The sequence below is a fragment of the Caulobacter segnis genome, from assembly GCF_023935105.1.
GTDB lineage: Bacteria > Pseudomonadota > Alphaproteobacteria > Caulobacterales > Caulobacteraceae > Caulobacter > Caulobacter segnis_B.
Genome location: NZ_CP096040.1, coordinates 2,693,132 through 2,748,657 on the forward strand (window position 1 = coordinate 2,693,132; position 55,526 = coordinate 2,748,657).

Here is a 55,526-nt window from a genome sequence, read left to right on the forward strand (position 1 = left end):
GTTGTCGATCAGGGTGATGATCCCGCGATCGTTGGCGGCCTTGGCGATAGCCGGAACGTCCTGCATCTCGAAGGTGAGCGAACCGGGCGCTTCCAGCAGGATCAGCCGGGTCTTTGGTGTGGCCAGCGCCATCAGCGCGTCGGGCGTCAGGGCCGGATCGTAGTAGGTCGTCTGGACGCCGAACCGGGTCAGCACGCGGTCGCAGAAACGGCGCGTGGGCTTGTAGGCGCTGTCGACCACCAGGATCTCGTCGCCGGCCTTCAGCACGGCCAGCATGGCGCCGGTGATCGCCGCCAGGCCCGACGGGTAGAGGGTGACGTCCGGCGAACCTTCGAGGTCGGCCAGGGCGCGTTGCAGGGCGGCGGGCGAGGCGAGGCCGGTGATGCCGTAGGTGATCTGGTTGTCGTCGTACAGCGACGCGGCATTGGGCAGCAGCACGGTGGAGCCGCGCTGGATCGGCGGATTGACCACGCGCGCCAGGTTCGTCGGCTCGGAGCCCTTGCGGATCAGGCGGGTTTCTTCATCCATGGGGGCACTCTTCGGCGACGCGGTCTAAGCCTTGTGGTTTAAGGCTCCGCGCGCGCGGTTCAAGGAGCGATCGGTGTCGGTGCGGTTCGGCTTGGCGATTTTGGCGGCGCTTGTCCTGGTGGGCTGCGATCGACCCGCGTCCACGCCCGAACCGAAACCGGTCGAGGCGCCGCTGAAGATCAAGCCGGCCGCGCCCAGTGCCACCCTGAAAGCCGTCCGGGCGCGCGGCGAGCTGCGCTGCGGCGTGAACCCGGAGCTGCCGGGCTTCGCGTTCCGCGACAATGGCGGGCGCTGGCGCGGCTTCAATGTCGACTTTTGCCGCGCCCTGGCCGCCGCCGTGCTGGGCAAGCCGGACCAGGTCGTCTTCGTCCCGCTGGGCAATGACGAGCGGATCGCGGCCCTACGCTCGGGCAAGGTCGACGTCCTGTGGCGCAACACCTCGTGGACCTTCTCGCGCGACGCCGGCGACCAGCTGGACATGGCGGCGATCTCGTATTTCGACGGCCAGGGCTTCCTGGTGCGTCGCAGCCTGAACCTGACCAGCGCCGTCGAGCTGAACACGGCCAAGATCTGCGTCCAGAGCAACGCCACCTCGGCCCAGAACCTGGAGGACTTCTTCCGTTCGCGCGGCATCGCCTACACGGCGATGATGTTCGACAGCGAGGAACAGACTCGCGCGGCCTACCAGGCCGACAAGTGCGACGCCTTCACGGCCGACATCTCGGCCCTTGCGGCGGCGCGCTCCGTGCTGGACGATCCGGGCGCGCATGTAATCCTGCCCGACGCCATCTCCAAGGAGCCGCTGGGCCCGCTGGTGCGCCAGGACGATCCGGCCTGGACCGACATCGTCCGCTGGACGCTCTACGCCCTGATCCTGGCCGAGGAGCATGGGGTGACCAAGGCCAATGCGAAGGCCATGAAGGACGGCCCTGATCCCGAGGCGCGGCGGCTGCTGGGCGAGGGCGGCTACGGCGCCATGCTGGGCCTGGACGCCGACTGGGCCTATCGCGCGATCACCGCCGGCGGCAACTACGGCGAGATCTTCGACCGCGAGATCGGCGGCGGCTCGGCGTTGAAGCTGGACCGGGGTCTGAACGCCCTGTGGAACGCCCAGAAGCCCGGCCTGCTGTACGCGCCGCCGATGCGCTGATCAGGTGGCGGGGCCTGTCGCGACCGGGGTGTCGGCGAGGCCGCCCCATTCGGTCCACGAGCCGTCGTAGACGGCCGAGCGTGGCTTACCCAGGCGGAACAGGGCCAGGGCCACGACCGAGGCGGTGATGCCCGAGCCGCAGGTCGAGACGATCGGCTTGTCGATGTCGACGCCGGCGGCCTGGAACACCGTCTTCAGCTTGTCGGCCGGCAGCATCGTGCCGTCCGGGGCGATCAGGGCCGAGAGCGGGATGTTGCGGGCACCGGGCATATGGCCGCCACGCAGACCGGCGCGCGGCTCGGGATCGCGCCCCTCGAAGCGGCCGGCGGCGCGGGCGTCGATGACCTGCTCGGCGCCGGTTTCGACGACGCTCCGCATCTGCTCCAACGAGCGGTAGATGTCGGCCTGCCAGCGCGGGGTGAAGTGGCGTTCCTGCGGCGAGGCCGGGCCGTCCTCGATCGGGCGGCCCTCGGCGATCCATTTGGGCAGGCCGCCGTCCAGCACCACGACGTCCTCATGGCCCATGGCGCGGAAGTGCCACCAGGCGCGGGCGGCCGGCAGGATGCCTGTGGTGTCATAGACGACGATCCGCGAACCGTCGCCCAGGCCCAGCTTCTTGACCCGCGCGGCGAACTTGGTCGCGGTCGGAATCATGTGCGGCAGGTCCGAGGCCTCGTCGGAGATGTCGTCGATGTCGAAGAACACCGCGCCGGGGATATGCGCGGCCAGGAACTCCTGGGCCGGATCGCGCTGGGCGGCGGGCATGTGCCACGAAGCGTCGACCACGCGCACGTCCGGCGCGTCGAGATGCTCGGCCAGCCAGGCGGTGGAAACCAGCGGATCGGACGGAATGGCCATGGGACGCCTCTTGCGATGTGACTCGGCGGCGACCTTACATCCAAGGCGGCGTCGGCAAGCCCTTTTCCGCGAGGAACGCGGGATTGAACAGCTTGGACTGATAGCGCGAGCCGTGGTCGCACAGGATGGTCACGATGGTGTGGCCGGGGCCCAGCGCCTTGGCCAGCTTGATCGCGCCGGCGACGTTGATGCCCGACGAGCCGCCCAGGCACAGGCCCTCGTGCTGGACGAGATCGTAGACGACCTCCAGCATCTCCTCGTCGGTGACGCGGAACGGGAAGTCGACGGCCAGGTCTTCCAGATTGGCGGTGACGCGGCCCTGACCGATGCCCTCGCTGATCGAGGTCCCCTCGGACTTCAGCTCGCCGTCCTTGTACCAGCTGTACAGGGACGCGCCGTAGGGGTCGGCCAGGCCGATCTTCACGCCGGGCTTGCGCTCGCGCAGGGCCGCGGCGACGCCGGCCAGGGTGCCGCCCGAGCCCACCGCGCAGATGAAGCCGTCGACCTTGCCGCCGGTCTGCTCGAAGATCTCGGGACCGGTGGTGCGGTAGTGGGCGTCGCGGTTGGCGACGTTGTCGAACTGGTTGGCCCAGACAACTCCGTTAGGCTCTGTTTTGGCAAGTTCCTCGGCCAAGCGCCCGGAATAGCGGACGTAATTGTCGGGGTTGGAGTAGGGGACGGCGTCGACCTCGACCAGCTCGGCGCCCAACAGCCGGATGGCGTCCTTCTTTTCCTGGCTCTGGGTGCGCGGGATGACGATCGTCGTCTTGTAGCCCAGCGCCGAGGCGACCATGGCCAGGCCGATGCCGGTGTTGCCGGCGGTGCCTTCGACGATGCGGCCGCCCGGCTTCAGCAGGCCTTTCGCCTCGGCGTCGCGGATGATGCCCAGCGCCGCGCGGTCCTTGACCGACTGGCCCGGGTTCATGAACTCGGCCTTGCCCAGGATCTCGCAGCCCGTGGCCTCGCTGGCGCGCTGAAGGCGGATCAGCGGGGTGTTTCCGATCGCGTCCAGGACGGAGGGGAGAGCGCTGGGCAGGGCGGTCATGAGGGGCCTTCGAGGGACGTCTTGGATCGCTGGTAGATCGTGCCGCGCCCCGCCAGCGCAACCCCAATTTTCCTGAAGGCGGATGAGCCCGATCGACAAAGCCTGAGCCCGGTCATGGGCTTGTCCGACTATCCACAGGGATGTCCGATCGATACTAAGCCGGATGGCTTGGTATTCCCGCCTCAGCTTCGGCTCAGACCCAGCTGGATCACGTTGGTGCGCTCGGTCCGGAAGCCGGCCTCGCAGTAGCTGAGATAGAACCGCCACAGACGCCGGAAGCGCTCGTCGAAGCCGTCCTTGCGGATGTCGCTCCACGCGGCCTCGAAGCGGCGGCCCCATTCGGCCAGGGTGTCGGCATAATTCTGGCCGAAGCGCTTGAGATCGCTCCATTCCAGGCCGGCGCGCTCGGTCTCCTCCTTGAGGCGCGCCTCGCTGGGCAGCATGCCGCCCGGGAAGATGTAGCGCTGGATGAAGTCGGTGCGGCCGCGGTACTTCGGGAACAGCTCGTCGCGGATGGTGATGATCTGCAGGCCCGCGCGGCCGCCGGGCTTCAGGACCTCGTGGATCTTGTCGAAATAGGCCGGCCAATAGGCTTCGCCCACCGCCTCGAACATCTCGATGGAGGCGACGGCGTCGTACTGGCCCTGGACGTCGCGATAGTCGATCAGGCGGATGTTGGCCTTTTCCGAAAGACCCTGCTCGAACAGGCGCTTGCGGGCGAAATCGTACTGGGCCTGCGAGATGGTGATGCCGGTGACCTTGGCCCCGACCTCCTTGGCCGCGAACTCGGCGAAGCCGCCCCAGCCGCAGCCGATCTCCAGCACGTGCTTGCCGGGCGAAAGATCGATGGTCCGGGCCAGGGCCGCGTACTTGGCGGCCTGCGCCTCGGGCAGCGGCTGGTTGGGCCGCTCGTACAGGGCCGACGAGTAGGTCATGCTGGGGTCCAGCCAGCGCGAGTAGAAGCCGTTGCCCAGGTCATAGTGGGCGTGGATGTTGCGCCTGGATCCGGCCCGGCTGTTGCCGTGCAGTATGTGGTAGAAGATGTTGACCGCGCGCATGACCGGATTGCCCGACAGCAGCGCCGACAGCCGGTCGAAGTTCAGCGAGAACGCTTCCAGCACAACCGAAAGGTCCGGCGTCTCCCATTCGCCGGCCATGAAGCCCTCGGCGAAGCCGATGGTCCCGGCGGCGAAGGCGCGGCGCATGAAGTTGTAGTCGTTGATCCGCACGACCGCGTCCGGGCCGGGCTGGGCGCCGGTGATCCTCAGGGCCTTGCCCGTGGGCAGGATCCAGGTGACAGAGCCGGTGTCCCAGTTGGTCGCCACCACGCGGAGGGCGGCGCGGAAGGCCGTCGGCGCGGCCTTCAGGTCGGGATCGTTCCAGAGCGCAGTATCCAAGGCGAGGCCTCGCATCCGGTGACGCGTTTATTAACGCCGTTAACCCCCGTTTCGTAAAGCCCCGGCCCAGCTAGAGGCTCCGGTAAGCCTCCATCGCCTTTGCGCGTGCTTGAGCGTGGTCCACGATCGGTGGTGCATAGAGACGCTCGGCGCCGGTCGGCGGATGTAGGGCGCGGGTCCACGGCCTGTGGATAACGTCGTCGGGAACGTTCCGGAGCTCGGGGACCCACCGGCGGACATAGGCGCCCTTCGGATCGAACTTCTCACCCTGGGCGATGGGGTTGAAGATCCGGAAATAGGGCGAGGCGTCGGCGCCGCTGCCGGCCACCCACTGCCAGTTGCCGACATTGTTGGCCAGGTCGGCGTCGACCAGGGTGTCCCAGAACCAGGCCTCGCCCTCGCGCCAGTCGACCAGCAGGTGCTTGATCAGGAAGGAGGCGACGATCATCCGCACGCGATTGTGCATGAAGCCGGTGGCCCACAGCTCGCGCATGCCGGCGTCGACGATCGGATAGCCGGTCTGGCCCTTGGTCCAGGCCTCGAGAAAGGCGTCGTTCCTGGCCCACGGGAAGCGATCGAACTCCGGTTTGAAGCTCTTGGTCGGCAGGTCGGGCCAATGGAACAGGATGGCGTGGTTGAACTCGCGCCAGCCCAGTTCGGACAGGAACTTGTCGACCTCGCCGGCCGGAGCGTCGCCGTGCTCGGCGGCGTTGTGGGCGGCCAGCCAGACCTGGCGCGGTCCGATCTCACCGAAATGCAGGTGCGGCGACAGGCCGGACGTGGCCTCGACGCCCGGCACATCCCGCTTCTCGCCATAGCCGTCGACCGGCCCCGACAGGAAGCCGTCCAACCGGGCCAGCGCCCCGGACTCGCCCGGTGTCCAGTGGTCGAAGCCCGTGGACCAGTCGGGCTTGGTCGGGGGCAAGCGCCAGCTGACCAGGCTTTCGCCGCGTGGAAAATGCTCGGGCGATTTCAGGTGCCTGGGCGCGGGTTCCACCACCACATGACTGAGATTCTCGCGCGCCGCCCGCCAATAGGGCGTGAAGACCTTGTAGGGCTGGCCCGCGCCGTTCTTGACGGTCCACGGTTCGTTCAGCAAGCCGGCGTTGAAGCTCTGGCCGTCGACGCCGGCCGTCTTCAGCCGGGCCTTGATCGCGGTGTCGCGGTCGATGCTGGCCTTGTCGTAGAGCCGGTTCCACAGCACGCAGGTCGCGCCCGTATGCGCGATGACGTCGTCCAGAACCTCGGCGGCGACGCCCTTGCGCAGCACCAGCCTGTTGCCAAGCTTCTCAAGGCTTTCGGCCAGGCTCTTGAGCGACTTGTCCAGCCACCACAGCGAGGCGCCGCCCATGGGGCGGAGGCCGGGCGTCTCGTCGAGAATGTAGAGGCAGATCACCGGCCGGCCGCTACCCTCGGCATGGCGCAGGGCGGGATTGTCGGCTATGCGCAGGTCGTTGCGGAACCAGACGATCACCGCCGTCTCTACGGCCTTGCTATCGTCACTGTTCTTGCGCACTTGCACCGTCCTGCCCGAAGGGTCACCTCTTGGGCGCCCGAAGTTCTAATACGCTGGAATGCTCGCCTTGGATCAGCCGCAAGCCGTCGCCCCGAACGCCGTCGTCGAGATCAAGACCCCGACCGGCGCGCCCGTCCGCATCGGCAACGGCGAGAAGCTGTCGATCATCGCCGGGCCCTGCCAGATGGAAAGCCGCCAGCACGCGCTGGAGACGGCTCACGCGCTGAAGGAGATGGCCGAGCGTCTTGGTGTCGGCCTGATCTACAAGACCTCGTACGACAAGGCCAACCGAACCTCGGCCAACGCCCAGCGCGGCATCGGCTTGGTGGATAGCTTGCCGATCTTCCAGGAGATCCGCGAGGTCACCGGCCTGCCGACCCTGACCGACGTGCACGAGACCAGCCACTGCCCGATCGTGGCCGAGGCCGTCGACGTCATCCAGATCCCGGCCTTCCTGTGCCGCCAGACCGACCTGCTGGTCGCCGCCGCCAATACGGGCCGGGCGATCAACATCAAGAAGGGCCAGTTCCTGGCTCCGTGGGACATGAAGAACGTCGTCGCCAAGGTGACCGGCGCGGGCAACCCCAACGTCATGGCCTGCGAGCGCGGCGCCTCGTTCGGCTACAACACCCTGGTCAGCGACATGCGGTCCTTGCCGGTCATGAAGGAGATCGGCTGCCCGGTCGTCTTCGACGCCACTCACAGCGTCCAGCAGCCGGGCGGGCAAGGCACGTCGTCGGGCGGCCAGCGCGAGTTCGTGCCGGTCCTGGCCCGCGCGGCCGTGGCCGTCGGCGTGGCCTGCGTGTTCATCGAGACCCATCCGGATCCCGACCACGCGCCCTCGGACGGCCCGAACATGGTGCCGATGAGCCAGTTCGAGGCCCTGGTGGCCAATCTGCTGAAGTACGACGCCCTGACCAAGGCGGCGTAGGCGATGAGCCGTCGCATCGTTCTCGTCACCGGCGGCGCGGGCTTCATCGGGTCGAACGTCGTCGCGCGCCTCTGCGAGGATCCGGCCCTGGACGTCGTGGTCTGTGACCATCTGCGCGACGCGGGCTCGGGCAAGTGGCGCAACATCGCCAAGCACCCGATCGCCGACTTCGTCGCGCCCGAGCAGTTGTTCGACTGGCTGGCCAAGCGGGGCTCCGAGGTCGAGCTGATCATCCACATGGGCGCGGTGTCCTCGACCACCGAGCAGGACGCCGACAAGATCGTGCAGTCCAACTTCGTCCTGTCCCGCGACCTGTGGGACTGGTGCGTCGAGCACGGCAAGCGTCTGACCTACGCCTCGTCGGCCGCGACCTATGGCGACGGCGGCCTGGGCTTCGAGGGCAAGGACGACCTGGCCTCGCTGCAGGCCCTGCGGCCGCTGAACGCCTATGGCTGGTCCAAGGCCCTGTTCGACATTTACGCCGTGCGCGAGGCCCATCGCGGCCGCGCCCCGGCCCAGTGGGCGGGCTTGAAGTTCTTCAACGTCTACGGCCCCAACGAGGACCACAAGGGCGGCATGAAGTCGGTCGTCGCCCAGATCTGGCCGCGCGTCGCGGCCGGCGAGGGGGTCAAGCTCTTCAAGTCGCACCATCCGGACTACGAGGACGGCGGCCAGCTGCGCGACTTCGTCTATGTCCGCGACGCGGTCGACGTAATCGCCTGGCTGTCCAGGAGCCCCGCCGTGAACGGCGTCTTCAACCTGGGCTCGGGCCATGCGCGCTCGTTCCGCGACCTGGCCGTGGCGACCTTCGAGGCCGCTGGCCGCACACCGGACATCACCTATATCGACATGCCCGAGGTGCTGCGCGGCAAGTACCAGTACTACACCCAGGCCGACATGAGCCGCCTGCGGGCCGCCGGCTACAACGCGCCGATGACCGCGCTGGAGGATGGCGTGGCCGACTACGTGGCGGGCTACCTGAACACCGACGATCCCTATCGCTGACCGCTATAGATGACCCAAGGGCACGGTTGCCGGTGGCGGCCGTGGGCGTAGGCTGGCCCTGAGATCGAGGCGCGAACCTCGACGTCAGGGAGTTGCTCATGGCCGGTATCGCCGCCTGGGGCGCCTATGCGCCGCGTCTGCGTCTGAGCCGCAAGGCGGTGACCGAGGCCAATGCCTGGGTCGCGCCGAACCTGAAGGCCAAGGGCAAGGGCGAGCGCGCGATGGCCAACTGGGACGAGGACGCCCTGACCATGGCGGTCGAGGCGGCCCGCGACGCCCTGGGCCCCGAAGACGATCGCTCGCACATCGACAGCCTCTACTTCGCCTCGACGACCGCGCCGTTCGCCGACCGGCTGAACGCGGGGATCGTCTCGGCGGCCCTGACCCTGGAAAAGTCGATCGCCGCCAGCGATGTCACCGGCTCACAGCGCTGTGGGCTGACGGCGCTGGGCCAGGCCTTGGCGGCGGGCGGCAAAGCTCTGGTCGCGGTCGGCGAGCACCGAAGGGCCCGCGCGGTCTCGGCCCAGGAGCTGGATTTCGGCGATGGCGCGGCGGCCTTCGTCGTCTCCGACGAACCTGGCGCGGCCGAGCTGCTGGGGCGCGGCAGCGTCACTGACGACTTTGTCGACCACTTCCGCGGCGACGACGGCGGCTTCGACTATTACTGGGAGGAGCGCTGGATCCGCGACGAGGGCGTCGTCAAGCTGGTCCCGCCGGCGATCAGGAAGGCGCTTGAAGTCGCCGGCCTAAAGGCTTCCGACGTCGATCACTTCTGCTTTCCCTCGACCTTCGCCGGCATGGCCGCGACCGTGGCCAAGACGGTCGGAATCCGGCCAGAAGCCGTCCGCGACAACCTGGCCGCCGTGATGGGCGAGGCCGGCTGCGCGCACGGGCCGATCATGCTGGCGCACGCGCTGGAAGAGGCCAAGGCGGGCGCGGTCATCCTGGTCGCCCAGTTCGGCCAAGGCGCCGAGGCGCTGGTGTTCCGCGCCACCGGCCAGGGCCAGCGCCCCGCGCGCGGCGTCACGGGCTCTCTGGTCGATCGCCAGGAAGAGACCAACTACCTGAAGTTCCTGACCTTCAACGGCCTGGTCGAATGGGACAAGGGCATGCGGGCCGAGAAGGACAACAAGACGGCCCTGACCACCCTCTATCGCAACGAGGACATGATCCTGGGTCTCGTCGGCGGTCGCTGCCGCGAGACCGGCGTCGTCCAGTTCCCCCGCACCCGCATCTCGGTCGCGCCGAACAACCCCGCCGTTGACACCCAGGAGCCTTACCGCTTCGCCGAGCGCCGGGCCAGCGTGCTCAGCTATTCGGCCGACTACCTGACCTTCTCAATGGCTCCGCCCAACCACTACGGCATGATCGTCTTCGAGGGCGGCGGGCGGATCATGATGGACATCACCGACGTCGCGCCGGGCGATGTCGAGACGGGTTTGCCGGTGCGGATGGTGTTCCGCATCAAGGAGGTCGACGAGAAGCGCGGCTTTGTCCGCTACTTCTGGAAGGCCACGCCGGACCGAGCCGCGATCGCCGCTCAAGCCTCTCAAGCCGCCGAATAAGGAAGACCGATCATGCCGCAGGGTATCCGGGACAAGGTCGCCATCCTCGGGATGGGCTGCAGCAAGTTCGGCGAGCGCTGGGACGCTGGGCCCGACGACCTGATGGTCGAGGCCTATCTGGAGGCGATGCAGGACGCCGGGATCGAGCCGAGCCAGTTGGACGCGGCCTGGTTTTCGACGCACATCGACGAGATTGGTTCGGGCAAGGGCGGCACGCCGCTGTCGATCGCCCTGCGCCTGCCCAACATCGCCGTCACCCGGGTCGAGAACTTCTGCGCCTCGGGTTCGGAAGCCTTCCGGGGCGCGGTCTACGCCGTGGCGGCCGGCGCGGCCGACATCGCCCTGGCCGTCGGCGTCGAGAAGCTGAAGGACACGGGTTACGGCGGCCTGCCGGTGGCCAATCCCGGCACGCTTAATCCGCAGGTCATGCCGAACGGCTCGGCGCCAGGCAACTTCGCCCAGCTGGCCAGCGCCTACCGCGCCAAGCACGGGGTTTCGAAGGACGACCTGAAGCGCGCCATCGCCCACGTTTCGGTCAAGAGCCACGCCAACGGCGCCAAGAACCCCAAAGCCCACCTGCGCAAGCCGATCACCGCCGAGCAGGCCCTCGCCGCGCCGATGATCGCCGAGCCGCTGGGCCTGTTCGACTGCTGCGGGGTCTCGGACGGCGCGGCCGCCGCGATCGTCACCACGCCCGAGATCGCTCGAGCGCTGGGCAAGCACGACCTCGTCACCGTCAAGGCCCTGCAGCTGTCGGTCTCGAACGGCTACGAGAGCCAGTACAACGGCTGGGACGGCAGCCACTTCCACACCGCCCGCATCGCCGCCGGCAAGGCCTACAAGGAGGCCGGCATAGAGCGGCCGCGCGAGCAGATCTCGATGATGGAGGTCCACGACTGCTTCTCGATCACCGAGCTGGTGACGATGGAGGACCTGTTCATCTCGCCGGAGGGCCAAGGCTGGCGCGACGTGTTGGACGGCTTCTACGACGCCGACGGCGGGGTGCCATGCCAGATCGACGGCGGCCTGAAGTGCTTCGGCCATCCGATCGGCGCCTCGGGCCTGCGAATGCTGTACGAGATGTACCTGCAGCTGCAGGGACGGGCCGGCGAGCGGCAGCTTTCGAACCCGGTCTTCGGCATGACGCACAACCTGGGCGGCGCCCCGGCCAGCAATGTCTGCTCGGTGGCCATCATCGGCCAGGAAGGGGCGTAGGAAAGGGGCTTAAAGCCTGGCGGGCCTTGGTGTACCCAGGATTCATGGGCGGTCCGTTCAAAGGCTTCAAGCGTTGGATCTTCGCCGGGGCGGTGCTGTTGCTGGCGCTGATCCTCGCGCCGGCCTTCGTGTGGCGCTACGACATCCTCAGCAACGCCCTGGACCCCAAGGTCCCGTTCCTGACCTATCGTCCGCCGCCCGCGCCGGACTATGGCAAGGCCGTTTCGTGGGCGCTGCTGCCTCGTAGCCCCGAGGGCCCGGCGCCTGCCGACAGGCCGGTCGATGTATTCTTCGTCCATCCGACCACCTTCGACGGCGGCCGCGACTGGAACGGCGACATCGACCAGCCCAAGGCCCAGCGCTTCCTGTCGCGCGTGGTGATCCCGAACTACGCCGGACCGTTCGATCGGGTCGGGCGGGTGTTCGCGCCACGCTACCGGCAGGCCAGCCTCTATACTTATCTGACCCTGCGCGACGACGCCCGCGAGGCGCGCCGCTTCGCCTATGGCGATGTATTGCAGGCCTTCCGGACCTATCTGGTCCGCTATGGCCAGGACCGGCCCTTCGTCATCGTCGGGGTGGAGCAGGGCGGCTCTCTGGCCGCGCGCCTGCTGCGCGAGGAGATCGCCACCAAGCCCGAGCTCAAGCGCCGCCTGGTGGCCGCCTATCTGATCGAGACCGCCGCGCCCGCCGACGAGTACGCGCCCGACGCGCCCTTGCCGGCCTGCGAGCGCAAGGCCGAGACCGGCTGCGTGGCCGCCTGGATCTCAGCGCCGGAAGGCGACTTCCAGCGCGTGCAGGAACTGATCGGTCGGTCGCTGGTCTGGGACCGCTCGGACCAACTGGTCAACCTCGAGGGGCGCACGCCCCTGTGCTTCAATCCGCTGCTCGGCGCCGTCTCGCCCGAGCGGGCGCCGGCGCGGCTGAACCTGGGAGCGACCAACGCCACGGGGCTGGATTGGGGCGCCCGTCCGGCCTTCCTGCAACGCGAGGTCGCCGCGCGCTGCGAGAACGGCGTGCTGCGCACCAGCAAGCCCAAGTCCAGCTCGCTGCGCGACAGCGGCTCGTGGGCCGACCGGCGCAAGGTCGACGCCTACAACCTGTTCTACGCCGACCTGGAGGCCGACGCCCTGGCGCGGGTTGCGGCGATGACCGGCCGTCCGCCAGCCGTGGCTTCGCCTCAATAGGCTTCGGCGGCGAGCAGGGCCGCCAGACCGCCATAGCCGGGCTGGTCGATGGCGATCTGGCCGACCGCCGTGGCGCGCAGGTGGGCCAGCAGGGCGGGGTCCAGCGGATCGATCGCGCCGTCCCTGAGCGCCTCGCAAAGCCTGGCGTTCAGCGCGGCGAAGTCGCCTGCCTGGCCCAGCAGGGCCGTCAGCCGTTCAACCGCCTCGGCCTCCAGTCGCGCGCCGTGCTCGGCCTCGCGGGCCAAGGTGGCGCGGGCGTTGTCGGTCACCCGGGCCAGGAAGGCCTGGCGGACGTCGCCGGGAAGGACGGGTTCCGCCTCGAAGGCGGCTACGGCTTCGGACAGTTCCGCGGCGGTGGGATGGGAGGTCATGCCGCCTCCATCAGGGCCACCAGGTCGATCTCGGTCTCGCTGGCGCGTCGGCCGATCATGGCGCGTTCGATCGAGCGGTCCGCGCCGGTGGCGAAGCTCTGGTACATCATCAGGCACATGACGCCCCATTTCAGCGAGCCCAGGGCCTGCCAGAACCGGACGCGGTCCAGCGCTATGTCGCCGCCGTGGCCGTCTAGCAGGTCGGCATAGTCGCCGAAGCCGCCGACGGGTTTCTTCCATTCGCCGAAGCGCCAGGAGTTGACGCAGATCCACCCCAGATCCTCCGCCGGGTCGCCCAGGTGGGCCAGCTCCCAATCCAGCACGCCGACCAGGCCGCCCTCGGGATGGATCATCAGATTGCCGTTGCGGAAGTCGCCATGCACCAGCACCGGCCGTTCGGGCGGCGGCGGCGCGATGGCCTCCAGCCAACGGAAGGCCGCCTCCAGGATCGGCCGCGCCGCGCCCATTTGCCGATAGACGGCCTCATAGCGCGCCAGCTCGCCGCGCGCGTCCGAGGTCGCCAGCGGCGGCAGGCCCTCGGTCGGGATGGCGTGGATCCTGGCCAGCACCTCGCCACAGCGGCGCGCCAGGCCCGGCCGGACGGCGGCGAAGGCTTCGTCGCGAACGATGCGGCGGCCCAGGGTCTCGCCCTCCAGGCGGCGCATGACATAGGCCTCGCCGAGATCGTCGCCCGGTTCGCAGACGTGGACAACGCGGGGCGCCGGCGCGCCAGCGGCGTCGGCGGCGCGGATCAGGGCGGCTTCGCCCGCCAGCGGCAGGGCGGTCTCGCGCGGGATGGCGCTGTCAGGCTGCCGGCGCAGGATCAGGGGCGTCGCGTCGTCCAGATCGAAGGCCCAGGTCTCCAGGCTGGCTCCGCCCGACAGGCGACGGGCGTTCAACGCGCGCGTCGCGGTCGGCGACAGGCGCGGGGCGAGGCGGTCGAGGGCGGCGGCGACGTCCATGGCGGAAAGCTTCCAGCCTTCACCCGACGTCAGGCAAGCCCTCTCACGCTTTACGGCGAGCCCGGCGCGCCTTACGCAACGAGGACTCAACTCTCGCTGTTTAGGATTACCAATGCCCTCCGGTCTTGCCGCGCTCCTCGATGACGTCGCGGCCATCACCAAGATCGCCGCCGCCTCGCTGGACGACGTGGGCGCGGCCGCGGGCAAGGCGGGCACCAAGGCCGTGGGCGTGGTGGTCGACGACGCGGCGGTCACGCCCGGCTACGCCATGGGCTTCACCCCCGACCGCGAGCTGCCGATCGTCTGGAAGATCGCCCTGGGCTCGCTGCGCAACAAGCTGCTGTTCCTGCTGCCCGGCGCGCTTCTGCTCAGCGCCTTCGCGCCGTGGGCCGTGACGCCGATCCTGATGGTCGGCGGCGCCTATCTGGCCTTCGAGGCCACCGAGAAGATCCTGGAGGCCTTCACCCCCGAGTCGGAGGGCGAGGCGGTCGAGGAACTGGCCCTGGCCGGCCCCGCCTTGGAGAAGCAGAAGGTCGACGGCGCGATCCGCACCGACCTGATCCTGTCCGGCGAGATCATGGCCATCGCCCTGGCCGAGGTCGCCCACCTGGACCTGGCGATGCAGGCGGCGGCGCTGGCCGTCGTCGGCGTGCTGCTGACCATCGGCGTCTATGGCGCGGTGGCCCTGATCGTGAAGATGGACGACATCGGGCTGCACCTGTCGCGCGGGAAGTCGCGCGGACTTCGTGGTTTCGGACGGGGGCTGGTCAAGGCCATGCCGTGGACCATGGAGGCCCTGACCCTGATCGGCACGGCGGCCATGCTGTGGGTCGGCGGCGGCATCATCGTCCACGGCCTGGAGACGTTCCACCTGACCCCCGTGCCGCACTGGGTCGAAGGTTTCTCGCACTGGGCCGGCCAGGTTCCGGGCGTGGGGGCGGTGACCGGCTGGCTGGCCTTCGCGCTGGGCTCCGCCGTGGTCGGCCTCGTCATCGGCGGCGTGCTGGCCGGCCTGATGCACCTCTGGCATCACCGCAAGGGCGCGGCGGCGGAGCACTAGGGACGGCAGCGGAACAGGCCCACCGCCTTGCCGATTTTCAAGACGCCGCCCTGGCGTTCGAAGGCGGCCCGCACGACGTCGGCGAGGGTGACCTGTGTCTCCTCCGGCGCGGCTTCCAGCGGCGGCATGCTGAGCAGGTAATCGATAACGTCCTGCGGATCGGTGCAGCTGAGGGCGTCAGGATAGGGGATCAACTCGACCTCGGCGAAGGCGCTGCGGAGCAGCGGCTCGGCGTCGGCCACATCGAGCGGCAGTTGATGAGGACTCGTATCGGGCAGCACCTGACGGCGCAGGTCGCCCAGTTCACGCATATTGTCACGACCGTTCAGAGCGATGAGCGCCACGCCGCCTGGCTTCAGGACGCGACGCAGTTCGGCGACGCCCTTCGCGGGATCGGGCAGGTGGTAGAGCATATGGATCGCCAGCGCCGTGTCGAACGCGCCGTCCTCGAACGGCAGGGCCGAGGCGTCGGCTATTTTGCCCTGGACATCATGCCAACGGCCGACGCTGCGCGCGGCCTCGACCGCCGTGGCGACCATGCCAGGCGACAGGTCCAGCAGGCGGATCGACAGGCTTGTCGGGAGGCGTGACGCTTCCGCGCGCCAGAAGGCGCCGGCTCCGCAGCCGGAATCGAGGCACGCGCCGCCGTCGGGCCAATGGCCGTGTTCGACCAGCCAGGGATACCAGTCGTCGCGGCCATACTTGCGGTGGAGGCGCGAGCGGGCTTCCAGCTTGGACGCGTCGCGGTATTGGCGGTCTCGGAGATATTCTTGATCCTTGGTCAGCATCACGGATCTCCAGGGTCTTGGCCTCAACCCGCCTCGTTCAGCGGCGAGGCCGGTTTCCAGTCGAACAGTTCCTGCAGCATCCGTAGGGCCTGGCCGCGCGGTGCGGCCAGCTCCGGGTCGCGGGCCAGGATCAGCCTCGCGTCATCCGCGGCGACGGCGATCAGGTCGCGGTGGGCGACGGGATCGGCCAGTCGGTAGGCCGGAAAGCCGCTCTGCTTGAGGCCCAGCGGGTCGCCGCCGCCGCGCAGCTCCAGATCCTTCTCGGCGATCTCGAAGCCGTCGTCGCTGCGACGCAGGATGTCCAGGCGCTGCTGGGCCACCTCGGACAGCGGCGGATCGTAGAGCAGCACGCATGAGCTCTCCCGCGCCCAGCGGCCGACCCGGCCGCGCAGCTGGTGCAGCTGGGCCAGGCCGAAGCGGTCGGCGTGCTCGATGACCATGATGCTGGCATTGGGGACATTGACCCCGACCTCGACCACCGTGGTGGCGACCAGCACGCTGACCTCGCCGTCGACGAAGCGTTGCATGACCGCGTCCTTCTCCGTCGCGGGCATCTGGCCGTGCACCAGGCCGACACCGGGCAGGTGGCGGGAGAGATCCGCGGCGCGGTCCTCGGCGGCGCGCAGGTCGACCTTGTCGGACTCGGCGACCAGAGGGCAGATCCAGAAGGCCTGGGCCCCGCCGGCGATGGCGCCGCGCAGGCGCTCGACGATCTCGGGCACGCGCGGCGTCGGCGCGGCGCGGGTGGCGACGGGCGTGCGGCCGGGTGGCTTCTCGTCGATGCGCGAAACGTCCAGATCGCCGAAGACGGTCAGCTCCAGGGTGCGCGGGATCGGCGTCGCCGACATGGCCAGCAGGTGGACCCCTTCGCCCTTGTCCTGGAGGCGGCGGCGCTCGTTGACGCCGAAGCGGTGCTGCTCGTCGATGATGGTCAGGGCCAGGCGATCGAACACGACGTCGTCCTGGAACAATGCGTGGGTGCCGACCGCGACCTGATGGGTTCCGTCCGCCAGGCCCAGCAGCTTGGCCGAGCGCCCAGCGCTCTTGTCGCGACCGGTCAGCAGAATCACCGACAGGCCCAGCGCCTGGAACGGCGCGGCGATGGTCTCGAAGTGCTGGCGGGCCAGGATCTCGGTCGGGGCCATCAGTGCAGACTGGAAGCCGGCGTCGGCGGCGTCGGCCATGGCCAGCATGGCCACCACGGTCTTGCCCGAGCCCACGTCGCCCTGCAGTAGCCGGCTCATCCGTTCGCCGGAGGCCATGTCGCCGCGAATTTCGGACAGGCTGCGGATCTGGGCGCCGGTCAGCTTGAAGGGCAGGGCCTTCTCGGCCGCGTCCGACAGGGCCCCAGACGGAATGCGCGGGCCAGGCGTGGAACGGCGCGAGGCCTTGCGCTGGGCCAGGGCCAGCTGGTGAGCCAGCAACTCGTCATAGGCCAGGCGGCGGCGCGGGCGGGCCAGGGGCGACAGGTCGGCCTCGCTGGTCGGGGCGTGCAGGGCGGCCAGCGCCTCGCGCCAGCCGGGCAGCTTCTCGCGCTCGCGCCAGGCGGCGTCCTGCCACTCCGGCAGCTGCGGCGCGCGCTCCAGGGCCTCGAGGGCGAACTTGCGGAAGGTGCGGGACGGCAGGCCGTGGGTGGCCGGATAGACGGTCTCGATCTCGGGAATGTCGCCGGCCCGCGCCTCGTCGACGATGTAGTCGGGGTGGGCGATCTGCAGTTCGGAGGCGTAACCATCGGCGCGCTCGAGCTTGCCACTGACCGCGCGACGCGCGCCCTTGGGATGCTGGCGCTCCAGGTGGGGCCCGTGGCCCTTGAACCAGATCAGGGTCAGAAAGCCGGTCCCGTCCCAGGCGCGGATCTTCCACGGCTGGCTGGGGCGTTGCGACGGAAAGTGGGCGTCGATGGTGACGATGAAGGTCTGGACCTGGCCCTCGACGGCCTGGTCCACCGTGGTCACGCTTCGCCGGATCAGGCCGGTCGGCGCCGTGAACAGCACATCGCGGGTGATCGGCCCGGCCAGTTTCTCGACCAGTGGCGCGACGCGGGGGCCCACGCCCTTGAGCGTGGACACCGAGGTGAACAGGGGAAAGAGAATCTCCGGGCGCATCTGACCGGACCATAGCCGGTCCCGCGCCCGGAGGCAGAGTCCTCGCTGAGGATCAGTCGCCCTGATTCATGACCGGCTGCAGGGCGATGACGATGTCCGAATATTCGTCGGCGCGCGAGGCGCCCGAGACGTTCAGACGCGTGTACAGCCAGGTCGCGCCGTGACGGGCATAGGCCTCGGACCAGCGGGCCTTGGAGTCGATCAGGTTGTTGGCCTCGCCCGCGTAGACGACAGTCCCCTTGGCGTCGACATACACGTAGTTCCCGGCGATCGTGGTGTTGGGATCACCGTTCTCGGCCAGCTTGTAGCGGTACACGGCGCCCGATGCGCCCTTGAGTTCGATGTAAGGCTTCACGCTGTCCTCGCCAATAAAAGCCACCCGGCGTAGGGCTTTTGGATTCAATTGTTTAGAGCGCGTGTGAGCAGCGAGGCCGCCTACGCATTCGCCTAACGCGCCAGCAGGACGTGAAGCGCGCCGTGGGCCAAATTATGGCTGGAGCACACCTGACCTGGCCAGGAACCGACGGGTCCGCTCCTCGCGCGGCGACGCGAGAAGCTGGCGGGACGGTCCTTGCTCCACGATCACGCCGCCGTCCATGAAAATCGTTCGGTCGGCCACATCTCTCGCGAAATCCATCTGATGGGTGACAATGACCATGGTGCGTTTCTCGGCCGCCAGGTCGCGGATCACGGCCAGCACTTCGCCCACCAGCTCGGGGTCCAGGGCCGAGGTCGGCTCGTCGAACAGGATCACCTCGGGGTCCATGGCCAGGGCGCGGGCGATGGCGCAGCGTTGCTGCTGGCCGCCGGAGAGGGCGCCGGGATAGGCGTCGGCGCGGCCGCCCAGCCCGACCTTGTCCAGCAGGGCGATTCCCTTGACGCGGGCCTCCGCGGGATCGGCCTTGCGGACGACGATCGGGCCCTCGATCACATTTTCCAGCGCTGTGCGGTGCGGGAAGAGGTTTAAGTTCTGAAAGACGAAGCCGACGCGGCCGTTCAGCGCCCGGGCCAGCGGAATCTTGCCGCCGTTCGTCACGCCCGCGATGGTCAGCGCGCCGCCGTTCAACGGCTCCAGCCCCGCCAGGCAGCGCAGCAGGGTGCTCTTGCCCGAGCCGCTGGGGCCGATCACGGCCACGACCTCCCCGGGCACGACGGTCAGGTCGACGCCCGCCAGGACGGGCGTGTCGCCGAAGCTCTTCCGGAGGTCCCTGGCGTCGATCGCGCTCATCGCCGGCCCTCCGAGGCGCGGCGCTCGAGGCGGCCTTGCACGGCCGCCAGGATCGTGGAGACGATCCAGTAGATGGCCGCCGCGGCCAGGTACATGGTGAAGATCTCGTAGGTGCGGGCGGTGATCAGCTGGGTCTGGCGGAACAGCTCCGGCACCTGGATGGTGGCGGCCAGGGAGGTGTCCTTGACCAGGCCGATGAAGCTGTTGGACAGCGGCGCCACGGCGGTGCGGGCCGCCTGGGGCAGGATCACCCGGCGCAGGGTTTGACCGCGACTCATGCCCAGCACGCTGGCGGCTTCCCACTGGCCCTTGTCGACCGCGGCGATGGCGCTGCGCAGGATCTCGCAGGCATAGGCGGCGATGTTCAGCGAGAAGCCGATCCCGGCGGCGGCCAGCGGCGGCATTTCCAGCCCGAACTGCGGCAGGCCGTAGTAGATCAGGAACAGCTGCACCAGGAGCGGCGTGCCCCGAAAGGCCGAAACATAGACCGCCGCCGGCCAGCGCAGCAGCGGCGTGCGCGACAGTCGCATCAGAGCCAGGCCGAAGCCCAGCACGACGCCCACGCCCATGCCGATGACGCTGAGCAGAACCGTGTAGCCGGCGCCTTTCAGCAGCAGGGGCGCGGACTGGCGCAGCAGGTCGAGACCAGTCTCCATGGGCCTAGCGGGTGACGTCCGCGCCGAACCACCGCTGCGAGATCGCCGTCAGTTCGCCGTTGGCGCGCAGGGCGTTGATGGCCTGGTCGATCACCACCTTCAGGCCGGGATCCTTCTTCATGGCCACGCCCGCGCCCTGGGCGGCGAACGGCGGGCCCGAAGCGACGAACTCCGGCGAGGTCTTGACGAAGTCGGCGGCGACCAGGCGGTCGTTCAGCACCGCGTCGATGCGGCCGGCGCGCAGGTCCTGGTACTTGGTTGGATCATCGTCATAGGTGCGTATGTCGGCCGTCGGCGCGTTGGCGCGGGCCCACTGCTCGTAGTTGGTGCCCAGGCCGACGCCGACCTTCTTGCCGGCCAGATCCTCGGGCTTCTCCAGGCCAGGCTTGTCCTTCAGCTTGATGATCTGGATGCCCGAGACCGTGTAGGGCTCGGAGAAGTCGTACTTGGCCTGGCGTTCGGGCGTGATGGTGATCTGGTTGATCACCACGTCGACGCGGCCCGATTCCAGCGCGCCCAGCAGGCCGGCGAACGGCGCGGGGCTGAACGCGGGCTTCACGCCCAACTGGGCGGCCAGGGCCTTGGCGAAGTCGACCTCGAAGCCGGCCAGCTGCCCGGACTTGTCCTGGAAGTTGAACGGCGGATAGGTGCCTTCCAGCCCGACGCGCAGGGTTCCGGACGCCTTGATCCGCTCCCAGCCGGTGGCGCCGGCCTTGGGCTTCTTGCCGCAGGCGGCGATCAGGGCGAGGCCAAGACCGGAAAGCACGGCGCGGCGGGCGGGGAATCGCATCGGAACGACCTTGGGGCGGAACAATCCGGCTCAGTTCTATACGGGACCGCGTCGTTCGCCAGCCCGAACAGCGCCTGGCGCGCCGCGCCGCGATCATGACCGCGATTTAAGCTGACCCGGAGCGCGAAGTCTGGACGCAGTCCCCGGTGCTTCCCCGCAACTGGAGACACGACCTTGAAGGCCCTGATTGTCTCGCTCGCCCTGCTGGCCGCCGCCCCGCTGTCCGCCCATGCCCAGACCGCGCCGGAGGCCGCCGCCAAGTCGCCCGACGTCGTCGCGCTCGAAGCGCTGAACGCCCAGTGGCTGACGGCCTACAAGACCCGGGACGCGGCGGCGCTGGACAGGATCCTAGGCGACGACTTCCAGGGCATCTATCCGAACGGCCGGATCATGACCAAGGGTGACGTGCTCAAGCTGGCGACCAATCCGGCGCGGACGATCGAGGCGGTGAGCTGGGAGGATGTGAAGATCGTGGTGATCGGCGACGTCGCCGTGCTGCGCGCCCGCACGCGCATGAGCGGCAAGGGCGCGGATGGGCCGTTCGCCAGCCTCAACGACTTCGCCGATGTCTATGTGAAGCGTGGCGGGGCGTGGAAAGCGATTTCGGCGCACGTTGTTCGGGTCGAGTGACCCGCCAGGCCGTGCGCCGGCCCCAACCTACCGCTTCCTGACGAACACCGTGCCGGCCGAATAGCCGGCGCCGAAGCTGCAGATCAGGCCCGTCTCGCCCGGCGCGAAGTCGTCGTTGGCGGTGTGGAAGGCGATGATCGAGCCTGCCGAACTGGTATTGGCGTATTCGTCCAGGATGATGACGTTCTCGCCGGGGGCCGGATCGCGGCCCAGCACCTTGCGGCCGATCATCTCGTTCATGTTGATGTTGGCCTGGTGCAGCCACAGGCGCTTCAGCGTCGCGGGGTCGATATCGAGATCGCGCGCGTGCTCGACGATCATCTCGCTGACCATCGGCACCACCTCGCGGAACACCTTGCGGCCTTCCTGGACGAACAGCTTGTCCTTGGCGTCGATCCCTTCCGGGGCCGCGCGATTCAGGAAGCCGAAGTTGTTGCGGATGTTGTTCGAGAACTGGGTCTTCAGCCGCGTGCCCAGGATCTCCCAGCCGTCGGTCGCCTGGTCGGCGTCCTCGACGATCACCGCCGTGGCGACATCGCCGAAGATGAAGTGGCTGTCGCGGTCCTTGAAGTTCAGATGGCCCGAGCAGATCTCGGGGTTGACCATCAGCACCGCCTTGGCGCTGCCGGTCGTGACGAAGTCGGCGGCGGTCTTGATGCCGAAGGTGGCCGACGAGCAGGCGACGTTCATGTCGAAGGCGAAGCCCTCGATGCCCAGGGCCTGCTGGATCTCGATCGCCATGGCCGGGTAGGGGCGCTGCATGTTCGAGGCCGCGCAGATCACCGCGCCGATCTCGCTGACCGGCTTGCCCCAGCGCGCGATCGCCTGCTCGGCGGCCTTCACCGCCATCTCGGCCAGGATCGACAGCTCGTCGTTCGAGCGCTCGGGGATGACCGGGCGCATGATCTCGGGATCGACGATGCCGTCCTTGTTCATCACGAAGCGCGACTTGATGCCGGACGCCTTCTCGATGAATTCGGGCGAGGAGGGGGCCAGGGCGACCACTTCGCCGGCCGCGATGGCGTCGGCGTTGGCGGTGTTGAAGCGCTCGACGAACGTGTTGAAGGCCTCCACGAGCTCGGCGTTCGAAATGCTGTGGGGCGGGGTGAACAGCCCCGTGGCGGCGATGACGGCTTGCGGCAAGACGGCGGTCCCGATGATACGCGCGGACCTCATCCTCGGTGGGACGAGCCCGCGTTCTGACGCTTGTTTGAGCCCGTAGATAGCATGGAAGAGGGCCCCGTCATCCCTGCGGCTTTTCGGCAACGACACGCAATGACCTTAAACGCGGCCGTGAACCGCCGCATGCCCGCCGCGTTATCCGCCTAGCCCTAGGCTGGCTGAGGGAGCTGAAGACTACGAGTAGATTAGGAGTACAACAATGAAGACTCTCATCGCCACTACCCTGGTCGCTGGTTCGGTTCTCGCGACTCCGATGTTCGCTCAGGCTCAGAATACGACCGATGTCTATGGTTCGGTAAACTATGGCCAAACTCGGACGAAGGGCGCTGACACCGGCGCTATTCAAGGTCGCGTGGGCGCCAAGTTTACGCCTAATTTCGGCGTCGAGGCCGAAGTGGCCGGCGGCGTCGACAGTGACACGACTTACACGCCCGGCGGTCCGGCCAAGGTGAAGGTCGAGCACCAGGCGGCCGCCTACGCCGTCGGCTACCTGCCGGTGACCCCGAACCTCGACCTGCTGGGCCGCGTCGGCTACGGCACGACCAAGTTCGACACCAACAATCCGGTCGCCACGCAATTCGACGGCAGCCGCGAGAGCTGGAACTACGGCGTCGGCGCCGAGTACAAGCTGGATGGCAAGAACGGCATCCGCGCCGACTGGACCAAGTCCGAGTACACCAAGAGCGATCTGAGCTCGAACACGGTGTCGGTGGGCTACGTCCGCCACTTCTAGTCGTCTATCGATCGACAGGCTCGGCGCGCCCTTCGCGGGGCGCGCCGTTCGCTTGTCTAGTCCTAGCCGCTGAAGGCGCGGCTGAGGAAGGGCGATCCCGCCAGGCCGAAACGCCAGGGCTGCTCGACGGCCTTGGTGATGCCGATGCGAGGACCCTGGACGACGGCGACCGGCGCGGCCGCGGGCTCCAGGCGAAACGGCGGCGCCGTCATGGACTGGTTGTTCTGCGCGGCGGTAATCCCCAAGGCCTGGCACAGGCGGCCGGGGCCGGCGGCTAGGCGACGAGGATCGCCCAGCCCGCGCCGCGAGATCATCTCATCCAGCCCGAGGGTGGGCTCGAGCGCGCGGAACAGCACCGCCGCGCCCGGGCGCGGGCCGCAGACGATGTTCAGGCACCAGTGCAGCCCGTACGAGCGATAGACATAGGCCCGTCCGACCGGCCCGAACATCGGCGCGTTGCGTGGCGTGGGGCCGGAAAAGGCGTGCGAGGCCGGATCGTCCGGGTCGTAGGCCTCGGTCTCGACTACGACGCCGCCCACGCCCTCGAAGGTCAGCAGGGCGCCGATCAGAAGCCGCGCGACCTCGGGCGAGGGGCGGTCGAGTAGGTCGATCATGCGATCGCTTTCCTGCGGCGCGGCGCGAGCGCCTGTCCGGCTTGAACCCTATCATGCTCGCGCCAGGCCGGAACCGACGGCCGGCGTGGTGTCGAGGCGGGGCTCCAGCGTCGCGGCCGATTCATTCACGGCCCGCGTGAGCGCTTGACGACCGCCACCCGTGCGTCAATCTGAACGGCAATAAGTTACGGGGGAGACGCGTCGGGTTTGGACAAGGCGCTATTGATTCAACTGGGCGGCTCCGTCGCGGCCATCGTCCTGCTGGTGGCTCTGGCGGCGTGGCTGGGCGTGGCGCGGGCCACCCCGCCGCTGGACGCCGAGGCGGCCCGGGCGCTGCTGGCCCAGGAATTTCCCGATCACCGGCCGAGCGCCGTCTGGATCGCCGCCGACGGCGCCGGCGTGATCGCCCGCGAGGGCGCGCTGGCCCTGGTGCTGTACCGGCGCGGCGACGGCTATGTCGCCCGCGATCTGCCGTGGGTGACCGTCGCGGCCCTGAAGCCGACCAACGGCCGACTGACCCTGCGCCTGGCCGACGCCCGTCCTGTCCTGGCCGTCAACGACGACGTCTGGCCGCCGAAAGAGCTCGCCTGATGCTGAAAGCCGCGTTCGATCCCGTCCAGATGGCCATCCCGTTCTTCGTGTTGGCGGTCATTCTGGAAATCCTGCTGGGCCGGTTCGGCAAGGCGCGGGCGAACTACGAACCGCGCGACGCGGCCATGTCGCTGAGCATGGGCCTGGGCAGCACCGTGGCCGGACTGCTGTTCGGCGGGGCGATCTTCGCCGCCACGGTCTGGGTCTGGCAGCACCGGATCTTCACGATCCCGATGACCGCCGTCTGGGCCTGGGTCGTGCTCTTCCTGGCCGAGGACCTGACCTATTACTGGTTCCACCGGCTGGCGCACGAGCGGCGCATCTGGTGGGCCAGCCACGTCAACCACCACACCTCGACCCACTACAACCTGACCACCGCCCTGCGGCAGACCTGGACCGGCGGCGTCGCCGGCACCTGGCTGCTGTGGCTGCCGCTGTCGTTCCTGGGCTTCCCGCCGGCCATGGTGGCGATCCAGAAGGGGATCAGCCTCGTCTACCAGTTCTGGATCCACACCGAGGCGATCAAGCGCATGCCACGCTGGTTCGAGGCGGTGTTCAACACGCCCTCGCACCACCGCGTGCACCACGCCCGCAACGCCCGCTATCTGGACGCCAACTACGCCGGCATCCTGATCATCTGGGACCGGATGTTCGGCACCTTCATCCCCGAGGTCGACGAGGAGCCTTGCCGCTACGGAACGGTGAAGAACCTGGGCAACTTCAACCTGCTGCACAACGTCTTCCACGAGTGGATCGGCATCGCCAGGGACCTGGCCGGGGCGAAGTCGCCGCGCGAGGCCTTCGGCTACGTCTTCGGTCCGCCTGGCTGGAGCCCCGACGGCTCGCGCGACACTTCCCACACGCTGAAGGCCAAGTGGCGGGCGCGGATGGAAGCGGCGGACGAAGGCGCGCCGCCGCAATAAAGCCTTGCTGTGACGGACTGATCCTGGGTTGAGTGGCGTTCCCCCCGAAGCTCATACGGAGAGGTTCGATGCCCCGCGTCCTGGGCCTGCTGCTGGCGACCCTGATCGTCTTGGCGTCCGCGCCAGCGGCGCGGGCGGAGATCCGCGATTTCACGATCGCCTCCAAGGCCTTCGACGGCGCCAAGATCGGGATCAGCGGTCAGCGGCGTGTCCGGGTCTATCTACCGGACAGCTACGAGGCTTCTGGCCGGCGCTATCCAGTCATCTACTTCCTGCACAACGCCTTCGACGACGAGAAGTCGGCGTTCGACCGCGACGGTTTCGGGCGGCTGATGGACCAGGCGATCGCGGCCCGGGCGATCCCGCCGGTCGTGGTGGTGGCGGCCGACTTCAGCACGCCGCTGGGGAGTTCGATCTACGCCAGTTCGCCGGTCACCGGCCGCTGGGACGATTTCCTGGCCGTCGAGCTGGTCGGCTGGACCGACAGGACCTTCCGCACCCTGGCCCGGCGCGAGAGCCGGGGCTTGGCCGGCGACCGGATGGGCGGTCACGGCGCCCTGGCCATGGGCATGCGCCACGCGGACGTCTTCGGCGCGGTCTACGCCCTGCACCCGATCGGGGCGGGCATGGGGATGCAGCCGATGTGGACCCGGCCGAACCTGGAGCTGCTGCAGAACGCCAAGTCGCTGGACGACCTCAAGGGCGACGGTTTCTCGCAACTGTTCACCGCCATCTACCAGGCGCACCTGCCCAATGCGGACAAGCCGCCGCTCTATGTCGACCTGCCGGCCCGCAAGGTCGGTGACAAGGTGGTGGTCGACGCCAGGTTGACGGCGCAGCTGATCGAGAGCTTTGCCCTGGATCACCAGGTCCTGCGCCACGCCGACGACCTGAAGACCCTGCGGGGGCTGAAGTTCGACTGGGGGCGGAACGATACGGTCGTCGACCACGTCGTTTCGCTACAGGCCTTCTCGCGCCTGCTGACCGAGCTGGGCGTGCCGCACGAGGCCGAGGAGTACGTCGGCGGCTGGGGCGACCGCACCTGGGGCGAGACCGGGCGGGTCTATACCGCCATGCTGCCGTTCTTCGCCCGGACCCTGGCCAGCAAGTAGGCTCAGTCGCGCAGCAGCGGCAGCGACAGGCCCGTGGCCTGGCGCGCGGCCAGCATCTCGCGGCGGAAGCGGAACAGTTCGGCGGGGCGGCCGCCGGTCTCGGCGTCCAGGCGCCCCAGGCCCTCGACCAGCTCCTCGCGCTCGACCACCCGGCGGAAGTTCTGCTTGTGCAGCTGGACGCCGGCGATGGCCTCGACCGTGCGCTGCAGGGTCGAGAGAGTGAATTCCTCGGGCGTCAGCTCGAACACCACCGGGCGGTACTTGATCTTTCCGCGCAGGCGCGAAAGGCCGGTGGCCAGGATCCGCCGGTGGTCTGAGATCATCGGCTCGCCCAGCGCCGCCGACAGGGCTTCCGGCTCGGCCGGATCGTGGCCGTCGGCGCGGTCGCGGTCGCGGGCCGCCTCGGGCGCCAGGCCGGCTTCGTAGAGCAGCTCGTAGCGCTCCAGCACCCGTTCCTCGTTCCAGGGCGCGCCATCCAGGGCGAAGGCGAGGCGGGCGCGCGACCACTTGGCCGCGTCATCGCCGGCCCAGCGGCGCAGGGCCGGGGCGATGGCTTCGTCCAGCAGGGCCGGGCGGCCGGCGCGCCAGTCCTCCCAGGGGAAGAACCTGGTCCACGGAGCCCAGGCGGTGTCGGGGGCGTCGGTGTCGACGGCCTTGGGCGTCAGGCCCAGATAGCCGACCGAGACCACGCGCGCCGCGCCGGCTCCAACCTCGGCGCGCGGCGCGTCGCGGCCCTTGTCGCCGAAGGTGTAGAGCTGCTCGACATAGCCCAGCTGGAACCGGGTCTGGGCGGTGACGAAGGCGCGCAGGCCCAGCTCGAAGGTGCGGTGCGCCTCGGGATCGAACGGGCCGAACGGCAGGCCCGAGAGCGGCGAGGCGATGTCCGTGACGGCGTCATGCGGTCGCACGGTCAGGACGACGGCCTCGCCGTCGCGGATCGCGACGACCACCGCCGAGAGGCCGATGACGACCGAGATGCTCATTCGGTCTCGAACGCCGCGCCGGGCGCGGACTCGAAGCCGGCGGCTCTGGACAGAACGTGGAACCGCTGGACGTAACGGGCCTGGGCCTCGAACGGTGGCTGCGGGACGATACGCAGGTCATAGCCGGCCGGCGGCGCGCCGAAGATCTGAAGGGACTCGGCGTGCTCGAAGCCCGCCAGCTGGGTGGCCTCGAAGAAGGCGCAGGCGCGGTCGGCCTGCTTGATCAGCTTCTTGATCGGGGCGGGGGTTTTCACGGGCAGGCCGAAGCGGATGTGGATGGCGTCCTCCAGCCTAGCCTCGAAATCCTTGTAGCTCACCCCCAGCGCCGCCTTGAACGGGCTGATCATGTCGCCGATCACGTACTCGCTGGCGTCGTGCAGCAGGGCGGCCAGGCGCCAGCGCGGCTCCAGGTCCGGCTTGATGTGCGCGGCGATCTCCTCGACCACCAGGCTGTGCTGGGCGACCGAGAAGCCGTGGTCGCCGATCGTCTGACCGTTCCATCGGGCGACACGGGCAAGGCCGTGGGCGATGTCCTCGATCTCGATGTCCATCGGCGACGGATCGAGCAGGTCGAGCCGACGTCCGGAGAGCATTCTTTGCCACGCGCGGGGCGGTGCGCCCCTATGCAGCCCTTTGGCCACGAGATCGTTCCTTACGGTGAAGGTGTTGACTGGCGCATCGGTTGAGAAAGATCAATGTGGCCGTCGCCGTCATCTGTGGAAATGCCCTTGAAGGGAGTTCGATCATGAGTTGGGCGAGAATTATGGTTCCGCTGGCCGGAACCCCGAACGACAAGGGCGTCATCACCTCCGCCGCGGCGCTGGCCGCGGCCTTCCAGGCCGAGCTGGCCTGTGTCCACGCCCCCGCCGACATGGCCGACCTGATGCCCTGGATGGGCGAGGGATTCATGGGCGGCGTACAGGTCACCGCGCTGGAGAGCCTCAAGGAAGCGGCTCAGGAAGGCGCCAAGGCCTGTGACAAGCTGGCGGCCGAGACGGCCTATCCGCAAACGCGAGTGATCAGCCTGGACTCCCCGGTCTGGGCGGGCCTGGCCATGGAAGGGCGCCTGTCGGACGTCATCGTGTTCGACGACGCCTCGGCGCGCGGCAAGGGGCCGCTGGCCGAAGCGTTCCAGCAACTGGTCGCTGACGAGCAGCGTCCGACCCTGGTGGCGCGTCCGGGCTTCAGGCCCGATGGCGTGGCCCTGGTGGCGTGGGACGGCGGCAAGGAAGCCAGCCGCGCCATGCGCACGGCCCTGCCGCTGCTGCAGAAGGCCAGTTCGGTGATCGTGGCCGGGGCGCCGGCCGCCTCGTCGCGGGCCTTCGAACTGGAGCGCCTGGTGGAATTCCTGGCGGCCCGGGGCGTGAACGCCTCGGTGAAGGTCCTGGAAGGCGGCAATGACGCGGCGAGCCTGCTGCTGGGGGCGGCGAAGGACACGGGGGCGAACCTCCTGGTCGCCGGCGCGTTCGGTCATCCCAGGCTGCAGGAGTTCATCTTCGGAGGAACCACCCGCACGCTGCTCAACAGCGACGGTCCGTCGCTGTTCCTATCGCACTGACCATCCAGATCTAGAAAGAAGGGGAGACTGGCGAATGTCCCTGTCCCGTATCGTCATGCGCCTGGCGCGCAATCCCGGCACCGAGTTCGCCGGTGGCGACGACCATCGCGGCTACGCCCTGACCGCGCCTCTGACCGAGGACGGCCATATCGACGAGGGCGAATACGCCAAGGTGAAGGGAGAGTGCGCCGTGCGCCGCTTCGCCCCGGACGAGGACGCGGTGGATGGTCGCCTGAACCGGCGCGGGACCCGCTGGTTCTTCGACTATGACGACGAGGACAGCGCGGACGACGAGCCTCTGCACCGGCTGGGCGAGCACCGTTTCGCGCTAGGCGAATACGTCACCGTCACCGACGAGGATGGCCGGCCGCTGACCTACAAGGTGATGGAGGTCGCGCCGGTCTAGCGGACCGGCGCTAGCCCTCAGCCCCCAACGTTGTGGCGGACCAGGGCCTTCATGTCGCGGAAGATGTCGTGGTCGTCGGTGTCGCGGGTCTTGGCCTTGACGACGGCCACGGCCAGCGGCCCGCCCTTGGGGCCGCGGGCCTCGTAGCCCGCCAGGCGATAGCCCTTGGGCGCTTTGTCGTTGGCCAGGATCAGGGTCGAGCGCACGGCGTCGCCGCCCTTCTTGGCGCGGATTTCGGCCCCATGGTTGTCGGCCTTGATGGTCACGTCGCCCTCGTGCTCGTCCTCGGCCTGAACATTGACCGAGCCGTTGGCGTCATCGCCCCTGATATTGACGTTCTTGTTGACCTTCACCTCGGCCGCGCCGCCGTCGCTGTTGATGGTCAGGTGACCGATGCGGATATCGGCGCCGTTGTCGCTGGCGTCGATATTGACGCCCGGCAGGTGGATGCTGGTCTTGTTCTTGCCGGCCTTTTGCGGCGGCTTCGGCGTGGCCGGCGGGGTAGGCATGATCTGCTTCAGCTCGCCCTCGATCGGCGCCAGGGCCGCTTCGGCGTCGCCGCCGTTCAGGCGGACCAGGCGAAGGGTCACCGTGGCCTGGGCCGACTGGTAGGCGCACGACTGGCCGTCTTGGGCGATGCTGACGCGCGTCAGCTGGCCCTGGCGTTCCGGACAGTCCAGGCGATCGATGACGCGCATCGGCTCGCGCCGGCCCAGGCGCCGCTCATGGCGGTCCGGCTGGTCGGTCTGGGCGGGGTGACAGGCGGTCAGGATCGTCGCGCCGACGCCGATCGTCAGCGCCGCAGCCAGCCATTTCGAATGACGCATGGATGTTCCCTGGGACCTTCCCCGTTTGCGCGAGCCCTCGTTCGCGCGGGCTCTCGTTGCGCGGGAAAGTGGTCGCGCACTCGGCGCGCGTCCAGTGAATTCAAGGTAACGGCGATTTGGTCGCGGGCGCGGCGGGACGCCGGCCCGGCGATCACTGACCCGGGCGCGCGCCCGAGCCCTCGCGGCGGGCCAGAAAGGCCAGGCGCTCGAACAGGTGGACGTCCTGCTCGTTCTTCAGCAGGGCGCCATGCAGCGGCGGGATCAGCTTGGTCGGATCCTTCTCGCGCAGGACCGTGTCGTCGATGTCCTCGACCAGCAGCAGCTTCAACCAGTCCAGCAGCTCGGACGTCGAGGGCTTCTTCTTCAGGCCCGGCACCTTGCGCATGTCGTAGAAGATGCGCAGCGCCTCGGCGACCAGCTTCTGCTTGATGCCCGGGAAGTGGACGTCGACGATGGCCTGCATCGTCGCCTCCTCGGGGAAGCGGATGTAGTGGAAGAAGCAGCGGCGCAGGAAGGCGTCCGGCAGTTCCTTCTCGTTGTTCGAGGTGATGATCATCACCGGCCGGACCTTGGCCTTGATTGTCTCGCCGGTCTCGTAGACGTAGAATTCCATGCGATCGAGCTCCTGCAGGAGGTCGTTCGGGAACTCGATGTCGGCCTTGTCGATCTCGTCGATCAGCAGCACCGGGCGCTGTTCGCTCTCGAACGCCTCCCAGAGCTTGCCCTTCTTGATGTAGTTGGCGACGTCCTTGACGCGCTCGTCGCCCAGCTGGCTGTCGCGCAGGCGGGTGACGGCGTCGTATTCGTAGAGGCCCTGCTGGGCCTTGGTCGTCGACTTGATGTGCCAGGTGATCAGCGGCGCGCCCATCGCCTTGGCGACCTCGTAGGCCAGGACCGTCTTGCCGGTGCCGGGCTCGCCCTTGATCAGCAGGGGACGCTCCAGGGCCACGGCGGCGTTCACCGCGACCTTCAGGTCCTCGGTCGCCACGTAGTCGGAAGTGCCTTCGAAGCGCTGGCTCATGTGAATCGGATCCGGTTCGAACAGTTGTTCAAATTGAACGGATCAAACTACCGGCGCGGACGCGGTTGGCAAGAGCGTCGGCGCGGTATGGGTCCGGATGTCAGGCCGGAACGTCATAGCCCTTGCCGCGCAAGCGGTCGGCCATCTCGTCGCGCTTTCCAAGCCAGTCGCGCGCCAGAAGGCCCAGCCCGACCACGTCGACCGGTTGGCCGTTCTTGATCACGTGGTCGCGGAACAGCGCCTCGCGCTGAAAGCCATGGGCTTCGTGCAGCTTCCACACCGCCTCGTTCGACAGCAGGACTTCGCACCACAACTTGTTCAGGCCCATCACGCCGAACACCTGCTCGATCGCCCAGAACTCGACATAGGAGCCGACGCCCAGGCCGCGCACGCTGGGGCTGGCCAGATAGTAGGCCCAGGCGCAACGACGATGGGTCTCGTCGATGTCGGCCAGATTGATCAGGCCCACGGGCTCGCCGTTGACCTCGATGATCCAGTAGCGGCGATCCCGGCGGGTGGGGATGGCCTCGAACCATCGATCATGCTCGTCCCGCGAGATGGGATGGTCCGAGTACATGTAGGCGGCGACCTCGGGGCTGTTGCGCCAGGCCAGCAGTCGCTCACGGTCGCCCTCGGCGACGTCGCGCATCTTGACGGTCGTGCTCATACGCGAGGGTCTCCGCCCAGGGTCCGCAGGTCGGGCCGTGCGCGGACCAGGGCCCGGACGTCGTCCGAAACGAAGGCCGGACGGGCAGGGTAGAGGGCGTCGTAGACGGCGCGGACGAAGTCCAGGTCGTCGGGCCGATCGACGGTCCAGCGCACCTCGCCCTCGTCACGGTCCTGGGTCAGGGTCGCCAGACGGTATCGCTCGGGACGGCGATAGATGAAGGGCGTCACGTGCTCGCGGTCGTACGGATCGGCCGTTTCCGCGTGGGCCTGCCGCAGGACGGCGGTCCTGAAGACCTCGACGTCCAGGCCCTTGGGGAAGGTTCGCGTGTCGCCCGTGTTGGAGGCGTAGTCGGCGCCCGAGCGCTCGAACAGCGCGATCGTGTCGTCGATCACCGTGGGATCGGCGAGAGGGCAGTCGGCCGTAAGACGTAAGGCCGCGGTTTGGTCGCCGGCCGCGTCCAGCGCGGCGATGAATCGCGAGAGGACGTCGTCGAGATCGCCGCGAACCACCTCGACGCCCGCCGCCGCCAAGCTTTCGACAAGCGGATCGTCGTCGGGGCGGACCGAGGTCGCGACGATCAGGCGCGAGATCCGTCCAGCGCGACGCACCCGCTCGATCTGGCGCAGGATCATCGGCGCGCCCGCTAGGTCCGCCATCACCTTACCGGGCAGGCGACTCGAGGACATCCGGGCCTGCAGGACGGCGAGGGTCATTTCGCGCCGGCGACCTTTTCGGCCAGGGCCTGGGCGATCTGGCCCATGACCGGATTCCAGTCGCTGAAGTCGGCGGGCGAGAACACGCGGGTCTGCGGGTACCAGGGATAGTGATCGTCGCCGAGCTTGGTCCAGGCCGCCGGCGGGGTCAGCAGCCACATCGGCGTGCCGACGGCGCCGGCCAGGTTGGCGGTGGCGTTGGAGAAGCCAATGACCAGGTCGACCGCGGCGCAGAGGGCGGTGACATCGTCCAGGTCCTGCTTCAGGTCGATGCCCGGCGGTTGCCAGATGTCGACGCCCAGTTCCTGCTTGGCGTAGGCGATCTCGTCGTCGCAGTCGCCGTACTGCAGGTTCACGAAGGTCGCGCCCGGGGTCCGCAGCACCGCGCGCCAGGCCTCGAACGGCGAGAACTGGCGGGCGCGCTCGGCATTCAGCTTCAGGCTCTTCCACAGCAGTCCGACCTTGGGCGCGGGGCCCAGTTTCGCCAGTTCGGCCTTCCAGTGGGCGACCCGCGCCGGATCGGGCTTCAGATAGTCCGCCGTTTTCGGGAAGGCCTCGATCGAGCCGCGCAGGCTGGGCAGGAAGTCGCCGATCGCCGCCCAATAGTCGAAACGGTCCCAGTCCTCGACCTCCGGCGCCGTGCGGAAGACCCGGCCTTCCAGCGCCACCGTGCGGTGGGCGGTGACCTCGGTTCCCGGGAACGAGCGCTGGAACAGCGGGACCAGGCGGCGCTGCACCGCCAGGGTCAAGGCGCCGTCGGGGCCCAGCCGCTCCAGGATGTCGGGCAGCATGTTGGCGAACATCACCTCGTCGCCCAGGCCCTGTTCGGTGCTGATCATCAGGGTCTTGCCCCGGAGATCCTCGCCCGACCAGCGCGTGCCCGGGATATGGAACCGCGGCGCCTCGCTCATGTCCGGCGAGAAGCGGGCCTCGTAGGCTTCCCAGCCCTCGGCCAGGCGGCCCAGGCCCAGCAGGATCGTGGCCCGGGCGAATCGCATCATCGCCAGGTCCTCGGCCGAGCCAGGATGGCGCATGGCGGACTCGCAGTCCGCCAGCGCGCCCTGGGCGTCGCCCAGGTCCAGCTTGGCGAAGGCGCGGTTGTGATAGGCCTTGGCGAACTCGGGCTCCAGGCGCAGGGCTTCGTCGAAGAAGACCAGCGAACCGGCGCTGTCGGCGATATTGCACAGCACCGTCCCAAGCGTGTTCCAGAGCAGGGCGGCGGTGGGATTGGCCCCGATCGCCGTCTTCAGCACCTCGATCGCCTCGCTCTCGCGGTTCAGCTCGCGCAGGGCGCAGGCCAGGTTGTTGGCGCCCTCGATGTCGTCCGGCCGGGCCAGGCGGTAGTGGGCGAAAAACTGGGCCGCGATCTCCGGCATGTTCATGCGGAAAGCCAGGCGCCCCAGGTCCCCGGCGACCGGGCCGTGATCGGGCAGCAGTTTCAAGGCCGCTTCGTACGCGCGCAATGAAGACGCGAAGTCGCCGGTCTTTTCCCGAGCGATGGCCAGGATGTGCCAGGCCAGGCCGAGTCGCTCGTCCTTCTCGAGCAGCTTCAAGGCCGTCTTGTCGGCCGTGGCGTAGTCGCCCAGCTTCACCGCCTGGATGGCGCGGGCCAGGGGCTTGGCGTATTCGGCCTTCTTGGTTTCCTGGGCCTGCCGATTCAGGCGATCCAGGGCCTCGGCCGAGGCCGAATCGCCCACGGCGCTGGCGATCACGCCCGGATGCGGAGCCGCCGCCGCCTCGATCTCGACCTGGGCGAGGGCGCTCGCGGAACTTTCCAGGGTTTTTTTGCGGGACATTCGGCGAACCTCGGACTCTGGTGTTAACCATGTTTTGAGGGGCTATGCTTAATTGAGTCCTAAGCTGCGGCTCACGGTCGCAAGGGCGGCAAGACAGCGTTAACACGTGTGCGTCTAGCTTGCCCTTCGAGCCGTCGTCATCGACGGTAAACCGGGCGAAGCGGCGTCAACGAAGGAGCGGCCTTAAAGTGCCTTTGAAGCTGTCGCTGAAGCCCGGCGAGAAATTCGTTCTCAACGGCGCCGTGGTCCAGAACGGAGACCGGCGCGGCGTTCTGGTGCTCCAGAACAAGGCCTCGGTCCTTCGCGAGAAGGACATCATGCAGCCGGATCAGGTCACGACGCCCGCGCGTCGGATCTACTTTCCGGTGATGATGATGTACCTCGAAGAGGGCATGGCCGAGAAGTTCTACGAGGAATTCGCGACGCGCCTTAACGATTTCATGGGTGTTGTGCGCAATCCTGTGGTTCTTCAGGACTGCATCGCCATTTCGAAGCACGTCATGGCGCGTGAGTACTACAAGGCTTTGATGCTTAGCCGTAAGTTGATTGAATACGAAGACGAAAGGTTGGGGCATGTCTCTTCGGGCGTATCAGCAGGCGGCGACGCGGGCTGAGAATCCCCGTGAAATGGAGTACCGCCTGTTCGGGCAGGTGACGCGCGCCCTCATGGACGCGTCGCAGGCCCCGGTGGATGACTTCAACGCGCGGATCGACGCACTGGATTGGAATCGCAAGGTCTGGTCGGCCTTGGCGACCGATTGTTCCATGCCCGAAAACCAGCTTCCGATGGAGCTGCGCGCCAGCATCATCTCGTTAAGCCTGTGGGTCGGTCGTCACTCCAGCGCCGTGATGCGCAAGGAGGAGGATTTCGAGCCCCTGATCGAGATCAACCGCATGATCATGCAGGGGCTGTCCGGCCGCGCCGACGCGGCCTGATTTTCACTGTTTTGGCGCGCGCCGACGCCGCCTGATTCTTCGGTTTTGCAAGACTGAACGTCTTGCCTACCTGTTCCGGAAAAACCTGCCGCCCGGCGAATCCTGCATTCGCCGGGCGGTTTCGTTTCCAGGCCGGTCCGCCAGGATAATTCAATAAAATCAGTAGTTTGAAAGTTGGCGCCAGTCCGGATCGGGTTGGCCCGCCGCTTGCGATGGTTCGCGCGGGCAAAACGCCCGCCCGGCAATAGCCGGATCAAATCCCACCAAAACGGTAGGTATCAAATGCTGAACTCGATCAACACCAATGCTGGTGCGCTTCTCGCGCTCCAAAACCTGAACGCCACTAACACGGAGCTCGCCACCACCCAGAGCCGTATCAACACTGGCAAGAAGATCGCGAACGCCAAGGACAATGGCGCGATCTGGTCGATGGCCAAGATGCAAAGCGCGAGCTCGAGCTCGTTGAACGCCGTGAAGGATTCGCTCCAGCGCGGTCAATCGACGATCGATGTTGCTCTCGCGGCAGGCGACACCATCACCGATCTGCTCACGAAGATGAAGGAAAAGGCCCTGGCCGCTTCCGACACCTCGCTGAACACCGCCTCGTTCAACGCCCTGAAGACCGACTTCGAATCGCTGCGCGACCAAATCCAAAAGGCCGCCGACAATGCGAAGTTCAACGGTGTCAGCCTGGCCAACGGCCTGACCACGAAGCTGAGCTTCCTGTCGAACGCCGACGGGGACAGCTTCACGGTCAACGCCCAGACGCTGTCGCTGGCGGGCCTGAACCTGACGGCCGTGACCTTCACTGACGCTGCTGATGCGAAAACGAAGATCGCCGATCTCACCAACGCGCTGCAAACGGCGACGAACAAGCTGTCGTCCCTGGGTACGTCCTCGACCGGTCTGGATACACACCTGACCTTCGTGGGCAAGCTGCAGGACAGCCTGGACGCCGGCGTCGGCAACCTGGTGGACGCGGATCTGGCGAAGGAAAGCGCCAAGCTCCAGTCGCTGCAAACCAAGCAGCAACTGGGTGTGCAGGCTCTCTCGATCGCCAACCAGACCCCACAGTCGATCCTGTCGCTGTTCAAGGGGTGAGCCCGATACGCCGGACGGCTGTCAAAAGCCGTCCGGCGCCTCTTTCCTGCTGGGTGCGCAACAAGTGCCCGGCAATAATTGCCCATGTCGAAAGCCTCCCTGCAGAAATTGCCGGGAGGCTTCGTCGTTAATGGATCTATAATGCAGTAAATTCAGCGACTTGGCAGAATTGTCGCAGCCCGGCAGATTTGGCCCGGCAATTGCTACTGACCTTTTCGAGCAAAACGCTCCCGGCCGCCAAAATGGCGTCGGACACCTTGAAAAGGACCCAATTCGTATGCCGCTGAATAGCATCAATACGAACGCTGGCGCTCTGATCGCCCTGCAGAACCTGAACAGCACGAACTCGGAGCTGCAGGTCACCCAACAGCGCATCAACACCGGCAAGAAGATCGCCAGCTCCAAGGACAACGGCGCGATCTGGGCGATGGCCAAGACGCAATCGTCCACCGCTTCGTCGCTGAACGCCGTGAAGGACTCGCTGCAACGCGGTCAGTCCACGATCGACGTCGCGCTGGCCGCTGGCGACACCATCACCGACCTGCTGGGCAAGATGAAGGAAAAGGCCCTGGCCGCTTCCGACACCTCGCTGAACACCGCTTCGTTCAACGCCCTGAAGACCGACTACGAGTCGCTGCGCGACCAGATCACGAAGGCCGCCACGAACGCCAAGTTCAACGGCATTAGCATCGCCGACGGCAAGACCACCAAGCTGACCTTCCTGGCCAACTCGGACGGCGACGGCTTCACCGTCAACGCCCAGACCCTGTCGCTGGACGGCCTGGGCCTGGTCGGCACGACCTTCACGGACGCCGCCGACGCCAAGGCCAAGCTTTCGGACCTGTCCGACGCCATCCAGACCGCCACCAACAAGCTGGCTTCGCTGGGCACCTCGTCGACCGGCCTCGACACTCACCTGACCTTCGTCGGCAAGCTGCAGGACAGCCTGGACGCCGGCGTGGGCAACCTGGTGGACGCGGATCTCGCCAAGGAAAGCGCCAAGCTGCAGTCGCTGCAAACCAAGCAGCAGCTGGGCGTGCAGGCGCTGTCGATCGCGAACCAGTCGACCTCGTCGATCCTGAGCCTGTTCCGCTAAGGAACGGGAGGAGGCGGGTCCGCGTGGCCCGCCTCCGCCTTTCCTTGAGGGAGAGTACGGAGAACTTAACGCAAGAGGAGGGCCGGCCCATAAGCGCCGGTAATTGAAAAATGGAACCAAAAGCCGCTTTGTCGGCGATCAGAGACTTCGTCGCATCTTCGAACGCCCCGGACCTGTCCGAGGGCGCGCAAACCGTTTCCGGCGAGGGCGCGCAAGTCGCCGCGCCGCAACCGGTCCATGAGGCCGAGGTCGCTCAGCCGGTCGACGACAGTCCCCAACCGGGCGACCTGCGTCTGGTGATCGAGCAGGACGACGGTACGGGCGACTACATCTACAAGACGGTCGACCGCCGCACCGGCGAGACGCTGAATCAGTACCCGCGCGAGCAGGTCCTGAAGCTGCGCGAGGCGACCAGCTACACGTCCGGCGACGTCTTCGACGGCCAGGCCTGAGGGCTACATATCGGCGGAAGGGCGGGTGCGACGGCGAGCCGCACCCGTAAACAGACATGGTTTATAAGCGTTAACCATAATCTTACCTTCTGACCTCAATTTCGGCGGCGAACGGATCGCACGCCGAATCGCGCGCGGTCGCAACCAACGGCAAAATCGCCGATCGGAGGCCGCGCATGACGCTGAGCGTCAATACGAACCAGCCCGCGCTGATCGCGCTGCAGAACCTGAATCGCACCAACGATCAGATGCAGGCGGTCCAGACCCGCATCAACACGGGCGAGTCGATCTCCACCGCCAAGGACAACGCGGCCGTCTGGTCGATCGCCCAGGAGCAGCGCGCCGACATGAGCGCGCTCGGCGCGGTCAAGATGAGCCTGGACCGCGCGACCTCGATCGCCGACGTGGCCCTGGCCGCCGGCGAGTCGGTCTCGGACCTGCTGAAGCTGATGCGCGAGAAGGTGGTGGCCGCCAAGGACACCTCGCTGACCACGACGTCGCTGGTGTCGCTGAACAGCGACTTCCAGGGGCTGCTGAAGAACCTGCAGCAGGTGATCAACAGCGCGGTGTTCGACGGCGCCAATCTGCTGGACGGCAGCCAAGCGGCCGACATGACTTTCCTGGCCGACGCCGACGCGGCCCAGGCCATCACGCTCAGCCTCCAGAACCTGTCGCTGGGCGGCACGATCAACACCCTGTCGGCCACCGACGACATCCTGACGCCGGCCAATGCCTCGGCGGTGCTGACGCGCCTCGACTCCACGATGAGCGCGGTCAACCAGGCCGTCGGCAACATCGGCACCCAGGCCAAGCAGATCGACGCCCACAGCAACTTCGTGGGCAAGCTCAACGACGTTTTGGAGACCGGCGTCGGCAACCTGGTCGACGCCGACCTGGCCAAGGAAAGCGCCCGCCTGCAGGCCCTGCAGGTGAAGCAGCAACTGGGCGCTCAAGCCCTGTCGATCGCCAATGGCGCGCCGCAAATCATCCTGTCCCTGTTCAAGGGCTCCTAGCGCTAGAGCGCGCTCTAGGTCAGGCGACGTCGTGGGGCTAAGCTCCTCCCAGTTGGGTTGGGGATTCGGCGACGGCCATGATCGAGTTGCGCGACTTGCGGGACGAAGACGAAGGGGTCCTCTTTCAGTGGCGTTCGGAGCCCGAGGTCGACCGCTGGATGTCGGACGCCGACCTGCCCAGCCGCGAGGCTCACGCCGCGTGGTTCAAGGCCTTGCGGACCGATCCCGACATGCGCGGCTGGATGATCGTCCGCGGCGATGCGCCCATGGGGCTGCTCACGCTGACCGGGCTCAACAGCCACCACCGCCGCGCCAGCTGGAACTGGTTCCTGGGCACGGCCGAGGCGCGGGGCAGGGGCGTCGGACGCGCCGCCCAGGTGCTGGGCCTGGACCGCGCCTTCGGCGAGCTGGGCCTGCACAAGGTGTTCGCAGAGGTCATGGCCGACAACGACGCGGCCCTGAAGGCCCAGTCGTCCGCCGGATTCCGCCGCGAGGGTTATCTGCGCGGCCACGTCCTGAAGGACGGCCAGCCGCGCGACGTCGTGCTGCTGGGCATCCTGGCTTCGGAATGGACCGAGCTGCGCGAGGACGCGCGCCGGGCGCTTTCGGACGCAAACCTTATCGCGGCTTAACGTCAATTCTTAACAGGACGTCAGCGGCGGACTGGCAAGGATACCAGCGGGGGACTCCGAGTCCCCGTCAGGACAGGCCGTGATCTCGTTCGATTCCAGCATTCTGCTCAGCTACTATCAGGCCCGCGCGGGCGTGACGGGGGCCGCCGCGTCTGGAACGAACACCTCTTCCGGCGCGAAGGCCGTGGTGCCCACCGCGCCGTGGCTGAGCGGCTCGACGCCCCCGGCCAGCGACCTGGTCCGCTCGGCGCTGAACGGCCGCAAGTTCGTCGACGAGGCGGCCAGCGCCACGACGCTGAAGGGCGCCAGCGGCGACTACAAGAAGCTGTTCGCGACCTACCAGGCCCTGAACACCCTGTCAGCGCTGGCGACCCGCGCCGGCGAGAAGGGCGTCACCGACGGCGAGGTGTCGCGCCTGCAGACAGCGCTGATGAAGGGGCTGGGCGAGATTAGCGGCTATGTCCAGAACCTGTCGCTGGACCAGGCGCGACTGACCACGGGCGCGGTCATGACCACGGACAAGAGCACCGTGGGTGTACCCAAGGCGACCTACACCTACACCACGGACACTATCTACAGCGGCCAGATGGACGACGAGGTGCCCCAGTTCCAGGGCTCGGTTTCATTCAACGTCGCGGTGAAGAGCTTCGGGGTCAGCAGCAACGTGGCCATGGACCTGTCCGAGATGGGCTCGACGCCCCGGACCATGTCCAACGTCGTCAGCTACATGAACAACAAGCTGAAGGACGCCGGTTTCCGGACGACCATCTCGCTGCAGCGCACGACCGGCGAGGAGCGCACGGTTCAGGTCGCCGGCAAGCCGGTGACGCTGCCGGCGACCGGCGACGACTTCGCGCTCAAGATCAACGGCGACTCCGTCGAGCAGCTGACCTTCAGCGCCCCGACCACGGCGCCGGCTGTCTATGTGACGACCAAGGCCGGCAATCCCGATCCGGACAAGGACACCACCACCGACGACGCCGTCTACGAGACGACCCTGACCAAGTACAGCACCGCTGGAACGGGCGGCGGGGCGGGCGCGGGCGCGCCGGGCGGCAAGGTCTTCACCGAGACCCTGCAAGGCACGATCTCGGGCGTGCGCAAGTCTGTCACCGGGGCGGACGGCTCGATCTACATGCTGGCCGACGTCGACACCGCGGTGGACGGCAAGACCGACCTCGACGGCCAGGTCATCAAGGGCCAGAGCGACGTCGCGCTGCTGAAATACGACAGCGCCGGCCACCTGCTGTACGCCCGCACCCTGGGCGCGACCGACGAGGCCAGCGGCCTGTCCCTGGCCGTGGCCGACGACGGCGGCGTCGCCGTGGCGGGCTCAGTCACCGGGCGCCTGGCCGGCGCGGTCAACGGCCCGATCAACAGCGGCGACACGGCGACCACGAGCGACAGCTTCGTCACCCGCTACGACGCCATGGGCGACGAGCAGTGGACGGTGCGCCGCGGCGGCCTGCAGGACGACGAGGCCACGGCCCTGGCCTTCGGCGCGGACGGCGTCCTCTATGTCGGCGGCCGCAGCAAGTCTGACCTGCCGGGATCGACCGGGACCGACCCCAGCGGCGGCTGGGACGCCTATCTGTCGGCCTTCGCCACCGACGCCAACGGCCAGCCCAAGGCGCTGTTCACCCAGAAGTTCGGCACGACCGAGAACGATTCCGTCTCGGACATCGTGGTCAACGGCTCGCAGGTCATCGTCGGCTCCAAGGAGAACGGCGAGGCGATGCTGCGCAGCTTCGACGTGGCGACCAGCGTGGTGACCGAGAACGTCACCCAGCTGGACCAGTACGGCGCCTATCAGAGCGTTCCGGTCACCTACACCAAGACCGCCACGGCCACCGCCGGCGCCACGCGCGACCTGGGCTCGCTGAAGGGCGGCGACCTGGTGGGGCTGAAGATCGACGGCGGCCAGCTCTATGTCGGCGGCTACACGGCCAACAACCTGATGTCGATCAACGGCGCCACGACCGCGCCGTCCGGCGGCATGGACGCCTTCGTCGGCCGCATGTCGCTGGACATCTCCAACAACAGCGCCGACGCCTTGACCTACTATGGCGGCACGGGCGACGACACGGTCACCGGCTTCGACGTCAAGAACGGCACCGCCTGGCTGGTCGGCTCGGCGGGCGCGAACCTGGACGGCCAGACGACGGTCGGGAACAAGGACGGTTATGTCGCCCAGGTCAATGTCGGCACCGGCGCCGTCGACTGGAGCCAGCGCCTGACCGGCAAGGACGGCTACGCCACCCCGACCTCGGTGGCGGTCGCCTCGTCGGGGGCCTCGGCCCTGGACCTGTTCGGCCTGCCCGCCGGGACCATGGACTACACCCAGTCTGACCGCATCACCTCGGCGACCGCGGCCCGGGCTGGCGACACCTTCCAGATCCGCACCCGTGAGCGCGGCGCCCTGACCACGATCAAGATCGAGGCCAACGACACGCTCGAGACCCTGGCCGACAAGATCAAGCGGGCCTCGGGCTTCCGCGCCAAGGTCGAGATCGGCTCCAGCGGCGACAGCCGGGTGCTGAAGATCAGTCCCGCCTCCAACACCTCGACGATCGAGATCGTGGCCGGCAAGGGCGGCACCGACGTCCTGACCTCGCTGGGGCTGGCGGGCGGCGTCGTGCGCGCAACCAAGACCGACGGCGGCAAGACCGTCTCGGCCGATGGCAACGGCCCGGTCTACGGCCTGCAGCTGCCGCCGGAGCTGGACCTGACCACCGACGCGGGACGCAAGAACGCCAATGTGGTGATCACCCGGGCGTTGTCGCAGATCCGCACGGCCTATCGCGAGATCTCCGATGCGGCCCTGGGTGTGAAGAGCGACACCGGGAAGACCTCGGGCAAGACCGGCGGCACGGTGCCGGCGTATCTGACGAACCAGATCTCCAATTATCAGGCGGCGCTCAACCGCCTGACCGGCGGCGGCTGACCCTCTTTCTGGCCGGCCAAGCTTGAAAGCGTCATCGGCGCGTCGTAGCCAGGGGTCATGGACTTTCTGAAAGATCGACGGGTCATCCTGGGCGGCGGCGCGGCGCTGGCGCTGCTGGCGGGGCTGGGCATCGCCGTGGCCGTGATGTCGGGTCACGACAAGAAGCCGACCGAGGAGCCGCCGGCCTCGCGCGCCGGGCTCATCGTCGAGACCGGACGCGACGACGACACCAAGCTGGATCCGGCGCGCCCGCTGCGCTGCTTCGTGGGCGGCGCCTTCGTCGGCGAGATCACCCTGGCCGAATGCGCCAAGAAGAACGGCGTGGCGACCGGCGCCCTGGACGTCGGCGTCGACGAGACGGGCGCCTTGGCCGCCGCCGACCAGGCCGGCACCGTGCTGACGCCGTTGCCGCCGGCGCCGACCGTCAGCGCGCCGGCGGCCGCCGCGCCGTCGAACCCGGCCGCGCCCTCGACGCCGACCGGCGCCTCGGCCAGCGCGCCGCTGGCGGCCTGCTGGCGCTACGCCGGCAACGAGTGGCGGCGCCTGCCCGGCGAGATCACCCTGAACGCCTGCGCCCAGCAGCTGTTCAACGGCCGCTGCGAGAAGACCGGTGGCGCCACCTACGGCCGCTGGGGCGATGAGACGCTGCGCCTGGTGCCGGGCCGTGTCGAAATCTCGGCCGACAACCGCAGCTTCCACACCGCGTTCGACCAAGGCTCCAACTGCTCTATCCCGAACGCGGGATAGGTTTTATAAGTGTAATCCATGAAGCAGACCGTCCTCGCCGCCGCCGCCGTCCTGGCCGTTTCCAGCCTCGCGCTCACGGGGTGCGAGAAGCAGACCAAGGCGCCTTTCGAGCAGGGGGTCTGCTTCCAGGTCGCGACCAACAAGGACGGTACGCTGCGTTTCAATCCGGTGGCCCGAAACGTGCCGCAGATGGAGGAATGCGCCGCCACGCTCGAGGGCGTGCGCATCCGCTTCGTCCGCATGGGTCAGTCCAACAGTCTGGGCATGGTCGGCGCCTACCAGGGCTCGTTCATCTTCCTCGAGAAGGAAGGGATCTATGTCGGCCAGACCTATGAGGGCCCGCGCTTCATGTCGCTGGTCCGCACGGGCGACGGCCGTCTGGCCGTGCCGGGCGCCATCCGCCGCGAGCCGTCCCAGTAGCGCTTGAGGTCGGAGGGAAGGGCGCATCGTCCGTCCACAGCCCTCTTTCCCGTCCACAAGAACGTTAAGAGAACAAAACTTGCGCCCGCGTTAGCCTCTCGTTAACGTCCGCTCTCAGATTCCGGCGCGAGGGTCGCCGGGCGAGAGCAAGGGCGAGCGATGGCTGGCAGCGTCAACAAGGTCATTCTGGTGGGCAATCTCGGGGCCGATCCCGAGATCCGCAGCCTGGGTTCGGGCGACCGCGTCGCCAATCTCCGCCTCGCCACGTCCGAGACCTGGCGCGACCGCAACAGCGGCGAGCGCAAGGAAAAGACCGAGTGGCACCGTGTCGTGATCTTCAACGACAACCTGGTGAAGGTCGCCGAGCAGTACCTGCGCAAGGGCTCGACCGTCTACATCGAGGGCGCGATCCAGACCCGCAAGTGGACCGACAACACGGGCGTCGAGAAGTACTCGACCGAGATCGTGCTGCAGAAGTTCCGCGGCGAACTGACCATGCTGGGCGGTCGCAGCGACAACGCTGGCGCCTCCTCGGGTGGCGGTGACGAATACGGCGGCGGCTATTCGGGCGGCGGCGGCTCCAGCTTCGGCGGCGGCCAGCGCAGCCAGCCCAGCGGCCCCCGCGAGAGCTTCTCGGCCGACCTGGACGACGAAATTCCGTTCTAGAAATCATCATTTTTCCGAGTGTGCGGATCTTCACAGTCTGATCCGCGCCTCGGCCTTAGACGGAACCGGTCTGCTTCTCTTCGGAGCTCGGATCGGTGGGAACAGTGGAGCAGCCCGTACGGCGGCCTCGAGCCAATGACGGAGAGCCTCCACAGGGGCGAGCGGCGAGCGATCCGGGGACGGGCGCTCGCCGCTTTCTTATGGAAATGGCGCTAGCGGATCAGGTCGGCGGGGTTCGTCCAGCGATATCGCGCCACCTCGACCACGCGACCGCCTGGAACCTCTTCGGCGTACCGCGTCGTCTCGACGCCGCCCAAGCGTTCGTAGAACGCCAGCGCCGCAGCGTTCGGCGCATAGACCTCCAGATGCAACGGCGCGCCGGCGTGTTCGTCGACCAGCCACCGCGCCGTTTCGGCCAGCAGCCGCGTTCCCAGGCCGCCGCCCTTGCGCTCGGGCGCGACGTGCAGGTTGTCGAGCAGGGCGCCGATCCTCGGATTCAGCCGGAACGAGGCGTATGCCAAGCCGATCGGGGCGCCGCCGTCCATCGCCGCCAGGATCAGGTCATGGGCCGGATCGAAATGCTCGAACCGGGTCCGCCATGTGGCGCGGGAGACGTCGAACAGATCGTGGTCGAGATAGGCGTCGCCATAGAGGCCGCGATAGGCGCTCTGGCGACTGCGCGTGTGCAGGTCGGCGATAGCGTCCGCATCGTTTCGGGACGTCCCGAGTCGGATGATGTCTGGTCTCACGCCCATCAAAAGAAGCGTATCGCATCGCGAAGGCAAGCCACCCCAATCGTCCGCTCGCCGCTCAAGTCGCGGGTTTGCAGCGTCTCTGTCCGAAATCTCGCCAACTCCGCCATTCGGACAACGTTGTCATTGGAATTATCTACCGAATTCTCTTGTTGTTACCCGGAACGCGAACCGCCAGTGGACGCGTTCTTGGGCGAAGTGCTACTGAAACGCCCGGATATTGCACTGCGGGATCACGACAAAGCAGCGCTGTTCCAAGGTGAGACGACCCCATCAGAGGGCGCGACCTTCTTCACTGATCGCAGGGTGAGAAAATATGCCGGTTGAGACGTTGACCAAGGCCCGTTGGGTGTACGCATTCGGCGGAGGCGGCGCGGACGGCGACGCCTCGATGAAGAACCTCCTTGGGGGCAAGGGGGCCAATCTCGCGGAGATGTCGGCCCTGGGGCTGCCGGTCCCACCCGGCTTCACGATCACCACCGAGGCCTGCGTCCACTACTACGCCAACGGCAAGCAGTATCCGACAGAGCTGGCCGAGCAGGTCGCCGCCGGCCTGGCCAAGGTCGAGGAGCTGACCGGCAAGACCTTCGGCGACGTCGCCAACCCGCTGCTGGTCTCGGTGCGCTCGGGCGCCCGGGCCTCGATGCCGGGCATGATGGACACGGTGCTGAATCTGGGCCTCAACGACGAGACCGTTGAAGGCCTGGCCAAGCTGTCGGGCGACCGTCGCTTCGCCTATGACAGCTACCGCCGCTTCATCCAGATGTACTCGAACGTCGTGCTGAACCTCGAGCACCACATGTTCGAGGAGATCCTGGACGACCACAAGGATCGCCTGGACGTCCACGTCGACACCGGCCTGACCGCCGACGACTGGGCCGAGGTGATCAAGGACTACAAGGCCGCCGTCAGCGACTATCTGGGCAAGCCGTTCCCGCAGGACGCCCAGGAGCAGCTGTGGGGCGCCGTCGGCGCGGTGTTCGCCAGCTGGATGAACGACCGGGCCAAGTTCTATCGCCGCATGCACGACATCCCGGAAAGCTGGGGCACGGCCGTCAACATCCAGTCGATGGTGTTCGGCAACATGGGCGACACCTCGGCGACCGGCGTGGCCTTCACCCGTAATCCGTCGAACGGCGACAACCGCCTGTATGGCGAGTTCCTGATCAACGCCCAGGGCGAGGACGTGGTGGCCGGCATCCGCACGCCGCAGTCCCTGACCAAGGTCGCCCGCGAGGAAATGGGCGACGTCGCGCCCTCGATGGAAGAGGCGATGGCAGAGGTGTTCGGCCAGTTCAAGTCTGTGGTCGAGACCCTGGAGCGTCACTACCGCGACATGCAGGACATCGAGTTCACGGTCGAGCAGGGCAAGCTCTACATGCTGCAGACCCGCAGCGGTAAGCGCACCGCCAAGGCCGCGCTGAAGATCGCGGTCGACATGGCCGCCGAGGGCGTGATCAGCAAGGAAGAGGCCGTCGGCCGTGTCGAGCCGGCCTCGCTGGACCAGCTGCTGCACCCGACCATCGACCCGACCGCCCATCGCGACGTGGTCGCCAAGGGCCTGCCGGCCTCGCCCGGCGCGGCGACCGGCAAGATCGTCTTCGACAGCGACGCCGCCGAGAAGGCCGCCGCCAACGGCGAGTCCGTGATCCTGGTGCGCGAGGAAACCTCGCCCGAGGACATTCACGGCATGCACGCGGCCCGCGGCATCATCACGGCGCGCGGCGGCATGACCAGCCACGCCGCCGTCGTGGCGCGCGGCATGGGCCGGGCCTGCGTCTCGGGCGCCGGCGACGTCGCCATCTTCGAGAAGGAAGGCCTGTTCCGCGTCCGTGGGCGCGAGTTCAAGGCTGGCGAGATCATCACCATCGACGGCTCGACCGGGGACATCCTGGCCGGCGCGCCCAAGATGATCGAGCCCGAGCTGACCGGTGACTTCGCCACGCTGATGAGCTGGGCCGACCAGGTCCGCCGCCTGAAGGTGCGCGCGAACGCCGAGACGCCGCTGGACGCCAAGACCGCCCGCCAGTTCGGCGCGGAAGGCATCGGCCTGTGCCGCACCGAGCACATGTTCTTCGATGACACCCGGATCGCCGCCGTGCGCGAGATGATCCTGGCCGACGACGAGAAGGGCCGCCGCACGGCCCTGGCCAAGATCGCCCCGTTCCAGAAGGCCGACTTCGTCGAGCTGTTCACGATCATGGAGGGCCTGCCGGTCACGATCCGCCTCCTGGATCCGCCGCTGCACGAGTTCCTGCCGCACACCGAGGAGGACGTGCAGGCCGTGGCCCAAGCCACCGGTCTCGACGCCGCCAAGCTGCTGCGCCGCGCCAAGGAGCTGCACGAGACCAACCCGATGCTGGGCCATCGCGGCTGCCGCCTGGGCGTGTCGTATCCCGAGATCTACGAGATGCAGGTCCGCGCCATCCTCGAGGCGGCCTGCGAGATCGCCAAGTCGGGCAAGGCCGCGCCCGTGCCCGAGATCATGCACCCGCTGGTCGCCAAGGGCGAGGAGATGAAGTACCTGCGCGACCTGACCGACCGCGTCGCCAAGGCGGTGCTGGAAGAGCAGGGCGGCGACCTGAAGTACACCGTCGGCACGATGATCGAGCTGCCCCGCGCCGCCCTGCGGGCCGCCGACCTGGCCGCCAACGCCGAGTTCTTCAGCTTTGGCACCAACGACCTGACCCAGACGACGTTCGGCATTAGCCGCGATGACGCCGGCAAGTTCCTGGGCGCCTATATCGACAAGGGCATCTTCGAGAAGGACCCGTTCGTCAGTCTCGACCAGGATGGCGTCGGTGACCTGATCCGCCTGGCCGCCGAACGCGGTCGCGCGGCCCGTCCGGACGTCAAGCTGGGCATCTGTGGCGAACATGGCGGCGACCCGGCCTCGATCAGCTTCTGCGAGAAGGTCGGCCTGGACTACGTGTCCTGCTCGCCCTACCGGGTGCCGATCGCGCGGCTGGCTGCCGCCCAGGCGGCGCTGGCCGCCAAGGGCTAGGCCTCTCGCGCCGAACCCAAATAAGGGCCCCATGCTGGACAGCGTGGGGCCCTTTGCCTATCCGGGGTTCCAGACCTCGGGGGACGTTCATGGCCTATCTGCGCTGGCGCCGGTTCACGGAACTGGCTTCGCTGGACCGCCCCTGGCTGGGCGAGCTGTTCATGCGCAAGCGGAACAAGCCGATCGTCGCCGCGCCAGTCGAGAAGTGGGACGCCGAGTATCAGGACGGGATCTACGACCGCCTGAACCGTTCCGAGCAGCGCCATCACCACCGCCTGCTGGCCGCCGTGATCGGCGACCGCTGGCCCAATCCGCGCGTGCTGGAGATCGGGGCGGGCGAGGGGGTGTTCTACGAAGCCCTGCGCGCTCACCGGCCGGCGCGCTATGTCGGCGTCGACTTCTCCAGGCCCGCCATCGAGCGCGGCGAGACCCGCCTGGCGCCCGAGATCGCCATCGGCGAGGTCAAGATGCTGCTTGGCGACGGCCGGACCTTCGCGACCGACGAGACCTTCGACGTCGTGGTGTTCTCTGAATGCGTCGAGCATCTGGGTGAGGTCGAGGACCTGGTGGCGCACTACGCGCCGAACCTGAAACCGGGCGGCGCGGTGGGCCTCACCATGTGGCTGGCGCTGAAGCCGCTGCGCCTTTGGCATTGCCTGAAGGCGATGGGCCAGGTGCTGGACGAAGCGGTGATCAATACACCGTGGGGCGGCGGCTGGCTGGTGGCCGTGGTCCGCCCGAAAGATGCGGTGGAATAACCAATTCGATATTTTGGCTAGACCAATTTTCGACGCGCGCTATACCCGAAGGCGAGACTTTTGGGAGGAAGCACGATGCTGGCGATCCTGGCGCTTGCCGCCGGTCTGGCGACCGAACCCTTGACGCTCCCCGTCGCCGTCGACCTGGCCAGGGCCGCAATCGACGCCTGCGCCGCCCGGGGCGCGCATGTCTCGGCCGCCGTGGTCGACGCCCGGGGAAATCCCTTGGTGGTCCTGCGCGACGAGCAGAGCCTGAAACCGCCGATCGCCGCGCCGCGCAAGGCCAACGCCGCCGTGGTCTTCGACCAGCCCGGCAGCGTCATGGAGCCGCGTGAGAAGACCGACCCGGACTTCGCCGCCAGGATCAAGGCCGATCCCGACCACCTGAACCCCCACGCCGGCTCGCTGCCCCTGCATGCCGGAACGGCGGTCGTCGGAGGCCTGGCGATCGCCGACACCACGCACGAGGCCGCCGACGCTTGCGCCCGCGCGGCCCTGGCCAAGTTCCCGCAATTCCACTGAGGCGTTCGACATGAAGAAGACCCTGGCGCTCGCCACCGTCCTGGCCCTGTCCCTGGCCTCGCTTTCTGGGGGCGCTGCTGACGCCCAGGAGCACGGTCCCGCCACGCCGCTGCCCAAGCCCGACGCCGAGGGCCAGAAGCCGCGGGCGACCGTCACCCTGGCCCCGTACCGCTTCAACGACATCCTGTGGGAGAACGATCGCACCGCCCATCGGATCTACAGCCGCGACCTGGAGAAGGCCGAACCACCGTCGACCTCGGGCATCGACGCCTGGGGCAAGAGCCAGCGCTGGCCCTATATGGACCGCCAGCTGAAGACCGGCGACCAGCACGCCAACCACGGCGAGGGGCTGGACTTCTATGACGTGGGCACGGGGCGGGGCGCTGGCGGCCTGGGCGTCTGGGCCGACAACAAGCTGTGGACCTCGCGCAACTGGTCCAGTTGGAAGGTGATCCAGAACGGGCCGGACGTGGCCAAGTTCAGCGTCGACTACGCCCCGTGGCCGGTGGACGTCGATCGCAAGGTCTGGGAGACGCGGACCTTCACCCTGCCGCTGGGCACTAACTTCACGCGGATGGTCTCGACCATCAGCTCCGACAAGCCGGGGCCGCTGGTGGTCGGCATCGGCATCTCCAAGCGCAAGCGCGCCAGTGGGACGGGCGTGTTCCGCAAGGACCTGGCGCCGGGGCGGGTGACGTTCTGGGAGCCGGCCGATCCGGACAAGGGCTCGATGGCCATCGCCCTGATGGTCGACCCCGCTTCCATCATCGAGGTGCGCCAGGACTTCGACAACTACCTCGTCCTGATCAAGGTCGAGGCCGGCAAACCGTTCGTCTACTACATGGGCGCGGCCTGGGATAAGGGCCTGGACTTCCATACGCCGGCGGCGTGGGACGCGTATGTGGCGGGGGCGAAGGCGGACTTTGATCCCAAGCACTAGGCTCGCCCACAGCCGTCTCCCCGGCGAAAGCCGGGGCCCAGATCCCACACGATGGGGCTGACGGGATGAGCGCTGCGTTCGAGGCGTCCACTCCAGCGCTTTTCCATCTGGGTCCCGGCTTTCGCCGGGAAGATCGGAGGGTGGGGTTTGCCTCCAAAACGAAAACCGCCCCGAGGCGGGAGGGAGGCCTCGGGGCGGATCGTGGTCGTCCGCCTTGGGGGAGGGCGCGGACGACCGGGCTGCCGGCTATGAGCGATCAGCCGTGCAGCTTGAGGGCGGTCTCGGCGATCTTGCGGCCTTGGTAGCGGGCGCCGACCAGTTCGTTCTCGCTGGGTTGGCGCGAGCCGTCGCCGCCAGCGATGGTGGTGGCGCCGTAGGGGCTGCCGCCGGTGATTTCGTCCAGGGTCATCTGGCCGGCGTGGCCGTAGTCCATGCCGACGATCACCATGCCGAAGTGCAGCAGGTTGGTGATGATCGAGAACAGGGTGGTTTCCTGGCCGCCGTGCTGGGTGGCGGTGGAGGTGAAGGCCCCGCCGACCTTGCCGTGCAAGGCGCCGCGAGCCCACAGGCCGCCGGCCTGGTCGAGGAACGCGGCCATCTGCGAGCTCATGCGGCCAAAGCGCGTGCCGGTGCCGACGATGATGGCGTCGTAGTCGGCCAGGTCGGCGATCGTGGCGACCGGGGCTTCCTGGTCCAGCTTGAAGTGGGCGCTCTTGGCCACCTCCAGCGGGGCGGTTTCGGGAACGCGCTTGATGTCGACGCTCGCGCCGGCTTCCCGGACGCCTTCGGCCACGGCCTTGGCCATGGTCTCGATGTGGCCGTAGGACGAGTAGTAGAGAACCAGAACCTTGGCCATCGCGGCCTCCTTGAAGAGAGTGTCGGGGAGGAAAGTCGGACGCGAGGCTAGGGTTTCCTCGCGTCCCTTTCTTGAACGCTTACGCAGTCCCTGGGGGCTTAGGAGAGGGCGGCGTCGACCAGAACGAGTTCGGCGTCTTCCAGGGCAGTGACGGTGATCACATCCTCGTCCTTGATGCCGGCGCCGTCACGGGCGTTCAGCTTGACGCCGTTGACGTCGATGACGCCGACGGCGGGGACCAGATAGCCGGTGCGATCCTTGCCCAGGGCGTAGGTCGTGCTTTCGCCGGCCTTCAGCGTCGCGCCCAGAACGCGGGCGTCGGTGCGGATCGGCAGGGCGTCAGCGTCATCGGCGAAACCCGAGGCCAGAGTCACGAACTTGCCCGAGCGGTCGCCCTTGGGAAACGGCTTGGCGCCCCACGACGGCGCGGCGCCGAAGGTCTTGGGCTCGATCCAGATCTGGAAGATCCGGGTCGTTTCCGGCTCGAGGTTGTACTCCGAGTGACGGATGCCCGTGCCCGCGCTCATTACCTGGACGTCGCCGGCCTCGGTGCGACCCTTGTTGCCCAGGCTGTCCTGGTGGGTGATCGCGCCGTCGCGGACATAGGTGATGATCTCCATGTCGCTGTGCGGATGCGGCGGGAAGCCGGTGTTGGCGGCGATCTCGTCGTCGTTCCAGACCCGCAGGGCGCCCCAGTTCATGTTGCTGGGATCGTAGTAGCTGGCGAACGAGAAGTGGTGCTTGGCCTTAAGCCAACCGTGGTCGGCGCCGCCAAGCTTGTCGAACGGTCTGCGATCGATCATGGCTCTAAACCTTTCTTTCCCTCTGGGCCTTGGCCCTCTGGAGCGGCGCCGCGTCGGCGCGTCCTGTTGAGGAGAAGATAGGGGATCTCATGGGATCCGAAATGGAAACTGTTGAAACTCATCGTTTCCAAAACTAACCTAATGCAATGTCCAAGCTTCCTGATCTCGAAGGCCTCGCCGTGTTCGCCAAGGTGGTGGAGCTGCGCTCGTTCGCCGCCGCCGCCGAAGACCTGGCCATGTCCAAGGCCACGGTTTCCAAGGCCGTCACCCGGCTGGAAGAACGTCTGGGCGCGCGGCTGTTCAACCGCACCTCGCGCCGCCTGGCCTTGACCGACGCCGGCCAGTCGCTGGTCGAGCGCGCCGCGCGCGTCCTGGCCGAGGCGCAAGCGGCCGAGGAGGAGGCCTCCAGCCAATCGTCGGCGCCGCGCGGCGTGGTGCGGATGGCCGTGCCGATGTCGCTGGGCATCACCAGCCTGGGGCCCGTGCTGCCAGGCTTCTTCACCGCCTATCCCGATGTCTCGGTCGAGTTGCACCTGTCGGACGCCACGATCGATCTGGTCGGCATGGGCTTCGACCTGGCCCTGCGCGTGGCCGCCCTGCCGGACAGCTCGCTGGTCGCCCGCCGACTGCGGGCGGTGAAGCGCCATGTTGTGGCCTCGTCGGGCTACTGGGCCGAGCATGGCCGGCCGACGCATCCGGCCAGCCTGGCCGAGCATCGCGGCCTGACCTATGGCCACCAGAACGCGCCCGAGACCTGGCGTTTCCAGAGGAGCGGCGAGGAGGCGGCCGTGCGGCCCCGCTCGGTGATCCGCGCCAACAACGGCGACGTCCTGGTCCCATCGCTGATCGCCGGGGTCGGGGTGGCGGTGCTGCCCGACTTCATCGTCGGCGCGGCCGTGGCCGATGGGCGGCTGGAAGCGGTGCTGACCGACTGGATCGCGACCCCGATCGCCCTGCACCTGGTCATGCCGCCCGGCGGCCCGCGGCCGGCGCGGGTCGAGGCCCTGGCCAACTACCTGGCCAAGGCGCTGGGCAGGTAGCGGTTAGGGCGGAGCGATATGAGGCTGACGCCCCATGCCCGTCTCCCCGGCTTTCGTCAGGGAGACAGATTTTGGGAAAATCGTCCGTGCTAGGGCGAGGGTTCGGCTCCGCTACTTCACCCGCTTGAACGTCAGGTTCTGGTCCGGCGGGCCGGGAACGCCGTCGACGTCCTGCTCGACCTTCAGGGTGTCGGGATCGGCCAGCCAGACCTTCATGGTCTGCTTGCGGCCGGTCTTGTTGCTGGTCACGGCCGTGACGCCGCGCGGGCCGTCGCGCTTGACGCTGATCATCACGATCTGGGTGTTGACCACGGCCTTGGTCGGCGCGCCGTCCAGCGGCGCATCGGCGAACTGGATCGCGGCCAGGCCATCCTCGTCCTCTTCGATCAGCGTCCAGGCCAGACTCTTGCCGTCGTCCTTGGTCACGTCGACCTCGGCGGCCAGCGGCGCGGGACCGGTCAGGGCCTCGTTGAAGGTCGAGGCCTTGAGGTCGATCGTCCAGCGCCCGAGCGCGCCGATCGGGTCGCTCTGGGCCATGGCCGACGTGGCCGAGGCCAGCAGGCCGGCGGCGAACAGGACGGAAAGGGCGGATCGGGTCATGCGGCGCCTCCTTGAAGCGCCGCCATCAGACGCCGGTGCGGCGCCCCGCGTCTAGACGCTTTTGGCTCTAAAGGCTGTCCACCTGGGCCGGCGTCAGCGCCCCGACCTGCAGCGGCGTCATCGCGGCCAGGTTGGTGGTCGACAGCCAGTCCAGCTGGTTGATCGTCAGGCCCGGGATCTGGGACGGCAGCAGATAGCCGATCTGGGTGGTGGTGAAGCCGGCGATCACCGAGGTCGACAGCGAGCCGATCTGGGTCGAGGTCAGGCCCGCCACCTGGGTGGCGCTCAGCTGGCCGAAGGCCGTGCTCGACAGGCTGCGCATCTGGTAGGACGACAGCCCCTTCAGCGACGAGGCCGTCAGCGAGGACATCTGGGGCGCCGACAGCGCCGCCAGGTCCGTCACCGAGAGGGCGCCCAACTGGGCGGCGCCGAGGGCCCCGACCTGAGTGGTGGAGAACTCGCCGATGTCGGTCGTGGTCAGCCCGCCCAGCTGCGTCGCCGTCAGGCCGGTGGTCGACAGCGCCTGGAAGCCGGTGGCGTCCAGCCCCGACAGGTTGGCGACCGACAGGCCGCCGATCTGGGTGGCCGTCAGGCTGGCCAGCTGGGCGCCCGACAGCTCGGCGAAGTCGGTCGTCGAGAGGCCGGCGATCTGGGTCGCCGCCAGGCTGGACAGCTGGGTCGAGCTCAGGGTCGCCATCTGGGTGGCCGACAGGGCGCTGATATTGGTCGCCGACAGCGCCGCGAACTGGGTGGCCGTGAGGCCGGCGACCTGGGTCGTCGTCAGTTCGGCGAAGTCGGTCTGGTTCAGGCCGCGGATCTGGGTGGCGGTCAGGCCGCCGACCTGGGTCGCGGTCAGGCTGGCCACCTGGGAGGCCGAGAGGCCGCCGAAGCCACCGCTGAGACCCGCCACCTGGGTCGCCGTCAGGGCGGCCACCTGGGTGTTCGACAGCGACGAGGCCTGGGTGGTGGAAAGGCCCGCCAGCTGGCTGGCCGAGAACTGGTTCAAGGTCGAGCCCAGGCCGGAGATCTGGGTCGAGGACAGGGCGCCGACCTGGGTGGCCGTCAGGCCCTTCAACTGGGTCGAGGACAGGGCCGCGAACTGTTGATTGTCCAGGGCGGGGATCAGCGGGGCCGAGAGGGCGCCGATCTGGGCCGCCGACAGCACGCTAAGCTGGGTGGACGACAGTTCGCCCAGGTCCGTGACGCTCATCGCGCCCAGCTGGGTGGCGGTCAGCGACTTCAGCTGGGTCGTTTCCAGCGAGCCGATCTGGGTGGCGTCCAGGGCCGTGAAGTGGGTGGCGTCCAGCGCGCCGACCTGGGTGGCGCTCAGCACGTCCAGGCGGCTGGCGTCCAGCTGGGCCAACTGGGTCGAGGTCAGGGCGTTCAGCTGGTTGCCGCTGAAGGCGGCCAGCTGTTCGGCGTCGAAGATCACGTTCTGGGCGAAGGCCGGGATCTGGCTGGCCGTCAGCCCCTTCACCGCGGTGTTCGACAGGGCCGATACCTGGCTGGCCGACAGCCCCGCCAGGGCGGTGTTGGAGATCGCGGCCACCTGGGTGCTGGCCAGGGTTTCCAGCTTGGTGGTCGACAGCCCTTGAATGGTGGTCGCCGACAGGGCGGACATCTGGGCGGCGGAGAGGTACGAAATCGGCAATGGACTCGTTGCCCCACTGATCGCAACGCGAATCGTTCGCGTTAACTATAGGCCAAGGCGAACAGCGCGGCCATGCGACCGAAGGTCTGCCCGCATCACCCACAAATCTCCGTCAAGGTTGAGCTTGCGGCGTGAAAACTCTCATAAATATCAGATTTAATTCGCCGCTAACCTTCAGCCCCCGCGCGCATGGTCCACAGATCCAGGTCGCTCTCGCGGCCGATCAGGGCCAGGCCGGAGGCGATCGATTCGAACTCGCCGCCGCTCTCGATCTTCTCGGCTCCGAAACGGCTGAGGAAGATCTCGCGCACGGCCGGCACGAACGAGCTGCCGCCGGTCAGGAACACGCGGTCGACGCCCGCCTCGCTCAGATCGGCCCGGTCCAGCGCCTCGCCGACGGCGGTCTCGATGGCGGTCAGCTCGGGCTTGATCCAACCCTCGAACTCGCTGCGCTGGACGGTCTTTTCGATGTCGACC

57 protein-coding genes and 1 pseudogene (2 of these 58 running past the window's edge) are annotated in these 55,526 nt (G+C 67.9%); 30 read left to right on the top strand and 28 right to left on the bottom strand.

Features of this window, described 5'->3' with window-relative positions:
- A protein-coding gene (gene metC, locus MZV50_RS12755) for a cystathionine beta-lyase (RefSeq protein WP_252635030.1) crosses the window boundary here: on the bottom strand, positions 1–528 show its beginning. The gene continues 621 nt to the left of window position 1, outside the view; 528 of the gene's 1,149 nt are visible here — the first part of the coding sequence; its start codon is at positions 526–528; its stop codon lies off the left edge, out of view.
- A 73-nt stretch (positions 529–601) separates the two neighbouring features.
- On the opposite strand from metC, the gene MZV50_RS12760 reads away from it, so the two are divergent.
- Positions 602–1,678, top strand: coding sequence for an amino acid ABC transporter substrate-binding protein (locus tag MZV50_RS12760; RefSeq protein ID WP_252635031.1), 1,077 nt, complete (start codon positions 602–604; stop codon positions 1,676–1,678).
- Here MZV50_RS12760 and sseA read toward each other — a convergent pair whose 3' ends face one another.
- The 4 genes from sseA to MZV50_RS12780 form a co-directional block, all read right to left on the bottom strand.
- Positions 1,679–2,536, bottom strand: coding sequence for a 3-mercaptopyruvate sulfurtransferase (gene sseA, locus MZV50_RS12765; protein WP_252635032.1), 858 nt, complete (start codon positions 2,534–2,536; stop codon positions 1,679–1,681). It lies immediately after the preceding gene.
- A 34-nt stretch (positions 2,537–2,570) separates the two neighbouring features.
- The gene (locus tag MZV50_RS12770; protein ID WP_252635033.1) at positions 2,571–3,581 is read right to left on the bottom strand and encodes a cysteine synthase A; all 1,011 of its coding nucleotides are present in this window, start codon (positions 3,579–3,581) and stop codon (positions 2,571–2,573) included.
- Between the two features lie 182 nt (positions 3,582–3,763).
- A complete protein-coding gene (locus MZV50_RS12775) occupies positions 3,764–4,993 on the bottom strand; it encodes an SAM-dependent methyltransferase (protein WP_252635034.1) in 1,230 nt (409 codons plus the stop codon).
- Positions 4,994–5,048: 55 nt separating this feature from the next.
- Positions 5,049–6,500: a cryptochrome/photolyase family protein gene (locus MZV50_RS12780; protein WP_252635035.1), complete on the bottom strand. Its 1,452-nt coding sequence runs from the start codon at positions 6,498–6,500 to the stop codon at positions 5,049–5,051.
- A 61-nt stretch (positions 6,501–6,561) separates the two neighbouring features.
- Between MZV50_RS12780 and kdsA the strand changes: the two genes are divergently transcribed.
- From kdsA to MZV50_RS12805, 5 genes are all read left to right on the top strand, one after another.
- Positions 6,562–7,425: a 3-deoxy-8-phosphooctulonate synthase gene (gene kdsA, locus MZV50_RS12785; protein ID WP_252635036.1), complete on the top strand. Its 864-nt coding sequence runs from the start codon at positions 6,562–6,564 to the stop codon at positions 7,423–7,425.
- Between the two features lie 3 nt (positions 7,426–7,428).
- Positions 7,429–8,430 carry an ADP-glyceromanno-heptose 6-epimerase gene (gene rfaD, locus MZV50_RS12790; protein ID WP_252635037.1) on the top strand — a complete coding sequence of 334 codons (1,002 nt, stop codon included), beginning with the start codon at positions 7,429–7,431 and terminating at the stop codon, positions 8,428–8,430.
- Between the two features lie 98 nt (positions 8,431–8,528).
- Complete coding sequence (locus MZV50_RS12795; protein ID WP_252635038.1) at positions 8,529–9,995, top strand: OB-fold domain-containing protein; 1,467 nt, start codon at positions 8,529–8,531, stop codon at positions 9,993–9,995.
- Positions 9,996–10,007: 12 nt separating this feature from the next.
- A complete protein-coding gene (locus MZV50_RS12800; protein ID WP_252635039.1) occupies positions 10,008–11,210 on the top strand; it encodes an acetyl-CoA acetyltransferase in 1,203 nt (400 codons plus the stop codon).
- Between the two features lie 44 nt (positions 11,211–11,254).
- Complete coding sequence (locus MZV50_RS12805) at positions 11,255–12,397, top strand: DUF3089 domain-containing protein (protein WP_252635040.1); 1,143 nt, start codon at positions 11,255–11,257, stop codon at positions 12,395–12,397.
- Here MZV50_RS12805 and MZV50_RS12810 read toward each other — a convergent pair.
- Entirely contained in the window at positions 12,391–12,768 is a 378-nt protein-coding gene (locus MZV50_RS12810) for a DUF6285 domain-containing protein (protein WP_252635041.1), read from the bottom strand. The two genes, MZV50_RS12805 and MZV50_RS12810, sit on opposite strands and share 7 nt — an antisense overlap.
- Positions 12,765–13,730 carry a phosphotransferase family protein gene (locus tag MZV50_RS12815; RefSeq protein ID WP_354668940.1) on the bottom strand — a complete coding sequence of 322 codons (966 nt, stop codon included), beginning with the start codon at positions 13,728–13,730 and terminating at the stop codon, positions 12,765–12,767. The genes MZV50_RS12810 and MZV50_RS12815 overlap by 4 nt, the downstream gene beginning before the upstream one ends.
- A 112-nt stretch (positions 13,731–13,842) precedes the next feature.
- Here MZV50_RS12815 and MZV50_RS12820 point away from each other — a divergent pair, with 112 nt between their 5' ends.
- Positions 13,843–14,790 (top strand): DUF808 domain-containing protein, encoded by a 948-nt coding sequence (locus tag MZV50_RS12820; RefSeq protein ID WP_252635042.1) that lies wholly within the window; start codon positions 13,843–13,845, stop codon positions 14,788–14,790.
- Here MZV50_RS12820 and MZV50_RS12825 read toward each other — a convergent pair.
- From MZV50_RS12825 to tcyJ, 6 genes are all read right to left on the bottom strand, one after another.
- Positions 14,787–15,578 carry a class I SAM-dependent methyltransferase gene (locus MZV50_RS12825; protein ID WP_252635043.1) on the bottom strand — a complete coding sequence of 264 codons (792 nt, stop codon included), beginning with the start codon at positions 15,576–15,578 and terminating at the stop codon, positions 14,787–14,789. The genes MZV50_RS12820 and MZV50_RS12825 overlap by 4 nt on opposite strands.
- A 23-nt stretch (positions 15,579–15,601) precedes the next feature.
- Positions 15,602–17,683, bottom strand: coding sequence for an ATP-dependent DNA helicase RecG (gene recG / locus MZV50_RS12830; protein ID WP_252635044.1), 2,082 nt, complete (start codon positions 17,681–17,683; stop codon positions 15,602–15,604).
- A gap of 52 nt (positions 17,684–17,735) precedes the next feature.
- Positions 17,736–18,038, bottom strand: a complete 303-nt coding sequence (locus MZV50_RS12835) for a hypothetical protein (RefSeq protein WP_252635045.1) — start codon at positions 18,036–18,038, stop codon at positions 17,736–17,738.
- A gap of 132 nt (positions 18,039–18,170) precedes the next feature.
- Complete coding sequence (locus MZV50_RS12840; protein ID WP_252635046.1) at positions 18,171–18,911, bottom strand: amino acid ABC transporter ATP-binding protein; 741 nt, start codon at positions 18,909–18,911, stop codon at positions 18,171–18,173.
- A complete protein-coding gene (gene tcyL / locus MZV50_RS12845; RefSeq protein WP_252635047.1) occupies positions 18,908–19,567 on the bottom strand; it encodes a cystine ABC transporter permease in 660 nt (219 codons plus the stop codon). The genes MZV50_RS12840 and tcyL overlap by 4 nt, the downstream gene beginning before the upstream one ends.
- 4 nt (positions 19,568–19,571) lie before the next feature.
- Positions 19,572–20,357 (bottom strand): cystine ABC transporter substrate-binding protein, encoded by a 786-nt coding sequence (gene tcyJ / locus MZV50_RS12850; RefSeq protein WP_252635048.1) that lies wholly within the window; start codon positions 20,355–20,357, stop codon positions 19,572–19,574.
- 174 nt (positions 20,358–20,531) lie between these two features.
- On the opposite strand from tcyJ, the gene MZV50_RS12855 reads away from it, so the two are divergent.
- Positions 20,532–20,987, top strand: a complete 456-nt coding sequence (locus MZV50_RS12855; RefSeq protein ID WP_252635049.1) for a nuclear transport factor 2 family protein — start codon at positions 20,532–20,534, stop codon at positions 20,985–20,987.
- A 27-nt stretch (positions 20,988–21,014) separates the two neighbouring features.
- On the opposite strand, the gene MZV50_RS12860 is transcribed toward MZV50_RS12855, so the two are convergent.
- On the bottom strand, positions 21,015–22,130 hold the full coding sequence (locus MZV50_RS12860) for a beta-ketoacyl-ACP synthase III (RefSeq protein WP_252635050.1): 1,116 nt from the start codon (positions 22,128–22,130) through the stop codon (positions 21,015–21,017).
- A gap of 238 nt (positions 22,131–22,368) precedes the next feature.
- Between MZV50_RS12860 and MZV50_RS12865 the strand changes: the two genes are divergently transcribed.
- The gene (locus MZV50_RS12865) at positions 22,369–22,902 is read left to right on the top strand and encodes a porin family protein (RefSeq protein ID WP_252635051.1); all 534 of its coding nucleotides are present in this window, start codon (positions 22,369–22,371) and stop codon (positions 22,900–22,902) included.
- Positions 22,903–22,964: 62 nt separating this feature from the next.
- Here MZV50_RS12865 and MZV50_RS12870 read toward each other — a convergent pair whose 3' ends face one another.
- The gene (locus MZV50_RS12870) at positions 22,965–23,516 is read right to left on the bottom strand and encodes a DNA-3-methyladenine glycosylase (protein ID WP_252635052.1); all 552 of its coding nucleotides are present in this window, start codon (positions 23,514–23,516) and stop codon (positions 22,965–22,967) included.
- 207 nt (positions 23,517–23,723) lie between these two features.
- On the opposite strand from MZV50_RS12870, the gene MZV50_RS12875 reads away from it, so the two are divergent.
- The 3 genes from MZV50_RS12875 (at position 23,724) to MZV50_RS12885 (ending at position 26,142) form a co-directional block, all read left to right on the top strand.
- Positions 23,724–24,107: a hypothetical protein gene (locus tag MZV50_RS12875; protein WP_252635053.1), complete on the top strand. Its 384-nt coding sequence runs from the start codon at positions 23,724–23,726 to the stop codon at positions 24,105–24,107.
- Entirely contained in the window at positions 24,107–25,030 is a 924-nt protein-coding gene (locus MZV50_RS12880) for a sterol desaturase family protein (RefSeq protein WP_252635054.1), read from the top strand. Before MZV50_RS12875 ends, MZV50_RS12880 begins: the two co-directional genes overlap by 1 nt.
- Positions 25,031–25,098: 68 nt before the next feature.
- Positions 25,099–26,142, top strand: a complete 1,044-nt coding sequence (locus MZV50_RS12885; RefSeq protein ID WP_252635055.1) for an alpha/beta hydrolase — start codon at positions 25,099–25,101, stop codon at positions 26,140–26,142.
- A 2-nt stretch (positions 26,143–26,144) separates the two neighbouring features.
- Here the strand turns inward: MZV50_RS12885 and MZV50_RS12890 are convergent.
- Both MZV50_RS12890 and MZV50_RS12895 read right to left on the bottom strand, forming a co-directional pair.
- A pseudogene (locus MZV50_RS12890) lies at positions 26,145–27,156 on the bottom strand (NUDIX hydrolase); the annotation flags it as partial.
- Complete coding sequence (locus MZV50_RS12895; RefSeq protein ID WP_252635056.1) at positions 27,122–27,766, bottom strand: YfbR-like 5'-deoxynucleotidase; 645 nt, start codon at positions 27,764–27,766, stop codon at positions 27,122–27,124. The gene MZV50_RS12895 and the pseudogene MZV50_RS12890, both read right to left, overlap by 35 nt.
- A 104-nt stretch (positions 27,767–27,870) precedes the next feature.
- Between MZV50_RS12895 and MZV50_RS12900 the strand changes: the two genes are divergently transcribed.
- Both MZV50_RS12900 and MZV50_RS12905 read left to right on the top strand, forming a co-directional pair.
- Positions 27,871–28,683, top strand: coding sequence for a universal stress protein (locus MZV50_RS12900; protein ID WP_252635057.1), 813 nt, complete (start codon positions 27,871–27,873; stop codon positions 28,681–28,683).
- A 34-nt stretch (positions 28,684–28,717) separates the two neighbouring features.
- Positions 28,718–29,089, top strand: coding sequence for a hypothetical protein (locus MZV50_RS12905; RefSeq protein ID WP_252635058.1), 372 nt, complete (start codon positions 28,718–28,720; stop codon positions 29,087–29,089).
- Between the two features lie 17 nt (positions 29,090–29,106).
- On the opposite strand, the gene MZV50_RS12910 is transcribed toward MZV50_RS12905, so the two are convergent.
- The 5 genes from MZV50_RS12910 to MZV50_RS12930 form a co-directional block, all read right to left on the bottom strand.
- The gene (locus MZV50_RS12910; protein WP_252635059.1) at positions 29,107–29,916 is read right to left on the bottom strand and encodes a hypothetical protein; all 810 of its coding nucleotides are present in this window, start codon (positions 29,914–29,916) and stop codon (positions 29,107–29,109) included.
- Positions 29,917–30,067: 151 nt separating this feature from the next.
- Entirely contained in the window at positions 30,068–30,937 is an 870-nt protein-coding gene (locus tag MZV50_RS12915) for an AAA family ATPase (RefSeq protein ID WP_252635060.1), read from the bottom strand.
- Positions 30,938–31,037: 100 nt separating this feature from the next.
- Entirely contained in the window at positions 31,038–31,604 is a 567-nt protein-coding gene (gene pseH, locus MZV50_RS12920) for a UDP-4-amino-4,6-dideoxy-N-acetyl-beta-L-altrosamine N-acetyltransferase (protein WP_252635061.1), read from the bottom strand.
- A complete protein-coding gene (locus MZV50_RS12925) occupies positions 31,601–32,320 on the bottom strand; it encodes a cytidylyltransferase domain-containing protein (protein ID WP_252635062.1) in 720 nt (239 codons plus the stop codon). Before MZV50_RS12925 ends, pseH (MZV50_RS12920) begins: the two co-directional genes overlap by 4 nt.
- Entirely contained in the window at positions 32,317–34,116 is a 1,800-nt protein-coding gene (locus tag MZV50_RS12930) for a tetratricopeptide repeat protein (RefSeq protein WP_252635063.1), read from the bottom strand. The genes MZV50_RS12925 and MZV50_RS12930 overlap by 4 nt, the downstream gene beginning before the upstream one ends.
- Before the next feature lie 188 nt (positions 34,117–34,304).
- Here MZV50_RS12930 and flbT point away from each other — a divergent pair, with 188 nt between their 5' ends.
- From flbT to ssb, 11 genes are all read left to right on the top strand, one after another.
- The gene (gene flbT, locus MZV50_RS12935; protein WP_252635064.1) at positions 34,305–34,730 is read left to right on the top strand and encodes a flagellar biosynthesis repressor FlbT; all 426 of its coding nucleotides are present in this window, start codon (positions 34,305–34,307) and stop codon (positions 34,728–34,730) included.
- The gene (flaF, locus tag MZV50_RS12940; RefSeq protein ID WP_252635065.1) at positions 34,690–35,052 is read left to right on the top strand and encodes a flagellar biosynthesis regulator FlaF; all 363 of its coding nucleotides are present in this window, start codon (positions 34,690–34,692) and stop codon (positions 35,050–35,052) included. The genes flbT and flaF overlap by 41 nt, the downstream gene beginning before the upstream one ends.
- Before the next feature lie 282 nt (positions 35,053–35,334).
- A complete protein-coding gene (locus MZV50_RS12945; protein WP_252635066.1) occupies positions 35,335–36,153 on the top strand; it encodes a flagellin in 819 nt (272 codons plus the stop codon).
- Positions 36,154–36,430: 277 nt separating this feature from the next.
- Positions 36,431–37,249: a flagellin gene (locus tag MZV50_RS12950; RefSeq protein ID WP_252635067.1), complete on the top strand. Its 819-nt coding sequence runs from the start codon at positions 36,431–36,433 to the stop codon at positions 37,247–37,249.
- A 128-nt stretch (positions 37,250–37,377) separates the two neighbouring features.
- Entirely contained in the window at positions 37,378–37,701 is a 324-nt protein-coding gene (locus MZV50_RS12955; RefSeq protein ID WP_436792222.1) for a hypothetical protein, read from the top strand.
- Positions 37,702–37,877: 176 nt separating this feature from the next.
- Positions 37,878–38,714: a flagellin N-terminal helical domain-containing protein gene (locus MZV50_RS12960; protein ID WP_252635069.1), complete on the top strand. Its 837-nt coding sequence runs from the start codon at positions 37,878–37,880 to the stop codon at positions 38,712–38,714.
- 77 nt (positions 38,715–38,791) lie between these two features.
- Positions 38,792–39,346: a UDP-4-amino-4,6-dideoxy-N-acetyl-beta-L-altrosamine N-acetyltransferase gene (gene pseH, locus MZV50_RS12965; RefSeq protein ID WP_252635070.1), complete on the top strand. Its 555-nt coding sequence runs from the start codon at positions 38,792–38,794 to the stop codon at positions 39,344–39,346.
- 79 nt (positions 39,347–39,425) lie between these two features.
- Positions 39,426–42,290 (top strand): hypothetical protein, encoded by a 2,865-nt coding sequence (locus MZV50_RS12970; protein WP_252635071.1) that lies wholly within the window; start codon positions 39,426–39,428, stop codon positions 42,288–42,290.
- Positions 42,291–42,347: 57 nt separating this feature from the next.
- On the top strand, positions 42,348–43,037 hold the full coding sequence (locus MZV50_RS12975) for a hypothetical protein (RefSeq protein WP_252635072.1): 690 nt from the start codon (positions 42,348–42,350) through the stop codon (positions 43,035–43,037).
- Between the two features lie 18 nt (positions 43,038–43,055).
- Positions 43,056–43,457 carry a hypothetical protein gene (locus MZV50_RS12980; RefSeq protein ID WP_252635073.1) on the top strand — a complete coding sequence of 134 codons (402 nt, stop codon included), beginning with the start codon at positions 43,056–43,058 and terminating at the stop codon, positions 43,455–43,457.
- Positions 43,458–43,616: 159 nt separating this feature from the next.
- On the top strand, positions 43,617–44,123 hold the full coding sequence (gene ssb, locus MZV50_RS12985; RefSeq protein ID WP_252635074.1) for a single-stranded DNA-binding protein: 507 nt from the start codon (positions 43,617–43,619) through the stop codon (positions 44,121–44,123).
- Between the two features lie 212 nt (positions 44,124–44,335).
- Here ssb and MZV50_RS12990 read toward each other — a convergent pair whose 3' ends face one another.
- Positions 44,336–44,878 carry a GNAT family N-acetyltransferase gene (locus MZV50_RS12990; protein WP_252635075.1) on the bottom strand — a complete coding sequence of 181 codons (543 nt, stop codon included), beginning with the start codon at positions 44,876–44,878 and terminating at the stop codon, positions 44,336–44,338.
- A 313-nt stretch (positions 44,879–45,191) separates the two neighbouring features.
- Between MZV50_RS12990 and ppdK the strand changes: the two genes are divergently transcribed.
- The 4 genes from ppdK (at position 45,192) to MZV50_RS13010 (ending at position 50,099) form a co-directional block, all read left to right on the top strand.
- On the top strand, positions 45,192–47,879 hold the full coding sequence (gene ppdK, locus MZV50_RS12995) for a pyruvate, phosphate dikinase (protein WP_252635076.1): 2,688 nt from the start codon (positions 45,192–45,194) through the stop codon (positions 47,877–47,879).
- Positions 47,880–47,968: 89 nt separating this feature from the next.
- Entirely contained in the window at positions 47,969–48,637 is a 669-nt protein-coding gene (locus MZV50_RS13000) for an SAM-dependent methyltransferase (RefSeq protein WP_252635077.1), read from the top strand.
- Positions 48,638–48,712: 75 nt separating this feature from the next.
- The gene (locus tag MZV50_RS13005; RefSeq protein WP_252635078.1) at positions 48,713–49,159 is read left to right on the top strand and encodes a heme-binding protein; all 447 of its coding nucleotides are present in this window, start codon (positions 48,713–48,715) and stop codon (positions 49,157–49,159) included.
- Positions 49,160–49,169: 10 nt separating this feature from the next.
- On the top strand, positions 49,170–50,099 hold the full coding sequence (locus MZV50_RS13010) for a DUF4861 family protein (protein WP_252635079.1): 930 nt from the start codon (positions 49,170–49,172) through the stop codon (positions 50,097–50,099).
- 256 nt (positions 50,100–50,355) lie between these two features.
- Here MZV50_RS13010 and wrbA read toward each other — a convergent pair whose 3' ends face one another.
- Both wrbA and MZV50_RS13020 read right to left on the bottom strand, forming a co-directional pair.
- Positions 50,356–50,955 (bottom strand): NAD(P)H:quinone oxidoreductase, encoded by a 600-nt coding sequence (gene wrbA, locus MZV50_RS13015; RefSeq protein ID WP_252635080.1) that lies wholly within the window; start codon positions 50,953–50,955, stop codon positions 50,356–50,358.
- Between the two features lie 98 nt (positions 50,956–51,053).
- A complete protein-coding gene (locus tag MZV50_RS13020; protein ID WP_252635081.1) occupies positions 51,054–51,758 on the bottom strand; it encodes a pirin family protein in 705 nt (234 codons plus the stop codon).
- A 146-nt stretch (positions 51,759–51,904) separates the two neighbouring features.
- Between MZV50_RS13020 and MZV50_RS13025 the strand changes: the two genes are divergently transcribed.
- The gene (locus MZV50_RS13025) at positions 51,905–52,798 is read left to right on the top strand and encodes a LysR family transcriptional regulator (RefSeq protein WP_252635082.1); all 894 of its coding nucleotides are present in this window, start codon (positions 51,905–51,907) and stop codon (positions 52,796–52,798) included.
- Positions 52,799–52,909: 111 nt separating this feature from the next.
- Here MZV50_RS13025 and MZV50_RS13030 read toward each other — a convergent pair whose 3' ends face one another.
- From MZV50_RS13030 to MZV50_RS13040, 3 genes are all read right to left on the bottom strand, one after another.
- Positions 52,910–53,398: a hypothetical protein gene (locus MZV50_RS13030; RefSeq protein WP_252635083.1), complete on the bottom strand. Its 489-nt coding sequence runs from the start codon at positions 53,396–53,398 to the stop codon at positions 52,910–52,912.
- Positions 53,399–53,465: 67 nt separating this feature from the next.
- Positions 53,466–55,049 carry an ice nucleation protein gene (locus MZV50_RS13035; RefSeq protein WP_252635084.1) on the bottom strand — a complete coding sequence of 528 codons (1,584 nt, stop codon included), beginning with the start codon at positions 55,047–55,049 and terminating at the stop codon, positions 53,466–53,468.
- A gap of 167 nt (positions 55,050–55,216) precedes the next feature.
- On the bottom strand, positions 55,217–55,526 hold the end of the coding sequence (locus MZV50_RS13040) for an Hsp70 family protein (RefSeq protein ID WP_252635085.1). It continues 1,025 nt past the right edge of the window; the window shows 310 of its 1,335 coding nt (coding positions 1,026–1,335); its start codon lies beyond the right edge, outside the window; it ends in the stop codon at positions 55,217–55,219.

Bases quoted from the DNA above. Each gene is read 5' to 3' on its own strand.
- MZV50_RS12820 (WP_252635042.1), top strand. From the start codon at position 13,843: ATGCCCTCCGGTCTTGCCGCGCTCCTCGATGACGTCGCGGCCATCACC.
- MZV50_RS12930 (WP_252635063.1), bottom strand. From the start codon at position 34,116: ATGTCCCGCAAAAAAACCCTGGAAAGTTCCGCGAGCGCCCTCGCCCAG.
- wrbA (WP_252635080.1), bottom strand. From the start codon at position 50,955: ATGGCCAAGGTTCTGGTTCTCTACTACTCGTCCTACGGCCACATCGAG.
- tcyJ (WP_252635048.1), bottom strand. From the start codon at position 20,357: ATGCGATTCCCCGCCCGCCGCGCCGTGCTTTCCGGTCTTGGCCTCGCC.
- MZV50_RS12870 (WP_252635052.1), bottom strand. From the start codon at position 23,516: ATGATCGACCTACTCGACCGCCCCTCGCCCGAGGTCGCGCGGCTTCTG.
- recG (WP_252635044.1), bottom strand. From the start codon at position 17,683: ATGCGCCCGGAGATTCTCTTTCCCCTGTTCACCTCGGTGTCCACGCTC.
- MZV50_RS13030 (WP_252635083.1), bottom strand. From the start codon at position 53,398: ATGACCCGATCCGCCCTTTCCGTCCTGTTCGCCGCCGGCCTGCTGGCC.
- MZV50_RS12775 (WP_252635034.1), bottom strand. From the start codon at position 4,993: ATGCGAGGCCTCGCCTTGGATACTGCGCTCTGGAACGATCCCGACCTG.
- MZV50_RS12865 (WP_252635051.1), top strand. From the start codon at position 22,369: ATGAAGACTCTCATCGCCACTACCCTGGTCGCTGGTTCGGTTCTCGCG.
- MZV50_RS12900 (WP_252635057.1), top strand. From the start codon at position 27,871: ATGAGTTGGGCGAGAATTATGGTTCCGCTGGCCGGAACCCCGAACGAC.
- MZV50_RS12770 (WP_252635033.1), bottom strand. From the start codon at position 3,581: ATGACCGCCCTGCCCAGCGCTCTCCCCTCCGTCCTGGACGCGATCGGA.
- MZV50_RS12880 (WP_252635054.1), top strand. From the start codon at position 24,107: ATGCTGAAAGCCGCGTTCGATCCCGTCCAGATGGCCATCCCGTTCTTC.
- ppdK (WP_252635076.1), top strand. From the start codon at position 45,192: ATGCCGGTTGAGACGTTGACCAAGGCCCGTTGGGTGTACGCATTCGGC.
- MZV50_RS12815 (WP_354668940.1), bottom strand. From the start codon at position 13,730: ATGGACGTCGCCGCCGCCCTCGACCGCCTCGCCCCGCGCCTGTCGCCG.
- MZV50_RS13025 (WP_252635082.1), top strand. From the start codon at position 51,905: ATGTCCAAGCTTCCTGATCTCGAAGGCCTCGCCGTGTTCGCCAAGGTG.
- MZV50_RS12990 (WP_252635075.1), bottom strand. From the start codon at position 44,878: ATGGGCGTGAGACCAGACATCATCCGACTCGGGACGTCCCGAAACGAT.
- MZV50_RS12800 (WP_252635039.1), top strand. From the start codon at position 10,008: ATGCCGCAGGGTATCCGGGACAAGGTCGCCATCCTCGGGATGGGCTGC.
- MZV50_RS12915 (WP_252635060.1), bottom strand. From the start codon at position 30,937: ATGAGCCAGCGCTTCGAAGGCACTTCCGACTACGTGGCGACCGAGGAC.
- MZV50_RS12885 (WP_252635055.1), top strand. From the start codon at position 25,099: ATGCCCCGCGTCCTGGGCCTGCTGCTGGCGACCCTGATCGTCTTGGCG.
- sseA (WP_252635032.1), bottom strand. From the start codon at position 2,536: ATGGCCATTCCGTCCGATCCGCTGGTTTCCACCGCCTGGCTGGCCGAG.
- MZV50_RS12795 (WP_252635038.1), top strand. From the start codon at position 8,529: ATGGCCGGTATCGCCGCCTGGGGCGCCTATGCGCCGCGTCTGCGTCTG.
- pseH (WP_252635061.1), bottom strand. From the start codon at position 31,604: ATGAGCACGACCGTCAAGATGCGCGACGTCGCCGAGGGCGACCGTGAG.
- rfaD (WP_252635037.1), top strand. From the start codon at position 7,429: ATGAGCCGTCGCATCGTTCTCGTCACCGGCGGCGCGGGCTTCATCGGG.
- MZV50_RS12825 (WP_252635043.1), bottom strand. From the start codon at position 15,578: ATGCTGACCAAGGATCAAGAATATCTCCGAGACCGCCAATACCGCGAC.
- MZV50_RS13000 (WP_252635077.1), top strand. From the start codon at position 47,969: ATGGCCTATCTGCGCTGGCGCCGGTTCACGGAACTGGCTTCGCTGGAC.
- MZV50_RS12960 (WP_252635069.1), top strand. From the start codon at position 37,878: ATGACGCTGAGCGTCAATACGAACCAGCCCGCGCTGATCGCGCTGCAG.
- MZV50_RS12805 (WP_252635040.1), top strand. From the start codon at position 11,255: ATGGGCGGTCCGTTCAAAGGCTTCAAGCGTTGGATCTTCGCCGGGGCG.
- MZV50_RS12925 (WP_252635062.1), bottom strand. From the start codon at position 32,320: ATGACCCTCGCCGTCCTGCAGGCCCGGATGTCCTCGAGTCGCCTGCCC.
- MZV50_RS12910 (WP_252635059.1), bottom strand. From the start codon at position 29,916: ATGCGTCATTCGAAATGGCTGGCTGCGGCGCTGACGATCGGCGTCGGC.
- MZV50_RS12945 (WP_252635066.1), top strand. From the start codon at position 35,335: ATGCTGAACTCGATCAACACCAATGCTGGTGCGCTTCTCGCGCTCCAA.
- MZV50_RS12950 (WP_252635067.1), top strand. From the start codon at position 36,431: ATGCCGCTGAATAGCATCAATACGAACGCTGGCGCTCTGATCGCCCTG.
- MZV50_RS12905 (WP_252635058.1), top strand. From the start codon at position 28,718: ATGTCCCTGTCCCGTATCGTCATGCGCCTGGCGCGCAATCCCGGCACC.
- MZV50_RS12975 (WP_252635072.1), top strand. From the start codon at position 42,348: ATGGACTTTCTGAAAGATCGACGGGTCATCCTGGGCGGCGGCGCGGCG.
- MZV50_RS13010 (WP_252635079.1), top strand. From the start codon at position 49,170: ATGAAGAAGACCCTGGCGCTCGCCACCGTCCTGGCCCTGTCCCTGGCC.
- MZV50_RS12980 (WP_252635073.1), top strand. From the start codon at position 43,056: ATGAAGCAGACCGTCCTCGCCGCCGCCGCCGTCCTGGCCGTTTCCAGC.
- ssb (WP_252635074.1), top strand. From the start codon at position 43,617: ATGGCTGGCAGCGTCAACAAGGTCATTCTGGTGGGCAATCTCGGGGCC.
- MZV50_RS13020 (WP_252635081.1), bottom strand. From the start codon at position 51,758: ATGATCGATCGCAGACCGTTCGACAAGCTTGGCGGCGCCGACCACGGT.
- pseH (WP_252635070.1), top strand. From the start codon at position 38,792: ATGATCGAGTTGCGCGACTTGCGGGACGAAGACGAAGGGGTCCTCTTT.
- MZV50_RS13005 (WP_252635078.1), top strand. From the start codon at position 48,713: ATGCTGGCGATCCTGGCGCTTGCCGCCGGTCTGGCGACCGAACCCTTG.
- MZV50_RS12840 (WP_252635046.1), bottom strand. From the start codon at position 18,911: ATGAGCGCGATCGACGCCAGGGACCTCCGGAAGAGCTTCGGCGACACG.
- MZV50_RS12810 (WP_252635041.1), bottom strand. From the start codon at position 12,768: ATGACCTCCCATCCCACCGCCGCGGAACTGTCCGAAGCCGTAGCCGCC.
- tcyL (WP_252635047.1), bottom strand. From the start codon at position 19,567: ATGGAGACTGGTCTCGACCTGCTGCGCCAGTCCGCGCCCCTGCTGCTG.
- flaF (WP_252635065.1), top strand. From the start codon at position 34,690: ATGTCTCTTCGGGCGTATCAGCAGGCGGCGACGCGGGCTGAGAATCCC.